General features: G+C 71.9%; 51 protein-coding genes and 3 tRNA genes (2 of these 54 cut by a window edge). 36 read left to right on the top strand and 18 right to left on the bottom strand.

All coding sequences use genetic code 11. The features are described from left to right. From DB32_RS22665 to DB32_RS22645, 5 genes are all read left to right on the top strand, one after another. Positions 1–280 carry the end of an alkaline phosphatase PhoX gene (locus DB32_RS22665; protein WP_083457642.1) on the top strand. It extends 1,094 nt beyond the left edge of the window, so only the last 280 of its 1,374 coding nucleotides appear in the window; its start codon lies off the left edge, out of view; its stop codon occupies positions 278–280. A 92-nt stretch (positions 281–372) separates the two neighbouring features. Further along, a complete protein-coding gene (gene purE / locus DB32_RS22660; protein WP_420820900.1) occupies positions 373–879 on the top strand; it encodes a 5-(carboxyamino)imidazole ribonucleotide mutase in 507 nt (168 codons plus the stop codon). 8 nt (positions 880–887) lie between these two features. Further along, the gene (locus DB32_RS22655; protein WP_053238913.1) at positions 888–1,979 is read left to right on the top strand and encodes a 5-(carboxyamino)imidazole ribonucleotide synthase; all 1,092 of its coding nucleotides are present in this window, start codon (positions 888–890) and stop codon (positions 1,977–1,979) included. Between the two features lie 137 nt (positions 1,980–2,116). Continuing rightward, positions 2,117–3,634: a right-handed parallel beta-helix repeat-containing protein gene (locus tag DB32_RS22650; RefSeq protein WP_053234727.1), complete on the top strand. Its 1,518-nt coding sequence runs from the start codon at positions 2,117–2,119 to the stop codon at positions 3,632–3,634. A 294-nt stretch (positions 3,635–3,928) separates the two neighbouring features. Beyond that, positions 3,929–4,543, top strand: coding sequence for a hypothetical protein (locus tag DB32_RS22645; protein WP_053234726.1), 615 nt, complete (start codon positions 3,929–3,931; stop codon positions 4,541–4,543). Between the two features lie 292 nt (positions 4,544–4,835). Here the strand turns inward: DB32_RS22645 and DB32_RS22640 are convergent, their stop codons facing one another. Both DB32_RS22640 and DB32_RS45505 read right to left on the bottom strand, forming a co-directional pair. Further along, positions 4,836–6,140 carry a monooxygenase gene (locus tag DB32_RS22640; RefSeq protein ID WP_053234725.1) on the bottom strand — a complete coding sequence of 435 codons (1,305 nt, stop codon included), beginning with the start codon at positions 6,138–6,140 and terminating at the stop codon, positions 4,836–4,838. Then, positions 6,140–6,808: a hypothetical protein gene (locus DB32_RS45505; protein WP_053234724.1), complete on the bottom strand. Its 669-nt coding sequence runs from the start codon at positions 6,806–6,808 to the stop codon at positions 6,140–6,142. Before DB32_RS45505 ends, DB32_RS22640 begins: the two co-directional genes overlap by 1 nt. A gap of 92 nt (positions 6,809–6,900) precedes the next feature. Here DB32_RS45505 and DB32_RS22630 point away from each other — a divergent pair, with 92 nt between their 5' ends. Further along, on the top strand, positions 6,901–7,632 hold the full coding sequence (locus DB32_RS22630) for a response regulator transcription factor (RefSeq protein WP_053234723.1): 732 nt from the start codon (positions 6,901–6,903) through the stop codon (positions 7,630–7,632). After that, complete coding sequence (locus DB32_RS22625; RefSeq protein WP_053234722.1) at positions 7,629–9,119, top strand: sensor histidine kinase; 1,491 nt, start codon at positions 7,629–7,631, stop codon at positions 9,117–9,119. The genes DB32_RS22630 and DB32_RS22625 overlap by 4 nt, the downstream gene beginning before the upstream one ends. On the opposite strand, the gene DB32_RS22620 is transcribed toward DB32_RS22625, so the two are convergent. The 3 genes from DB32_RS22620 to DB32_RS22610 are packed head-to-tail and all read right to left on the bottom strand — an operon-like array spanning position 9,024 to position 12,484. Continuing rightward, positions 9,024–10,622 (bottom strand): M48 family metalloprotease, encoded by a 1,599-nt coding sequence (locus tag DB32_RS22620; RefSeq protein ID WP_053234721.1) that lies wholly within the window; start codon positions 10,620–10,622, stop codon positions 9,024–9,026. The genes DB32_RS22625 and DB32_RS22620 overlap by 96 nt on opposite strands. A gap of 20 nt (positions 10,623–10,642) precedes the next feature. Further along, a complete protein-coding gene (locus DB32_RS22615; RefSeq protein ID WP_053234720.1) occupies positions 10,643–11,020 on the bottom strand; it encodes a hypothetical protein in 378 nt (125 codons plus the stop codon). Between the two features lie 51 nt (positions 11,021–11,071). Continuing rightward, entirely contained in the window at positions 11,072–12,484 is a 1,413-nt protein-coding gene (locus tag DB32_RS22610; protein WP_053234719.1) for a 3-deoxy-7-phosphoheptulonate synthase class II, read from the bottom strand. A 239-nt stretch (positions 12,485–12,723) separates the two neighbouring features. On the opposite strand from DB32_RS22610, the gene DB32_RS22605 reads away from it, so the two are divergent. Next, complete coding sequence (locus DB32_RS22605) at positions 12,724–13,389, top strand: rhomboid family intramembrane serine protease (RefSeq protein WP_169791517.1); 666 nt, start codon at positions 12,724–12,726, stop codon at positions 13,387–13,389. Here DB32_RS22605 and DB32_RS22600 read toward each other — a convergent pair whose 3' ends face one another. Further along, positions 13,390–14,343: a LysR family transcriptional regulator gene (locus DB32_RS22600; protein WP_053234717.1), complete on the bottom strand. Its 954-nt coding sequence runs from the start codon at positions 14,341–14,343 to the stop codon at positions 13,390–13,392. A 68-nt stretch (positions 14,344–14,411) separates the two neighbouring features. Between DB32_RS22600 and DB32_RS22595 the strand changes: the two genes are divergently transcribed. Next, positions 14,412–15,425, top strand: coding sequence for an NAD-dependent epimerase/dehydratase family protein (locus DB32_RS22595; RefSeq protein WP_075097982.1), 1,014 nt, complete (start codon positions 14,412–14,414; stop codon positions 15,423–15,425). Positions 15,426–15,975: 550 nt separating this feature from the next. Here DB32_RS22595 and DB32_RS22590 read toward each other — a convergent pair. Continuing rightward, a complete protein-coding gene (locus tag DB32_RS22590; protein WP_053234716.1) occupies positions 15,976–17,454 on the bottom strand; it encodes a hypothetical protein in 1,479 nt (492 codons plus the stop codon). 133 nt (positions 17,455–17,587) lie between these two features. Here DB32_RS22590 and DB32_RS22585 point away from each other — a divergent pair. The 15 genes from DB32_RS22585 (at position 17,588) to DB32_RS22515 (ending at position 31,496) form a co-directional block, all read left to right on the top strand. Continuing rightward, a tRNA-Val gene (locus DB32_RS22585) sits at positions 17,588–17,659 on the top strand. A 170-nt stretch (positions 17,660–17,829) separates the two neighbouring features. Beyond that, on the top strand, positions 17,830–19,818 hold the full coding sequence (thrS, locus tag DB32_RS22580) for a threonine--tRNA ligase (RefSeq protein ID WP_169791516.1): 1,989 nt from the start codon (positions 17,830–17,832) through the stop codon (positions 19,816–19,818). Positions 19,819–19,939: 121 nt separating this feature from the next. Then, entirely contained in the window at positions 19,940–20,653 is a 714-nt protein-coding gene (gene infC, locus DB32_RS22575; RefSeq protein ID WP_053234714.1) for a translation initiation factor IF-3, read from the top strand. A 12-nt stretch (positions 20,654–20,665) separates the two neighbouring features. Then, positions 20,666–21,652 carry a 2-dehydropantoate 2-reductase gene (locus DB32_RS22570; protein WP_053234713.1) on the top strand — a complete coding sequence of 329 codons (987 nt, stop codon included), beginning with the start codon at positions 20,666–20,668 and terminating at the stop codon, positions 21,650–21,652. Positions 21,653–21,919: 267 nt separating this feature from the next. Further along, the gene (locus DB32_RS22565) at positions 21,920–23,437 is read left to right on the top strand and encodes a hypothetical protein (RefSeq protein WP_157069291.1); all 1,518 of its coding nucleotides are present in this window, start codon (positions 21,920–21,922) and stop codon (positions 23,435–23,437) included. A 121-nt stretch (positions 23,438–23,558) separates the two neighbouring features. After that, positions 23,559–23,762 (top strand): 50S ribosomal protein L35, encoded by a 204-nt coding sequence (rpmI, locus tag DB32_RS22560; RefSeq protein WP_053234711.1) that lies wholly within the window; start codon positions 23,559–23,561, stop codon positions 23,760–23,762. Positions 23,763–23,803: 41 nt separating this feature from the next. After that, complete coding sequence (gene rplT / locus DB32_RS22555; protein WP_053234710.1) at positions 23,804–24,148, top strand: 50S ribosomal protein L20; 345 nt, start codon at positions 23,804–23,806, stop codon at positions 24,146–24,148. 15 nt (positions 24,149–24,163) lie between these two features. Next, on the top strand, positions 24,164–25,282 hold the full coding sequence (pheS, locus tag DB32_RS22550; protein WP_053234709.1) for a phenylalanine--tRNA ligase subunit alpha: 1,119 nt from the start codon (positions 24,164–24,166) through the stop codon (positions 25,280–25,282). Positions 25,283–25,374: 92 nt separating this feature from the next. Further along, the gene (pheT, locus tag DB32_RS22545; RefSeq protein WP_053234708.1) at positions 25,375–27,885 is read left to right on the top strand and encodes a phenylalanine--tRNA ligase subunit beta; all 2,511 of its coding nucleotides are present in this window, start codon (positions 25,375–25,377) and stop codon (positions 27,883–27,885) included. Between the two features lie 150 nt (positions 27,886–28,035). Beyond that, positions 28,036–28,383 (top strand): integration host factor subunit alpha, encoded by a 348-nt coding sequence (locus tag DB32_RS22540; RefSeq protein WP_053234707.1) that lies wholly within the window; start codon positions 28,036–28,038, stop codon positions 28,381–28,383. A gap of 67 nt (positions 28,384–28,450) precedes the next feature. Beyond that, on the top strand, positions 28,451–28,927 hold the full coding sequence (locus tag DB32_RS22535) for a MerR family transcriptional regulator (protein ID WP_053234706.1): 477 nt from the start codon (positions 28,451–28,453) through the stop codon (positions 28,925–28,927). Positions 28,928–28,980: 53 nt separating this feature from the next. After that, positions 28,981–29,055: transfer RNA gene (locus DB32_RS22530), tRNA-Pro, on the top strand. Between the two features lie 224 nt (positions 29,056–29,279). Further along, entirely contained in the window at positions 29,280–30,092 is an 813-nt protein-coding gene (locus tag DB32_RS22525) for a RodZ family helix-turn-helix domain-containing protein (protein WP_157069290.1), read from the top strand. An 88-nt stretch (positions 30,093–30,180) separates the two neighbouring features. Then, entirely contained in the window at positions 30,181–30,969 is a 789-nt protein-coding gene (gene surE, locus DB32_RS22520) for a 5'/3'-nucleotidase SurE (protein WP_075097596.1), read from the top strand. Further along, positions 30,969–31,496, top strand: coding sequence for an adenine phosphoribosyltransferase (locus tag DB32_RS22515; RefSeq protein ID WP_053234704.1), 528 nt, complete (start codon positions 30,969–30,971; stop codon positions 31,494–31,496). The genes surE and DB32_RS22515 overlap by 1 nt, the downstream gene beginning before the upstream one ends. Here the strand turns inward: DB32_RS22515 and DB32_RS22510 are convergent. Further along, positions 31,493–32,551, bottom strand: a complete 1,059-nt coding sequence (locus DB32_RS22510) for an extensin family protein (protein WP_053234703.1) — start codon at positions 32,549–32,551, stop codon at positions 31,493–31,495. The two genes, DB32_RS22515 and DB32_RS22510, sit on opposite strands and share 4 nt — an antisense overlap. Before the next feature lie 133 nt (positions 32,552–32,684). Here DB32_RS22510 and DB32_RS22505 point away from each other — a divergent pair, with 133 nt between their 5' ends. The 4 genes from DB32_RS22505 to DB32_RS22490 all read left to right on the top strand — a co-directional run bounded on the left by DB32_RS22505 (position 32,685) and on the right by DB32_RS22490 (position 37,088). Continuing rightward, positions 32,685–33,146, top strand: coding sequence for a response regulator (locus tag DB32_RS22505; protein ID WP_053234702.1), 462 nt, complete (start codon positions 32,685–32,687; stop codon positions 33,144–33,146). A 20-nt stretch (positions 33,147–33,166) separates the two neighbouring features. Beyond that, positions 33,167–34,669: a sensor histidine kinase gene (locus tag DB32_RS22500; RefSeq protein ID WP_053234701.1), complete on the top strand. Its 1,503-nt coding sequence runs from the start codon at positions 33,167–33,169 to the stop codon at positions 34,667–34,669. Positions 34,670–34,688: 19 nt separating this feature from the next. Next, positions 34,689–36,362, top strand: a complete 1,674-nt coding sequence (locus DB32_RS22495) for a PAS domain-containing protein (protein ID WP_053234700.1) — start codon at positions 34,689–34,691, stop codon at positions 36,360–36,362. Positions 36,363–36,809: 447 nt separating this feature from the next. Next, on the top strand, positions 36,810–37,088 hold the full coding sequence (locus tag DB32_RS22490; RefSeq protein WP_169791515.1) for a hypothetical protein: 279 nt from the start codon (positions 36,810–36,812) through the stop codon (positions 37,086–37,088). Between the two features lie 12 nt (positions 37,089–37,100). On the opposite strand, the gene DB32_RS22485 is transcribed toward DB32_RS22490, so the two are convergent. Further along, positions 37,101–37,174, bottom strand: a tRNA-Arg gene (locus DB32_RS22485). Between DB32_RS22485 and eno the strand changes: the two genes are divergently transcribed. Further along, a complete protein-coding gene (gene eno, locus DB32_RS22480; protein WP_157069289.1) occupies positions 37,147–38,601 on the top strand; it encodes a phosphopyruvate hydratase in 1,455 nt (484 codons plus the stop codon). The genes DB32_RS22485 and eno overlap by 28 nt on opposite strands. Positions 38,602–38,822: 221 nt before the next feature. Here the strand turns inward: eno and DB32_RS22475 are convergent, their stop codons facing one another. Together DB32_RS22475 and DB32_RS22470 are read right to left on the bottom strand one after the other, a co-directional pair. Continuing rightward, a complete protein-coding gene (locus DB32_RS22475) occupies positions 38,823–39,506 on the bottom strand; it encodes a hypothetical protein (protein WP_053234697.1) in 684 nt (227 codons plus the stop codon). Between the two features lie 37 nt (positions 39,507–39,543). Next, on the bottom strand, positions 39,544–40,914 hold the full coding sequence (locus DB32_RS22470) for an ATP-binding protein (RefSeq protein ID WP_053234696.1): 1,371 nt from the start codon (positions 40,912–40,914) through the stop codon (positions 39,544–39,546). 65 nt (positions 40,915–40,979) lie between these two features. Here DB32_RS22470 and ybeY point away from each other — a divergent pair, with 65 nt between their 5' ends. Both ybeY and DB32_RS22460 read left to right on the top strand, forming a co-directional pair. Beyond that, complete coding sequence (gene ybeY / locus DB32_RS22465) at positions 40,980–41,453, top strand: rRNA maturation RNase YbeY (RefSeq protein ID WP_053234695.1); 474 nt, start codon at positions 40,980–40,982, stop codon at positions 41,451–41,453. Between the two features lie 316 nt (positions 41,454–41,769). After that, complete coding sequence (locus DB32_RS22460) at positions 41,770–42,093, top strand: HU family DNA-binding protein (RefSeq protein WP_053234694.1); 324 nt, start codon at positions 41,770–41,772, stop codon at positions 42,091–42,093. On the opposite strand, the gene DB32_RS22455 is transcribed toward DB32_RS22460, so the two are convergent. Continuing rightward, positions 42,074–43,477: a hypothetical protein gene (locus tag DB32_RS22455; RefSeq protein WP_053234693.1), complete on the bottom strand. Its 1,404-nt coding sequence runs from the start codon at positions 43,475–43,477 to the stop codon at positions 42,074–42,076. The two genes, DB32_RS22460 and DB32_RS22455, sit on opposite strands and share 20 nt — an antisense overlap. Before the next feature lie 174 nt (positions 43,478–43,651). On the opposite strand from DB32_RS22455, the gene DB32_RS22450 reads away from it, so the two are divergent. Both DB32_RS22450 and ftsH read left to right on the top strand, forming a co-directional pair. Next, positions 43,652–45,430, top strand: coding sequence for a L,D-transpeptidase (locus tag DB32_RS22450; protein ID WP_157069288.1), 1,779 nt, complete (start codon positions 43,652–43,654; stop codon positions 45,428–45,430). 243 nt (positions 45,431–45,673) lie between these two features. Next, the gene (gene ftsH, locus DB32_RS22445; protein WP_075097595.1) at positions 45,674–47,668 is read left to right on the top strand and encodes an ATP-dependent zinc metalloprotease FtsH; all 1,995 of its coding nucleotides are present in this window, start codon (positions 45,674–45,676) and stop codon (positions 47,666–47,668) included. Positions 47,669–47,670: 2 nt separating this feature from the next. Here the strand turns inward: ftsH and DB32_RS22440 are convergent, their stop codons facing one another. The 3 genes from DB32_RS22440 to DB32_RS22430 all read right to left on the bottom strand — a co-directional run bounded on the left by DB32_RS22440 (position 47,671) and on the right by DB32_RS22430 (position 50,244). Then, complete coding sequence (locus DB32_RS22440) at positions 47,671–48,231, bottom strand: hypothetical protein (protein WP_053234691.1); 561 nt, start codon at positions 48,229–48,231, stop codon at positions 47,671–47,673. Continuing rightward, positions 48,228–49,253, bottom strand: a complete 1,026-nt coding sequence (locus DB32_RS22435) for a TRAP transporter substrate-binding protein (RefSeq protein ID WP_053234690.1) — start codon at positions 49,251–49,253, stop codon at positions 48,228–48,230. The genes DB32_RS22440 and DB32_RS22435 overlap by 4 nt, the downstream gene beginning before the upstream one ends. Before the next feature lie 61 nt (positions 49,254–49,314). Next, positions 49,315–50,244 carry a TRAP transporter TatT component family protein gene (locus tag DB32_RS22430; protein ID WP_053234689.1) on the bottom strand — a complete coding sequence of 310 codons (930 nt, stop codon included), beginning with the start codon at positions 50,242–50,244 and terminating at the stop codon, positions 49,315–49,317. 114 nt (positions 50,245–50,358) lie between these two features. On the opposite strand from DB32_RS22430, the gene DB32_RS22425 reads away from it, so the two are divergent. The 3 genes from DB32_RS22425 to DB32_RS22415 all read left to right on the top strand — a co-directional run bounded on the left by DB32_RS22425 (position 50,359) and on the right by DB32_RS22415 (position 53,804). Further along, positions 50,359–50,799 (top strand): YbjN domain-containing protein, encoded by a 441-nt coding sequence (locus DB32_RS22425; RefSeq protein WP_053234688.1) that lies wholly within the window; start codon positions 50,359–50,361, stop codon positions 50,797–50,799. 33 nt (positions 50,800–50,832) lie between these two features. Then, a complete protein-coding gene (locus DB32_RS22420) occupies positions 50,833–52,281 on the top strand; it encodes an ABC1 kinase family protein (protein WP_053234687.1) in 1,449 nt (482 codons plus the stop codon). A 62-nt stretch (positions 52,282–52,343) separates the two neighbouring features. Beyond that, complete coding sequence (locus tag DB32_RS22415) at positions 52,344–53,804, top strand: AgmX/PglI C-terminal domain-containing protein (protein WP_053234686.1); 1,461 nt, start codon at positions 52,344–52,346, stop codon at positions 53,802–53,804. Positions 53,805–53,807: 3 nt separating this feature from the next. On the opposite strand, the gene DB32_RS22410 is transcribed toward DB32_RS22415, so the two are convergent. The 3 genes from DB32_RS22410 to DB32_RS22395 form a co-directional block, all read right to left on the bottom strand. Then, positions 53,808–54,263: a hypothetical protein gene (locus tag DB32_RS22410; protein WP_053234685.1), complete on the bottom strand. Its 456-nt coding sequence runs from the start codon at positions 54,261–54,263 to the stop codon at positions 53,808–53,810. A 33-nt stretch (positions 54,264–54,296) separates the two neighbouring features. Next, complete coding sequence (locus tag DB32_RS22405; RefSeq protein ID WP_240481238.1) at positions 54,297–55,265, bottom strand: L-threonylcarbamoyladenylate synthase; 969 nt, start codon at positions 55,263–55,265, stop codon at positions 54,297–54,299. Between the two features lie 1,187 nt (positions 55,266–56,452). After that, a protein-coding gene (locus DB32_RS22395; protein ID WP_053234683.1) for a translocation/assembly module TamB domain-containing protein crosses the window boundary here: on the bottom strand, positions 56,453–56,646 show its end. 4,558 nt of this gene lie beyond the right edge of the window; the window shows 194 of its 4,752 coding nt (coding positions 4,559–4,752); its start codon lies beyond the right edge, outside the window; the stop codon is at positions 56,453–56,455.

Raw genomic sequence — 56,646 nt, 5'->3', positions numbered from 1 at the left:
CCTCCTCCTCGCGCAGAGCGAGGGCAGCGCGGACTTCGACATGCCCGACAACCTCGTCGTCGCGCCGAACGGCGTCGTGTTCTTCTGCGAGGACGGCCGCGATCGCAACTACGTGCGCGCGATCGGCACCGACGGACGCGTGTTCGACTTCGCGCGCAACACGCTGAGCCGCTCGGAGCTCGCGGGCGTGTGCTTCTCGCCCGACGGGCGCGCGATGTTCGTGAGCCTCCAGACCGACGGGCTCACCCTCGCGATCACGGGTCCGTTCGCGCACGCCTGACGCCCGCTGGGCCACGGCCCGACTTTTCGGGCGGCCGCCCTTTACGGCTCGGATTTCCCCGCTACCATCCCGGCCTCTTTTCCGGGGACACCGTGGCAGAGACCTCGTTGAAGCCGCTCGTGGGCGTGGTGATGGGCTCGCGCTCCGACTGGGAGACGATGCGCCACGCGGTCGAGATCCTCGAGCAGCTCGGGGTGCCCCACGAGGTGCGCGTCGTGTCCGCGCATCGCACGCCGGACCTCCTCTTCGAGTACGCGTCGAGCGCGGAGCCGCGCGGCCTGCGCGTCATCATCGCGGGCGCGGGCGGCGCGGCGCACCTGCCGGGCATGCTCTCGTCGAAGACGCACGTACCGGTGCTCGGCGTGCCGGTGCAGAGCAAGACGCTCTCCGGTATGGACTCGCTGCTCTCGATCGTGCAGATGCCCGCGGGGATCCCGGTCGGCACGCTCGCGATCGGCAAGGCGGGCGCGACCAACGCGGGGCTCTTCGCCGCGCAGATGCTCGCCGCCGAGCACCGCCCGATCCGCGAGGCGGTGCTCCGCTTCCGCGCGAAGCAGACCGAGGACGTGCTCGCGAAGCCCGATCCTCGCGAAGAATGAGCCGCACGATGCGCGTCGGAGTGCTCGGCGCTGGTCAGCTCGGTCGCATGCTCGCGCTCGCGGGGCACCCGATGGGCGTGCGCTGCGTCGCGTACGCGCAGCAGCCCGACGAGCCCGCGTGCGCGGTGGGCGAGCACGTGATCGGCGCGTGGGACGATCCCGCGGCGCTCGACGAATTCGCGTCGCGCATCGACGTCGCGACCTACGAGTTCGAGAACGTGCCGCTCGAGGCGGTGCGTCGCGTGGGCGCGAAGGTGCCGCTGCGCCCTTCGATCGACGCGCTGCGCGTCGCGGCCGATCGCATCGAGGAGAAGACGCTCTTCCGCGAGCTCGGCATCGACACGCCGCCCTTCGCGGCGATCGACTCCGAGGACGATCTGCGCGCCGCGGTCGCGACGATCGGCCTGCCCGCGGTGCTCAAGACGCGCACGATGGGCTACGACGGCAAGGGCCAGCGCGTGCTGCGGACGATGCAGGACGTCGATGGCGCGTTCACCGCGCTCGGCGCGCGCCCCTCGATCCTCGAGGGCTTCGTCGCGTTCGAGCGCGAGGTCTCGCAGCTCGGCGTGCGCGGCGCGGACGGATCGATCGCGTTCTATCCGCTCGCCGAGAACGTGCACCGCGACGGGATCCTCCGCGTGAGCATCGCGCCCGCGCGCGCGACCATCGCGATCGAGGAGACGGCGCGCGCGTACCTGCGCGCGATCCTCGAGTCGCTCGACTACGTCGGCGTGCTCGCGCTCGAGCTGTTCCAGGCGGGCGATCGACTGCTCGCGAACGAGATGGCGCCGCGCGTCCACAACACCGGTCACCACACGATCGAGGCCGCGGAGACGAGCCAGTTCGAGAGCCACCTGCGCGCGGTCGCGGGGCTGCCGCTCGGCTCGACCGCGCTGCACGGCCACGCCGCGATGGTGAACCTCGTCGGCGCGCTGCCCGAGCCCGCGTCCATCCTCGCGATCGACGGCGCGCACCTGCACCTGTACGGCAAGGAGCCGCGCCCGGGCCGGAAGGTCGGTCACGTGACCGTGCGTGCGGACGACGAGGCGGGCCGCGACGCGCGTCTGGCCGAGGTTCTCCGCGTCGTCGACGCGCTCTGACAGAATCGCGCGTGCCGCGGAGCGCAGCTCCGGTCACACCTCGGCTGCCGACGGGTCGCTCGTTCCGTATCGAACGTCCGGTCGGCAGCACGAGGGGGAAATCACCGGAACGAAGTTCCGGAGAGGTGCTAGCGCTCATGTGGGGGAAGCGCGTGGCGCTCGCGCTCCTGCTCGCCGGCTGCGGCGCGGGGCAGGGCGCGAACGGGAGCGGCTCGTCGAGCGACGGGGGGCACGACGGGAGCGTCGAGGTCGATGGCTCGCGAGAGGACGACGACGACGACGGAGCCTCGCGCGCCGGGCCCGACGCCGCGATGCCGGCGGATGCCGGCGTGTTCCCGGTCTGTGCGATCGGTGATCTGCGCGCGGCGCTCGCGGCTGCCGCGCCGGGCGCCACGGTCGTGCTGCGCCAGGGATGCCGCGCCGAGGGCCCGCTCGTCGTGCCGCCCGGCGTGACGCTCGCGGGCGAGGGCCCGACGTCCGAGGTCGACGGCGGCGACACCGGTGCCGCGATCGAATTCGCGGAGGGCACCGGAGCGACGGTGCGTGATCTGCGCGTGAACGTGCTCGGCGGCGGCTGGGCGATGCGCGCGGCGGGCGACGGCGACGCGACGATGGAGCGCGTCTCGGTCCACATCGCGCGCGGCGCCGGCGTCGCGCTGCGTGGGCGTGAGCGCGTCGTGATGCGCTCGGTGAAGATCGACGGGCCGATGTTCGAAGCGGCGGCCGCGAGCGCGCCGACCACGTCCGCCGGCACCGGGACGTGGGCGGTCGTCGCGGTCGACGTCGGCGATCTCGCGGCGCCCGGAGCGAGCGGCGTGCGCGTCGAGGATCTCGACATCAGCGGGCTCGCGGTCGGCGGCCTCTCGGTGGAGCGCAGCGTGCTCGAGGTGATCGACACCGACGTCGAGCCCGACGCGGACGACGTGCGCGGCATCGTCGTCTCCGCGTTCGAGTCCGACGTGCGCGTGCGCGGCGTGCGCATCACCGACCTCTTCGCGGGCAATGGCGTGCCGGCGATCGCGGTGTCCGCGGTGTCGTCGCCGCGCGTCGAGATCGCCGATCTGCGCGTCGAGAACGGGGCCGGGTACGGCGTGTTCGCCGATCGCAGCGCGGTCGCGATCGATGGCGTGATTGCGTCGGGCCTCGGCGCGCCCGCGGTGCAGGTGCAGGGCGGCTCGCTCGTGGCGCGCGCGCTCGACCTCGAAGGCGGCGACGGCGCAGGCGTCGTCGCGATCGATGCCGAGCGCGTCGAGGTGCGTGGGTCGACCGTCGCGCGCCAGGTGCGCGCGCCGGTGCCGAGCACCTCGGGCACGGTCGAGCTCGGCGACGGCGTGCTCGTGCGGCGCGCGTCGGGGACCGCGCCGATGCCCGCGATCGTGCTCGCCGACGTGGCGCTCGACGACAACGCGCGCGCCGGGTTGCTCGTCGATCTCGGCGGCGCCGCGCCCGCGAGCGTGTCGCTCACGAACGTGCGCGCACGCGCGGCGGGGAGCGCGCTCGGCGTCGTCTCGCAGCGCGCGGTGATGCCGGCGGGCTGGGACGCAGCGGTGATCCGCGAGGGCGCGGCCCTCACGAACGACGGCGTCTTCGGCGGCGGAATCGACGTCGCGGGCATCATCATGCCGCCCGCGATCGCGTGGCGACCGTCGCTCTGATCGCGTCGCTCCGATGGGGTCCGAGGTGTGAGAACCGGCGCGCTCCGCGCTCTAGGTTCCACGTTCAGCGCAAAGCGTGCGCGCACGTGCCTCACGTGCGTGCGCTCGCCCCGCACGATCGGCTGCTGGAGTCGCCACCCAGTGGCGGCGAGCCACGGAATTCATGAGCCTTTCGGAAACCACGGTGCGCACCGCCTCGACGGCACGTGGGTTGCTCGAAGCCGCGGCATGGAAGCTTCCACCAAGGCGGCACGCCGTGATCTTCCGTCGGGTGTGCATCCAAGCTGGGTCCCCGTGCTCGCGGGGTGGCGCGACGCGGGCCTCGCGCGCGAGCTCGACGCGCGCTGGCTGACCCGGCTGATGTCGGCGCCGCCGACGGACGCGACGATGGCGATGGTGCTCGCGGCCCACTACCACGCGTCGGGCGACCCGGTGGAGCGCGCTTGGCGCGCGCAGTCGGACCGCGTGCTCGAGCTCGCCGACGAGCCGACCGCGCCCGAGGCGCTCGCGGGCGCGACGCAGCTGATCCTGCCCGAGGTCCGCATCGCGACGCGTCGCACGGCGGAGGGCCTCGAGGTTCGCCTCGCGACCGAGCGCGAGACGATCGCGACGACGCGCGCGCGCGTCACGCTGCGCCGCATGCAGACGCACGCGCGCAGCGGTCGTGCGCGCCCGGTGTCGATGGACGGTCTGCCGCCGCGCTCGTTCGTGTACGCGCTCAACGTGCTCCTCGAGTCGAAGGACGTGGCGCTGCGCTTCGTCCCGCTGGTCGCGATGCCGGGTCGTCGCGCGTGGATCGCGGTGACGCTCGCGCAGGCACTGCACCTCGAGGATCTGCAGACGCTCGATGCCGACGAGCCGTGGCGCCCGTTCGCGCGCTTCGTCGACTCGCTCGCGCTCGCGTCCTGAAGCCTCCGGTCGCGCTCGCGTTCCGGCGCGAGCGCGACCCAGACGATTTTCTCTCGTTCGCCTCCTCGTTCCTCGTCCCCTTCCTCGCGGAAACACCGCGCCGACGGCGCCGCACCGGGACTCGTCCCCCCGATGCAACAAGGCGCCGTCGGCGCGGTGTGGGTCCGGACGGCCGTGCGACGGCGCGTGCGGGGTGCGAACGGCTGCGGGCGCGTTTGCGGTGCTCGCCGCTCACGCGCCCGTCCATCGTCACGCTGCGCTCATTCGATCCCGAGCGCGCGGCGCAGCGTGCTCACTCGACGCAGAGCCTGCGTGCTGCGCCCGCTGCGTTCGCGAGCGCGCCTGCGGGATAGGCCGAGACGAAGTTGAAGCACATCTCGTCTTCCGTTCGCTCGCCGAAGTAGATCGGCGCGTCCGTCGGGTTGTCGTAGACGCACGTCGTCCGCAGCACGTCGCCCGGGTTGATCACCAGCGAGCCGCCGGGCGGGATCCATCCGGTCTGCGCGTTGAAGTCCCAGTGCGGCTCGTCCGCGAGCATCACGACGTCGGCCTCGCTGCCGCCGCGCAGCACCTCGGTGCGGATCGAGACGCCGTGCGTGTGCATGTGCAGGCCCGACCCCACGACCGTCACCGGCGCCGTGATCGCGGGCGTGCAGCGCCCGACCACCTCGTGCCCCCGCGCGCGCGGCGGGATCGCGATCGCGAGCGAGCCGAGCGTCGACGTGCCGATCTCGTGCTCGCGCGCGGTCTGCGTCGAGCACATCGCGACGCCGCTCCGGTCGCGCACGTCGCCGTAGCCCGCGACGTTCCAGTAGTGCACCTGCAGGACCACGAAGCCGGTCGAGCCCGGCAGCTCGCGTCCCATCGTGTCCGGCAGCACCGAGTTCCGCCCTCCCGGCGCCCAGCCCTGCAGGAACTGCGAGCCCTGGTTCAGCGCGGTGCCGCACTCCCACGCATCGCCCGGCTCGATCCCCTCGGGCAGCGCGGTCGCGCCGAAGATGATCCAGTGATGGAGCACGCGCGGGTCGTCGATGATCGGCGCGAACGCCGTGCCCTGCTCGACGTCGGTGAACGGCGACGCGAACGCGAAGCACATCGTCGTGTTGCCCGCCGCGGGCGCGAGCTCGTAGGGCGCGTCCATCGCGCCGGGCGCGTGCGCGCGGAACTCGTGGGTCACCTCGCACGGCAGGTGCTCGGGGCCGATCGGCGCCTGCATCGGAGCGCCCGCGTCGTCGGTCGAGCCCTGACCCGCCGGCGCGCCCGCGGCGATCCACGCGTCGAGCACCGCGAGCTCTTCCGCGGGCAGCTGCTCGCCGGGCGGCATCGGGCGCGCTTCGTCGTGGATGCGATCGCCGACGAGCTCGAACACGCGACGCGACGGGCTCGTCACCGCCATCGCGTGCATCGCCTCGTACGAGAGCACCGACATCGGCGCGCTGAACTGCGGCGGATCCGAGTGACATCCCCCGCAGCGCGCGTCGACGATCGCCTGCACGTGGGCGGGCAGCCGCAGCACCTCGGGCGCCTCGTCGCCGCCGTCGCACGCTGCGAGCCCGCTGATCGCGAGCAGTGGAGCGATCCACGTCTTCGTTCTCATCACGGCGTCCCCCTCCTCGTCCCATCGAGCACGATCGTGATCATCCCGGCGGTGCCGCTGACGCTCGTGATCAGCCGGCCCACGTCGCCGTCCATCGAGAACTGCAGGCCGCCCGCGCTGCCACCGCCGCCGGCTCCTCCCGCGCTCGACTGCGCGCACGCGGGCGTGATGACGATCGCGCTCCCGTCGACCTCGTAGGTGCCGCGGATCTGCGTCGAGCTCGGCCGCACGATCGTGCCCGCGGGCGTGCCGTTGAGCGTCGTGACGAACTCGAAGTCGAGGCGCGCCTCGGTGCCGTCGAACGCGGCCCACGCGCGACCGCCGACCGTCGACGCCTCGCGATCGAACATCGTCGCGGCGGTCTCGGAGACGTAGAACGTCGCTTCGTCGAACACCCACGTGCCCGTGGGATCACCGCCGGTCGCGACGGGCACGTTCGAGCCTCCGTCGACCGTGGCGACGTCGAAGCCTCCCGCGATCTCCGGCACCGCGTCGGGCTCCGGGCTGACGTCGCAGCCCGCATCCGCCGCGGGCGCGCCCGCATCGACGATCTCGGTCTGCGCATCGATGCGCGCACCGGCGTCGTCGGGCGCGTCCGACTCTCCTCCACACGCGATCACCAGCGCCGACAGCGTCAGCGCAAACGCGATGATTCCCCCGGATTTCATAGGGGAACGAGCATACGAGGACGCGCCTCGGGGCGGTGTGGACGTTTTGTGCACGGGACCTCTCGCGAGCGTGGTCGTGCGATGATCGATCGGTGGCGAGCATCCTGGTGGTGGAGGACGAAGGGCCGATCGCGACGTTGGTGGCAGACCATCTCCAGCGCGCGGGACACCGGGTGGCGATCGCACGCGACGGAGACGAGGCGCTCGCGAAGCACGCGGCCGAGCCTGCGGACCTGCTCGTCCTCGACGTGATGCTCCCGCGGAGGAGCGGCCTCGAGGTCTGCGGCGCGATCCGGCGCGGCGGTGGCGCGCAGCCGGTCGTGCTCATGCTCACTGCGCGCAGCGGTGAAGAGGACGCGGTCGCCGGCTTCGAAGCGGGCGCCGACGACTACGTGCGCAAACCGTTCGGCGTCGCGGAGCTGGTGCGTCGTGTCGGTGCGTTGCTCGCGCTCGCGGGACGGCCACGCGCGCCCGCGCCCGCGTCGACGATCGAGATCGCGGGGATGCGGATCGATCTCGCGTCGCGTTCGGTGCGCGTTCGCAGCGGCGAAGTTCGTTTGACCCCCAAGGAATTCGATCTGCTCGCGCATCTCGCGCAGCACCCGTCGCGCGTGCTCGAGCGCGAGGATCTCCTCGCGGAGGTGTGGGGCTATCGACACGCGGGCTATGCGCGCACCGTGGACTCGCACGTGACGCGGGTGCGCAAGAAGCTCGCGGCCGCGGGGCTCGTCGGCGATCCGATCACGACCGTGCACGGCGTCGGCTATCGCTTCGAGCCGCAGCGCTTCGAGCCGCAGCGCTCGGATCGACACGAGGACGCGTGAGGGCGCTGCGCCAGCGCGTGTCGCTCAAGATCGGCGTCGCGGTCGCGACGCTGGTCGTGCTCGTCGCGCTCGGTCTCTGGCTCGTGTTCCGCCTGACGCTGCTGGTCTACGGCGAGGAGCTGCGCGCGCGGCTCGTGCAGCCCGGGCTCGCGCTCTCGATCGCGATCGTGCGCGCGGGGAACGCGGACGACGCGTCGCTGCGCCGTGAGCTGGGAGACGTCGAGGGCTTCTGCATCGCGCTCTACGATCACGACGGCGTGCTCTTCGCGCGCTCGCGCGACGATCAGCCCGACGTGCCCGAGCGCCTCGACGCGCGCATGCGGGAGCTCGCCGACGCGACGCCGGGACGACCGCGCTCGATCGGCGCGCAGCGGCTCGACGCGCCCACCGAGATGATCGCGCGCGTCGAGGGCGCGGGGCGCGCCGCGTACCTCGGCGTGTTCGAGCACAGCGCGGCGGCGACGTTCACGGCCGTGCGGATGCGTACGCTGAGCATCATCGTCGTGATGCTCGCGCTCTTCGCGCTCGGCGTGACCGCGATGCTCGCGCACCGCATCCGCCACGGCATCCGGAGCACGCAGCGCGTCGTGCACGCGATCGCCGGAGGCGCGCTCGATCGCCGGCTGCCCGCCGCGGGCGACGACGAGCTCGGTGCGCTGGTGCGCGACTTCAACCGCATGGCGGATCGCGTGGAGGATCTCGTCGCCACGCTGCGTCGCGAGGAAGCGCGCAAGCGCGCGCTGTTCGCCGCGTTCACCCACGAGATCAACACGCCGCTCACGAGCGTGCTCGGGTACCTCGAGTCGCTCCGGATGGACGACGTCGACGCGGATCCCGAGACGCGCCGTCGCTACGTCGAGGTCGCGTACGAGCAGGCGCTCGCGCTCGACGCGCTCGCCGACGATCTCGAGACCCTCTCGCGGCTCGAGCACGACGGCATGTCGCTCGAGCGCGCGCCCCACGATCTGCTCGCGATCGCCCGCTGCGAGATCGACGCGCTCGCGCCGCGCGCGAAGGACGCGTCGGTGACCGTGCGCGCGGAAGGACACGGCGTCATCGCGGACGTCGATCGACGGCGCGTCGGACAGGTGATCCGCAACCTGCTCGACAACGCGATCCGCCACTCGCGCGCGGGCGGCGCCGTGCTCGTCGAGGTCGGTCGCGACGCGCGGGGAGACGCGAGCGTCGTGGTGCGCGACGAGGGCGAAGGGATCGCGGAGGAGCATCTCGCGCGCATCGGTGAGCCGCTCTTCCGCGTCGATCCGTCGCGCGCGCGCGGCACCGGAGGGCGCGGGCTCGGCCTCGCCATCGCGCGCGGCATCGCGCAGACGCACGGCGGCACGCTCGAGCTGCGGAGCACGCTCGCCGTCGGCACCGAGGCGCGCCTCTCGCTACCGCGCGAGCCCGCGGCGCGCGAAGCACGCCTCGACGGCGGCGATCGAGACCTCGAGCCCCTGGGCCGCGGGGTCGACGGTCTCGATGCGTGACCGAGCGATCTCGAGCGCGGCCTGCGCGTCGTCGCAGCGCTCGAGCCACGACGCGAGCCGCGCCGTCTCGAGCGGCCAGTGCGCGATGTCCGGCTCGAGCTCGATCAGCGCGCGATAGAACGGCAGGGCGCCCTCGAGATCGCCGGCGTCCCAGCGCGCGTAGGCGTGCTCGCCGAGATCGTCGGTCGGACCGCCACGCAGCGCGACGATCCACGCGGGCGGTGGCCCTGGGCCGGGCTCCGCGAGCGCGAGCGCGGTCGTCCACCCCACGCTCCCCGCGGTGATCACGAAGAGCACCGCGAGCGTGCCGATCGTCTGCGCCGCGCGCGGCGGCGCCGCGGGCCGCGGATAGCTCGGCGTGAGCCCTGCGCCGACGAGCCGATCGTAGAGGTGCGGGTGCACCGGCTTCGCCACGCGCGTCACCGCCGGCGCGAGGTTCAGCTCGTAGATGCGCTCGAGCGCGCGCGCGTAGCTCCCCTCGTCGTCCTCGTGCGCGTGCGCGATCGCGTCGGCGCGCTCCTCCATGCGGCGCGCGATGCGCTGCACCACGCGGCTCACGACGAGCGCCACCAGCACGAGCCCGAGGAGCACGAGCAAGCCGCGGATCGCGTCGCCGCGCCCGAACGCGTGCATCAGCGGACGGATCAGCGCGAGCGGGTACAGCGCCACGAGCGCGACCGACCGCGCGAGCACCACGCTGCGCGGCTCGCCGAGGTGGCCGAGCTCGTGCGCGGTGACGCCGGCGATCTCCTCGTCACTGAGCTCGCGCACCGCGTGCTCGGTGAACGCGAGCTCCGCGGTGCGCGGGAACGCGAGCGCGTTGACCATCGGCCAGCGCACCACCCACGTGCGCTTCGCGCGCACGCCGACCTTCTCCGCGCACGCGTCGACGATCGTCGTGATCCGCGCGTCGGCAGGGCGCGCGAGCCCGAGCGCGACCGCGACGCGCAGCCCCGCGCCCAGCGCGACCGCCACGAGCATCGCGAAGATCACCGCCGCGACGACCGCGGCGGGCAGCGGCTCCGCCGGCATCAGCGCGCCGCCGACGAGCACGATCAGCACGTGCGGGTACATCGCGAGGAACACGAAGACCTGTCCCGCGAGACGCTCGCGCAGCGGCACCACGCGCCTCCCGATGCGGCGCTCCACGCGACCGAGCTGCGGGTACGCGCCCGCGAACGCCGCGATCCCGACGAGCACGCCGAGCGCCCCGCCGCGCAGGTACGAGAGCGGCCCCGCGACCACGCCCGCCGTCACACCGAGCACGATCGCGCAGAGCATCGGCGCGCTCGACGCGACCACGCGCGCCGGCCACGCGCGACGCGCGCGCTCGGTCCAGTGCGCGTCGCCCGGCGTCCCACGCGCCGCGAGCAGCGCCAGCGACACGCCGACGTGCGCGCCCACGAACGACACGAGCGCCGCGAGCGGCACCCACACGAGCGCGCCGATCCCGACCCACCAGGGCAGGACCGCGCGAACCGCCTCGATCGCCTCGGAGCCCAACGCGGAGAGAGTCTACGTGCTCACTCGGTCGCGCGTCCCTCGCACCCGCACGCCCCCGCCGCAGCGCGCGCACGATCGCAGCGAGGCCGCGCGTCCTCGCAGAGCATGCGCGTCCCCTCGTCGTGATCGTCGCGCTCGGCGAGCTCGCAGATGCGCCCGCTCAGGTCGCACGCGTGCCCTGCGATCTCGCACCGCGGCGCGCACGCTTCCTCGCGCTGCGCCGCGACGTTCGCCTCGCTCTCGAGGCGCACCACGCGCTCGTGCCACTGCCGCGCGAGCATCGCATCGTCCTCGTGCTCGGTGGGATCGGCGTGCGCGGACTCGAGGCCTCCGCCGCATCCCGCGATGCCGCTCGCCGTCGCCATCATCACCACGCACGCGATCCACGCCGCTCGCATGGCCGCGATGCTACAAGCGCCGCTCCGGCGCGCCCACTTCTCCGCGGCGCGCTAACGGTTGCGCAGCTTGCGCGCGATCGAGAACGCCATCTCGAGCGCCTGACGGTAGTTGAGCCGCGGATCGCACGCCGTCGCGTAGTTCATCTCGAGGTCGCCCTCGGTGATGCCCGCCGCGCCGCCGACGCACTCGGTCACGTCCTCGCCGGTCAGCTCGAAGTGCACGCCGCCCATCACGGTGCCCGCCGCCGCGTGCGCGTCCATCGTGATCTCGATCTCGCGCAGGATGTCGCCGAAGTCGCGCGTCTTGCGCCCGCTCGACGTCGTCTGCGTGTTGCCGTGCATCGGATCGCAGATCCACAGCACGCGACGTCCCGACGCCTTGATCGCCGAGAGCAGCCCCGGAAGCGCGTCCGCCGCGCGCCGCACGCCCATGCGCGTGATCAGCACGATCTTGCCCGGCTCGTCGTCGGGGCTGAGCGTCTCGATCAGCCGGAGCACCTCGTCGGGCTTCGCGCTCGCGCTGATCTTCACGCCGACCGGGTTCGCGATGCCGCGGAAGAACTCGACGTGCGCGCCGTCGAGCTGGCGCGTGCGCTCGCCGATCCACGGAAGGTGCGTCGTCAGGTCGTACCACTGATCACGGCGCGGCACGGTGCGCGTCTGCGCCGACTCGTACTCGAGGTTCAAGCCCTCGTGGCTCGTGTAGAACTCGACGCGCGTGAGGTCGTCGATCGTCTTCTCGCCGAGCGCCTCCATGAAGCGCAGCGCCTCCGAAAGCTGACGGCTCGTGCGCTGGTACTCCTCGCGCAACGTCCCGGGCAGCACCGCGTTCTCGAAGAACGCGAGGTCCCACTGCTCGGGGTGATGCAGATCGGCGAAGCCGCCCTCGGTCAGCGAGCGCACGAAGTTCAGCGTGAGCGCGGCGTGCTGGTAGCCCGCGAGCAAGAGCTGCGGATCCGCCGCGCGCGCCTCGGGCGTGAATTCCGCGCGATTGACGAGATCCCCGAAGTAGTTCGGCAGCTCGACCTCGCGCCCGTCGGCGAGCTTGCCGCGCTCGGTCGGCTGGCTGCGCGGCTTCGCGTACTGCCCCGCGATGCGCCCGATGCGGACCACCGGCTTCATCGAGCCGTGCACCAGCACGAGCGACATCTGCATCAGGATCTTCAGCTTCGCGCTGATGACGCGCGGCCGCGTGTCCGCGAGCGTCTCGGCGCAGTCGCCGCCCTGCAGGATGAAGCGCCGGCCCTCCTGCGCGTCGGCGAGGTGCTTCTTGAGGCGCTCGATCTCCCACGACGTCACGAGCGGCGGCATGTTGCGCAGCGTCTCGACCGCGGCCGCGAGCTTCGCCGGATCCGGGTACGTGATGCCCTGCGCGACGGGGAACTCACGCCACGAATCGGGGTGCCAGCCGCGCGGAGCGGTGGAGGGCTTCGGGGCGGTCGTGTCGCGCTTGCTGCCGGTCATGGGGCGGAGGTGTAGAGCCAAACAGGCCTGTGCGCGAGCGCACAGGCTCGGGCCTCGGGCGATCGGTGCCTACATCGGTCACTGGGATGGTTCTTCCGCCGCAGGGGCCTTCGTTCCGTGGGCCGACCCCCGAGCCGCGCGTCGGTCCGCGTCCGCGCGAGACGCCGCGTCCGCAGACTCCGACCGATCGCGCTCCGGCCGATCGCGCTCCGGCTCGTCGCGCGAGCGATCGGACGCCGGTGACGCTCACCGTCGTGATCGCCAACGTGCTCGTGATGGGCCTGATGATCGCGAGCGGTGTGGGCGCGATGGCGCCGACCGCGCAGTCGCTGCTCGGCTGGGGCGCGAACTTCGGGCCCTACACGCTCGGGGGTCAGTGGTGGCGCCTGGTCACCGCGTGCTTCGTGCACGCGGGGCTGATCCACCTCGCGTTCAACATGTACGTGCTCTGGGATCTCGGGCGCCTCACCGAGCGCGTGTACGGCGCGCTCGGGTTCTCGCTCGTCTATCTCGTCGCGGGCATCGGCGGCAGCCTCGCGAGCGTGAGCATCAACCCGGTGGGCGTGAGCGTCGGCGCGTCGGGCGCGGTGTTCGGCGTCGCGGGCGCGTTCCTCGCGTTCCTCGTGCGCAACCGTGGCCGCATCGATCCGCACGTCTCGGCGCACCTGCGGCGCAGCCTGGTCACGTTCGTGCTCATCAACCTCGCGCTCGGCTTCACGCTGCCGGGGATCGACATGGCCGCGCACGTCGGAGGGCTCGTGATGGGCTTCCTCACCGGCCTGCTCGCCACGCCGACGGTCACGCGCGAGGGCCCGCAGCGCGCGTACTGGGCGTATCCCGTGGTCGCCGCGGTCGGGGCTGCGATGTGCGGCATCGCGTGGCTCGGCGTGCCGCTGATGCGCTGATCACGATCGCAGCGCGCGCGTCAGCTCTTCGACGATCACGCCGCGCATCCAGCGATGCCCGGCGTCCGCGTGGAAGCGCTCGTGCCAGAGCGCCGCGACCGGGATCGCGCCGATCGGGATCGGCACATCGACGACGACGAGATCCATCTCGCGCGCGACGTCGACCACGAGCTCGCGCGGCACCGCCGCGAGCATGTCCGTGGACGCGACGACGCGCGGCACGAGCAGGAACCCCGGCACCACGAGGCCCACGCGCCGCTCGAGCCCCAGCCGCTCGATCGCGACGCCCACCGCGCTGGGCGACGCGCTGCCGGTGCGCACGACGACGTGCGGATGCGCGAGCCACGCCTCGCGCGTGATCGTCCGACGCCGCAGGGCCGGGTGACCGCGCCTCGCGAGCACGCCCCAGCGCACGGTGCCGAGCGCGCGCTGCACCAGCCCCGTTCCCTCGCGCGGCGCGGGCGCGAGCGCGAGATCGATGCCGCCCGCGCCGAGCGCCGTCGTGTCGTCGCCGGCGATCGGAGGACGCAGCTCGAGCCCACAGTGAGGCGCCTCGCGCTGCATGCGCGCGACGATCGCCGGCACCTGAGGCGCGAGCAGATCGGGGCACGCGACGGTGAACGCGCGCTGCGACGTCGCGGGATCGAACGCGGGCTCGACCTGGAGCAGACGGCGCACGTCGGCGAGCGTGCGGGCCAGCGCGGGGGCGAGCGCGTCGGCGCGCGGCGTCGTGTGCATCGCGCGTCCGACGCGCACGAGCAGCGGATCGCCGAGCAGCTCGCGCAGCCGCGAGAGCGCGTGGCTCGTGCTCGGCTGGGTGAGCCCCAGCCGTCGTGCGGCGCGCGTCACGTTGCGCTCGGCGAGCAGCGCGTCGAGCACGACGAGCAGGTTCAGATCGATCCCGGCGAGCTCCGGCGCGGCGGTGAGCATCGCGAACGAGCTTCGCGCATCCATCGACGTCGTGCATGGATGTCTGCGAGCCATCGATGGGACGCATGGTCGGCGTCCGGCATGATCGGGCGATGCGCGTCTTCGTCACCGGAGCTTCGGGGTTCGTCGGCGGTCACCTGGTCGAGCACCTCGTGCGGAAGGGCCACGACGTGCGCGCGATGGCGCGTTCGGATCGCAGCGCGGAGCTGGCTCGTCGCTATGGCGCGACGCCGGTGCGCTGTGATCTCGACGACGTGCGCCCCGAGCACCTCGCGGAGTGCGACGCGGTGATCCACGCGGCCGCGCGCGCGGAGGAGTGGGGCACGAAGGACGAGTTCGAGCGCGCGAACGTCGACGGCACGACGCGCGTGCTCGAGGCTGCTCGCCGCGCCGGCGTGCGCCGCTTCGTGCACGTCGGCACCGAGGCGGCGATCTTCGCGGGGCGCGATCTCGTCGACGTCGACGAGCGCGCGCCGTACCCGACGTCGAGCCCGTACCTCTACGGCGTCACGAAGGCCGAGGCCGAGCGCCGCGTGCTCGCGGCGAGCGCGCCCGGGTTCGAGACGCTCTCGATCCGCCCGCGCCTCGTGTGGGGCACGCGCGACACGACGGTGCTGCCGGCGGTGCTGCGCATGGCGGAGACCGGTCGGTTCGCGTGGCTCGACGGAGGCCGCGTGCGGACGTCGGCCACGCACGTCCACAACATCGCGCACGCGCTGGAGCTCGCGCTCACGAGAGGTCGTCCAGGGAACGCGTACTTCGTGGCCGACGCCGAGACGCACACGATGCGCGACTTCCTCTCGCAGCTCGCCGATGCCGCCGCGGGTGTGGAGCTGGGCACGCGCAACGTGCCGTCGTCGCTCGCGCGTCCGCTCGCGCGCGTCGTCGAGTCGGTGTGGCGCACGCTCGGCCTGCGCAGCACGCCCCCGATGACGAGGTTCGCGATCGACATGATGTCGAGCACGGTCACGGTGAGCACGAAGAAGGCCCGCGACGAGCTCGGCTACGCGCCGATCGTGACGTACCAGGACGGCCTCGAAGAGCTCCGCGCGGAGCGCAGGAAGGCGCGCTCCACGACGACGACGGCGAGCGTGCCGGCCTCTTAGGAGAGCAGGAATCGAAGGAAGACCACGTCGGAGCGCGCGACTGATGCGTGCCGTTCGTCGACTCAGCTCAATCAGGGAGATTTCTGAGGAGAGCAGGAGTGGAAGGAAGACCACGTCGGAGCGCGCGAATGACGCGTGCCGTTCGTCGACTCCGCTCAATCAGGGAGATTTCTGAGGAGAGCAGGAGTGGAAGGAAGACCACGTCGCCGCGCGCGAATGAGGCCTGCCGTTCGTCGACTCAGCGCATCGAGAGATTCTGACGAGAGCAGGAGTCGGAGGAAGACCACATCTCAGCGCGGGCGTGCGACCCACCGACGGTCGACTCGCGGGCGCGGGGAGGGGGCCCGCGCGCAGTTCCGCAGCGCCATCCAGTCTCCGCGTGGCCCCCGACTGCGCGTGAGCGCGAAGCGCCGAAGGCGCCCCGCGCTCACGAGAGCCCCGGCCATCGACCGTCACGAGCGCTATCGGTCGGATCGCGAGGACTGTCCGAGCACGGGCTTCCTCCCCGCGCCTCTCATCGAAGCCTCACCCCGCGCGGCGATCGCCCAGCTCACCGACGAGCGTCGAACGTCCCCGAGAACCCGCGCCCCACGAGCGTTCCGTCCCAGCGCCCCGGGCTCAACGTGTTCGGCCCCGAGATCGTCGCGTTCCCGCGCAGCGTGATCGCATCCGCGCCGATCCGCGCGTTCACCACCGCATCGATCGCCGCGTCGACGCCCGCCGACACGATCCCGGTGCACACGTTGTCCACCGTCGTGCCGACGTTCGGATAGTCGACCGCGTCTTCCGCCGCCTGCGCGAGCCCGTCGCAGAACCCGCCCGCGACCTCGGTGAGCGCCTCGCGCAGCGTCGTCCAGCGACGACCGCTGCCCTCGTACACCAGCGCGTCGAGCAGCCACGCCACGATCGATCCGATGCTCACGTTGATCGTGTGGCGCTCGATGTTGAACTCGCCGCAGACCGCGCTCGCGTTGAACTCGCTCGGGCTGAACCGCCAGTCGCGCACCATCAGCGGGTCACCGACGATCGGCGTCGCGCGGTACATGAACGTGACGCGATCCCACGTGTGCGTGCCGCGATAGCTGTCCGCCACCGCGCCCGCGCGCAGCGTCATCGTCTCGTCGATCACCCACGTGTCGAGCACGACGTTCAGGTCCGCGACCGCGCGGAACACGTCGCGCGACCACGGCGGCAGGTACTCCGCGATGAACGGCTGCGCGAGGCGGCAGATCTCCATGTCGACCCAGTCGGGCAGCCCGTCCCAGTCGATGCACGTGCCGTCGGTCCCGAGGAACCGGAAGATGTCCTCGACGTCCGCGATCCACGCCGGCACCGCCTCGCCCACGTGGAGCGTCGACGTCATCGTCCACGTGCCCGCGAGATCCGGGTTCGTGATGTCGCAGACCGTTCGCGGCCTGCATCGACCGGCCTCGCAGAGATCCTCGGGCGGGCACATGTCGTCGGCGAAGCACGCGCCGCCACCTGGCCCCGGCACGCAGAGACCATCGGTGCACTCGAGGCCGATCGGGCAGTCGGTCGTGAACGCGCAGTGGCACACGCCGTCCTCGCCGCACGTCAGCGGAGGCGGGCACATCATCGACGCGTCGCACGGGATCGGGATGCGCGGATCGTGCGTGCATCGTCCGGCGATGCAGAGCTCGTCCTCACCGCACTCGGGATCGAACTCGCAGAACGCGCCGGAGTCCGACGGCTGCACGCACACGCCCATGCGGCACTCGCCGGGCGCGTCGCACGGACGACAGTCGGTTCCGTCACCCGGCGGCGGGCGATCCGGATCGGGCACGCACCGCGGGATCCCGCCGACCGCCGCGCACAAGAACCCGGTCGGGCACTCGTCGAAGCCGTCGCCGCACTCGGGCTCGAGCGGTCCGCCGTCGAACGTCGGCTGCACGGTGCCGCCGTCGGGATCGCGCATGCGTCCGCCGCCTCCTTCGGAGCATCCGATCGTCAGCAGCGATGGAATCGAGAGCGCGAGGACCAAGCACGAGCGAAGCGACGACGACTTCATGACGGCGGCGATGCTATCACCGCGCGCCGCCGTCCGACGCAGCACGCACAATCACCTCACACGTGCTTGACACCGCCAGGGCACGGCGCTACCAAACGCCTCCCTTTCGACGGGGCTGACAACGCAGCACCTCAGGCACGTAGCTCAGTGGTAGAGCACTACCTTGACACGGTAGGGGTCGGCAGTTCAATCCTGCCCGTGCCTAATGCAGCGAGCTCCAAGGGCATCTCCGATGCCCGTCGCTCGCGCGGTTTTCGGTTGAGTCTCGGCAAGCGATAGCGACCTCTCGAGTCGCAGCGCGACGAGACCCGCAGCGAGGCTCTCACTCGCTCATCTCGCGCTGCTGCGAACCCGCAGGCAGGAGAGATGACGACGATGGGAACGACGACTGCTCGCGCCGTGCTCGAGGCGCAGAACGCGATGCGCCCCGACGTGATCGCGGCGCGCGCGACGATCGACGGCCGCGAGAAGATCGTCGACCTCCACACGCCGCTGCCCGAGGGCACGCCGATCAAGCCGATCGCGCTCGATCACCCCGACGCGCTCTGGGTCATCCGCCACTCGTCGTCGCACGTGATGGCCGACGCGGTGCAGCGGCTCTTCCCGGGCACCAAGGTCGCGTTCGGTCCCGCGACGGAGAACGGCTTCTACTACGACTACGATCGCCCCGGCGGCTCGTTCACCGAGGAGGATCTCCGCGCCATCGAGACGAAGATGGCGGAGATCATCGCCGAGGATCGTCCGTTCGAGCGCGAAGAGGTCACGGTCGATCAGGCGCGCGACATCCTCACGCGCCTCGGCGAGACGTACAAGCTCGAGCACCTCGAGCGCCTCGCCGCGATGGGCGAGCAGATCTCGATCTACCGCCACGGCGACTGGGTCGATCTCTGCGAGGGCCCGCACGTCCCGAGCACGAAGTACCTCAAGGCGTTCCAGCTCACGACGGTCGCGGGCGCGTACTGGCGCGGCGACGAGCGGAACCCGATGCTCCAGCGCATCTACGGCACCGCCTTCGCGAACGAGAAGGCGCTGCGCGCCTACCTCAAGCAGCTCGAGGAAGCGAAGAAGCGCGATCACCGCAAGCTCGGCAAGGAGCTCGAGCTCGTCGGCTTCCACCCGTGGGCGCCCGCGTCGCCGTTCTTCCTGCCGCGCGGCGCATCGATCTACGCGAAGCTCGTCGACTACGTGCGCGACCTCTACGTGCGCTTCGGCTACGACGAGGTCGTCACGCCGCAGATCTTCGATCGCGAGCTCTTCCTCACGTCGGGCCATCTGCCCGCGTACTCGGAGAACATGTTCCTCGCCGCGACGCGCGAGAACATCGAGGACGTGATCGAGCACCTCGGCAAGGAAGCGCTCGGCAACGCGAAGGACATCGAGAAGGCGCTCGAGGAGAAGATCCGCTTCGGCATCAAGCCGATGAACTGCCCCGGGCACTGCCTCCTCTACGGCATGCAGCGCCGCAGCTACCGCGAGCTGCCGATGCGCGTCGCGGACTTCGGTCGACTGCATCGCTTCGAGCGCAGCGGCGTCACCCAGGGCCTCACGCGCGTCCGCACGTTCTGCCAGGACGACGCCCACATCTTCTGCACGCTCGATCAGGCGCAGGGCGAGATCGAGTCGTTCATCGATCTCGTGTACGCGGTCTACCAGGACTTCGGCTTCGCCGAGGTGCGCGTGGTGATCGCGACGCGCCCCGACGAGCGCCTCGGCTCGGACGAGGTCTGGGATCGCGCGGAGAAGGCGCTGATCGCCGGCGTGCAGGCGAAGAAGCTGGACTACTCGATCGCCGAGGGTGAAGGCGCGTTCTACGGCCCCAAGATCGAGTTCCACTTGAAGGACGCGATCGGACGCAGCTGGCAGCTCGGGACCATGCAGGTCGACTTCAACCTGCCCGAGCGCTTCGACCTCACCTACGTCGGCGAGGACAACACGCAGCACCGTCCCGTGATGCTGCACCGCGCGATCCTCGGCTCGATCGAGCGCTTCATGGGCGTGCTGATCGAGCACGTCTCGGGCGCGTTCCCGACGTGGCTCGCGCCCGAGCAGATCGCGCTGCTCACGGTGAGCGAGAAGTTCGAGCCGTACGCGCGCGAGGTGCAGCAGCTCCTCACGCGCGAGGGCTTCCGCGTGAAGATCGATCTCTCGAGCGACAAGCTCGGCGCGAAGATCCGCAACGCGCGCCTGATGCGCATCCCGTTCCTCGGCGTGATCGGCGAGAAGGAAGTCGAAGGTCGCGGCCTCGCGATCCGCTCGCGCGACGAGGACAAGGACCTCGGCTTCGTGGCGCTCGATCAGGTGATCGCGCGCCTTCGACACGAGTCGCGTCCCCCCTCGCTCCGCCCCTCGCCGGCCGGGGAGTGACGCAGCACTCGCGCAGCCTTTCTGGACTGTGGCGCGGGGGCTTGTGATGAGCCCTCGCACGCTCCATCATCGCCGTTCGTTCATGGAAGGGCAGGGGCCCTTCCCACAGGAGGATTGAGTCATCCGACCCCGCTTCGACCCGCGCGCCCAGCGCGCCGCCTTCTCCGGCCCTCGTACGAATCACCGCATTCGCGTCCCCGAAGTCCGTGTCATCGGCGCCGAGGGCGAGATGCTCGGTGTCCTTCCGACTCACGAGGCGCTCCGTCTCGCGAAGGAGAAGGAGCTCGACCTCGTCGAGGTCAACCCGAAGGGCATGCCGCCGGTCTGCAAGATCATGGACTTCGGCAAGTTCAAGTACGAGGAGAAGAAGAAGGAGAACGAGGCCAAGAAGCGGCAGATCCAGGTGGAGCTCAAGGAAGTGAAGCTCCGCCCGAAGACGGATGATCACGACATGGACGTGAAGACCCGTCACGTCCGCCGCTTCCTGGAAGAAGGAAACAAGGTGAAGGTCACGTGCCGCTTCCGCGGTCGCGAGATCACGCACCCCGAGACGGCCGAGCGTCAGCTCATCGAGATCATCGAGAAGACGCGCGACATCGGCGTCATCGAGCAGCCCCCGCGCATGGAGGGCAAGACGATGACGATCCTGATCGCGCCGAAGCCCGAGATCCGCGCGCGCGTCGCGGCCCAGGCCGCGCAGGCTGCGAAGAAGGCCGCCGAGCGCCCGCCGGCGAAGGTCGCGAACGGCCAGAGCAAGGGCGCCCCCGTCGACGAAGACCTCGATGACGAGGATGACGACGACGAGGACGACGAAGACGACGACGACGACGAGTGACGGGGGACGAGGATGCGGATCGGCATCCTCGGCGCCGGCACGATCGGCTCGTACCTGGGCGGGCGGCTGTCGGCGGCGGGCCACGACGTGGTGCTCGTCGGGCGCCCGCGCGTGCTCGACTGCATCGCGAAGGACGGTCTCGTCCTCGAGGATCTCGACGGGTCGCGCCGTGAGGCGCTCCCGCGCTGCGCGAGCGATCCCGGCGCCCTGCGCGACTGCGAGGTCGTGCTGATCACGACGAAGGTGGCGGACCTCGAGGAGGCCGCCGCGTCGATCCTCCGGCACGCCTCGATCGCGATCGGCCTGCAGAACGGCGTCGAGGCGCCGCGCATCCTCCGGCAGGTGCTCGGTGCGCCGCGCGCGCGTGCGGGCATCGTCTCGTGGAACGCGGTCTGGCGCGACGAGCGCACGCTGCGTCGCTCGACGAGCGGACCGGTGGTGATCGAGCAGCGCGGCGAGGACGCGATCGTGCTGCGCGTGCTCGCGGCGCTCGATCGCGCGGGGATCCCTGCGAAGGGCGCCGACCCGATCGAGCCGGTGCTCTGGAGCAAGCTGCTCTTCAACCTGAACAACGCGGTGAACGCGATCAGCGGCGTGTCGCTCGCGGATGAGCTCGCGCAGCGCGGATGGCGTCGCGTGGTCTCGGCGTGTCAGCGCGAGGGGCTCGATGCGCTGCGCGAGGCGGGCATCTCGCCGGTGCGCCTGGGCGGCACGATGGACCCGCGCTTCGCGTCGCGGATGCTGCTGGTGCCCGACGTGATCTTCCGCGCGCTCGCGGGCCGCGTCGTGAAGATCGACGCCGCGGCGCGCAGCTCGATGGCGGACGATCTCGCGCGCGGTCGGAAGACGGAGATCGCGTACCTGCAGGGCGCGATCGTCGAGCTCGGCGAGAAGGTCGGCGTGCCCACGCCGGTGAACCGTCGCGTCGTCGAGGCGATCCGGCGGATGGAGCGCGGCGAGCCCGCAGGCGTCACGGCGGAGCAGCTGCTCGCGAGCTAGCGCAGCGCCGAGTTGAGGTGAACCTCAACTCGGGCACCGCATGAGCCCCTTCCTTTCCGGAGGGCGCGTGCGGCGCGCCCTCCCTCGTCGGGCAAAGCCCGCCGAGCCTCCATCCCGCCCGGAACCCGAAGCCCACGGCGTCGAGGAGCGACGCAAGTGGTCTTCGGGTTAACATCGAGGATGTCACCTCGACGCAGCGCGTTCGGCCTCTCCCTCTCACGGATCGACCCAGCGTCGGGCGACGCACCACGCGCGCTCGCGAGCGCATTGACCAGCCTCGCCGGTGTGCGCGCGGAGGACGCGATCGTCGCTCTGGTGCCGTTCGCGGCGGCGCGATCGTGGCCTGCGCGGGACGCCGGGGATCGTGCGCGATTCGACGCGATCTCGGCGATCGCGGAGGGCGCGCTCGCAGCGCTGGTCGACCGCGTGCCGAGCCACGCGTGGATCGCGATCGATGCAAAGGTGCGCGCGACGCGGTGGTCCCCGCACGAGCATCGCGCGCGCGAGCGCTGGCTCGCGATCACGCCCGATGCGGTGCGCGCGAGCGCCAGCCTGCTCGCGCTGGCGTCGCTCTCGCTGCACGCGAGCGGCTACGTGCGCGAGGCAGCGCTCGTCGAGCTCATGGCCTATCGCGAGGAGGCGCTGCCCTGGATCGTGCTGCGGACGGTCGACTGGGTCGCGCCGGTGCGCGCACGCGCGGCGGGGATCGTTCGTGATCACCTCCGACGCGAGCGGGCTTCGGCGCTGCTCGGGGTGCTCCCGCTCGCGCTGCGCCTCCTCGCGTTCTCGCGCGTCGACGCGGGCCCGGTGGTCGACGGAGTCGTCGCGACGGTGCGCGCGTCGCCCGAGGACGCGCTCCGGGCTGGCGTCGAGCACCGGAGCGCGTCCGTCCGCCGCGCGTTGGTGGAGCTGCTCGATCATCCGTCGCGTGAGCTCGTCGATCTCGCGCTGCATGATCGTGACTCCGGCGTCCGATCACGGGTGGCGCGGCACGTCGGCACCGAGCCCGCCGACGCTGCGCGGCGGGCGCTGCTCCGGCGCGATCCGCTGGCGAGGCTGCGTGTCCGCGGCATCGAGCTCGAGCTCGATGCGTCGCCGAGCACCGTCGTCCCGGTGCTGCACGCCGCGCTGCGCGATCCCGAGCGGCGCGTCCGCGATCTCGCGCTGAGCGCGCTCGCCTCGCGCGGTGAGCGCGTCGATCTCGCAGCGATCCATCGCCGAGAGATCGTCGCCGGTCGGATCTCCCGCGGCGCGATCCGCGTGCTCGGCGATCACGGCGTCGCGAGCGACTGGGAGCTCCTCGTCCCGGCGCTCGACGCTTCGCCCAAGCTCGCGCGCGCCGCGCTCGGCGCGATGCGCCGCCTCGATCGCTCGGCGACGCGCGAGATCCGCCTGATGCTCGTCGACGATCCGCGCCCGAAGCTGAGCCGTGACGCGATGCTCTCGCTCGCCGGGCAGATCTGGGCCGAGGACGAGCGCTGGATCCGCGCCTACCTCCGCTCACCGCACGTCCACGTGCGCGCCCACGCGGCGCGCCTCGCGATCCAGCTCGGTGGCTGGGCGCCGCCGCTCGTCCTCCTGGAGATCGCGTCCGATCCCGAGATCCGCATGACGGTGGAGCACGCGCTCGCGTCGTGGCTCGGTCGGCGCTGGCGTGCCGGAGCGGCCCCCTCGCCCGAGGACGCGCGAGCGCTCCGCGATCTGCTCGCGCGCACGTCCATCTCCCGTCCGCTCCGCGACTCGCTTCGCTCGCTCGTGGACTTCCTCTCTCCCGGCGCGCGCTGATGGTCCCGGGCGTGCCCCTCGCTTGACTGCGTAGGTTCACGCTCGTACACCTCCGCTCCCCCGCGTAGGCCCGCGTGCGCGCTGGGCCTCACGCCGCCAAGAAAGTCAGGGAATCGCAGTCATGCCGAAGATGAAGACCCACAGCGGGACGAAGAAGCGCATGTGGTTGACCGGCTCCGGTCACGTGCGCCGCGGCACCGCCGGCCTCAGCCACATGATGCGTGGCAAGAGCGCGAACCGCCTCCGCCGTCTCCGCAAGAACAGCCTCATCTCCCCCACCCACGAGAAGATGGTCAAGCGCCTCCTCCCCTACGGGCGGGCCTGATCGCACTCGTCGACTGAAGAAGAAAGAACGGGAGAAGAGCAATGCCGCGCGCGAAGAGGGGCTTCAAGGCCCGCCGTCGTCGTAACCGCATCTTCAAGCACGCCAAGGGCTTCTATGGCGCCCGTGGCCGCATCTTCGGCGATGCCGTCGAGCAGGTGCGCAATGCCTGGCAGGACGCGTTCCGCGCTCGTCGCGCGAAGAAGCGCGACTTCCGCCGCCTGTGGATCGTCCGCATCAACGCGGGCGCCCGCACCCACGGCCTCAGCTACTCGCGCCTCGTCTCGTCGCTGAAGAAGGCGAACATCGCGCTCGACCGCAAGATCCTCGCGGATCTCGCGCTTCGTGACCCGGGCGCGTTCAAGGCGGTGGTCGACGCCGCTCGCTGACCCCTCGAGAGCCACATGAGCGACGCGGTCCAGAAGTTCGAAGAAGGTCTGGCTCGCGTCGCTGCGGGCTTCGAGACCACCTTCGCCCAGTGCCCCGACGAGAGCTCGCTGCGCGCCGCCGCAGCGAAGCTGATCGGCGGCAGCGGCGAGGTGACGCAGCTCCTGAAGCTGATGCCGCAGCTCCCCGGCGATCGCCGCAAGGAGCTCGGCCAGCGCGCGAACGCGCTCAAGAACGCGGTGCAGTCCGCGTTCGACGCGCGCCTCGAGGGGCTCGCGCGCGCAGCGCGCCAGGCGGAGCTCGACGCGCCTCCGATCGATCCGAGCCTGCCCGGTCGCGGCCTCGCGCGCGGCGCGCTGCACCCCATCACGCGCACGATCGACGCGCTGCTCGACGTGTTCGCGTCGATCGGCTTCGAGGTCACGGACGCGCCCGAGATCGAGCTCGCGGACTTCAACTTCACACGGCTCGGCTTCCCGCCCGATCACCCTGCGACCGACATGCAGGACAGCTTCTTCGTCGCGGGCGGAGAGATCGGCGCGCCGGGCGTCAAGCGCTTCGAGGATCAGGTGCTGCTGCGCACGCACACCTCGAACGCGCAGGTCCACGAGATGTCGCGCCGTCGGACGATCCCGATCGCGTGCATCTCGGCGGGCAAGGTGTTCCGCCGCGACGACGACGCGACCCACTCCCCGATGTTCCATCAGATCGAGGGGTTCTGGGTCGATCGCGGGATCTCCTTCGCCCACCTCAAGGGCGTGCTCACGACGTTCGTGAAGCGGATGTTCGGCGAGCAGGTGCCGGTGCGCTTCCGCCCGAGCTACTTCCCGTTCGTCGAGCCGGGCGGCGAGCTCGACGTCGGCTGCACGATCTGTCGTCCCTACGACGAGCCGGGCAGCGAGGCGCAGCGCGCGCGCACCGACGCGTGCCGCGTGTGCAAGAGCACCGGATGGCTGGAGGTGCTGGGCTGCGGGATGATCCATCCCGTCGTCTTCGAGCACTGCGGCTGGGACCCGAAGGAGGTCACGGGCTTCGCGTTCGGCATGGGCATCGATCGCATCGCGATGCTCCGCCACAACGTCGGCGACATCCGGCTCCTCTACGAGAACGACATCCGGTTCCTCAGCCAGCTGTAGCTCGAAGGACCCCCAACACACTGCGCGCGGGGCTCCGGCCCCGCTTGCTCTCGCCCGGTCGGCCTGGGATCGCGCGAGGGCGCGAGGGATCGATGAAGGCTTCGTACCAGTGGCTGCGCGAGCTCTCGGGCGTGGACGCGAGCCCGAGCGAGATGGCCGAGCGGCTGACGCGCGCGGGCGTCGAGGTCGAGACGCTCACCGCGTTCGGCGAGGGGCTCGATCGCGTGGTGGTCGCGGAGGTGCGAGGCAAGCGCCCGCATCCCTCGCGCGACAAGCTCACGCTCGTCCGCGTCTGGAACGGCAAGGAAGAGCGCGAGGTCGTCTGCGGCGCGCCCAACGTGCCGGAGCCCGGCGCGAAGGTGCTGCTCGCCGAGGTCGGCGCGAAGCTGCCGAACGGGATGGAGATCGCGGCGCGCGAGGTCGCGGGCGTGAGCTCGTCCGGCATGCTGTGCAGCGAGACCGAGCTCGGGATCGGCGCGGACTCCGACGGGATCGTCGTGCTCGAGCGCGCGAGCTCGGGCCGCGTGGGCGCGCCCGTCGTGGACGCGCTCAACCTGCGCGATCACGTCCTCGGGATCTCGCTCACGCCGAACCGGCCGGACTGCCTCGGGCACCTCGGGCTCGCGCGCGAGATCGCGATGCTCTTCGAGCAGCCCTTCGTGCTCCGCGCGCCCCCCGCGCCGCAGCGGCTGCTCTCGGTGGACTCCGCGGAGAGCGTCAGCCCGGTGGTCACGGTGCTCGATCCGTCGCGGCAGCACCCCGGCGAGACGCTCAGCCTCGTGCAGCCCGCGCCGGGCGCGCCGATCAACGTGCCGATCGCGATCCGCGATGCGGATCGCTGCTCGCGCTACCTCGGCCTCGTGCTCCAGCACGTGAACGTCCGTCCCGCGCCGTTCTGGATGCGCTACCGGCTGCACGTGCTCGGTCAGCGCTCGATCGACGCCGTCGTCGACGTGACGAACTGGGTGCTCTTCGAGACCGGACATCCGATCCACGCGTTCGATCTCGACACGCTGCGCGGGCCCGCGATCGTCGTGCGCACCGCGCGCGACGGCGAGCGCTTCACCACGCTCGACGGCATCGAGCGCGCGCTCTCGACCGACGATCTCGTGATCGCGGACGCCGAGGTCCCGGTCGCGCTCGCGGGCGTGATGGGCGGCGCAGCGAGCGGTGTGCGCGCGAAGACGCGCAACGTGCTGCTCGAGGTCGCGCACTTCGATCCGCGGTCGGTGCGCCGCACCAGCCGCCGTCACGGGCTGCACACCGAGGCGAGCCATCGCTTCGAGCGCGGCGTCGATCCGAACGGCCTCGAGCACGTCATGCGGCGCGCGGCACAGCTGCTCGGCACCGTCGCCGAAGCGGCGAGCGCGCCGAGCGCGACCGATGCGCACGCGCGCCGCATCGCGCCCGTCGCGATCTCCCTGCGCCCCGGCCACGTCGAGTCGCTCCTCGGCGGGCCGGTGCCCGCGAGCGAGGTGCGTCGCGTGCTCGAGGGCGTGGGCTGCGAGATCGCGCCCGCGGAAGAGGGCGGCTGGCGCGTCACCGCGCCGACGCACCGTCCCGATCTCGGCCGCCCCGAGGACCTCATCGAAGAGGTCGCGCGCGTGCGCGGCTACGACCACATCCCGAGCGCGCTCGCGTCGATGGCGCCGAGCGCCGACGCGGGGGATCGCCGCTACGCGATCGTCCGTGCGCTGCGCGAAGGCGCCGCGGCCGCGGGGCTCTTCGAGGCGGTGAACTTCGCGTTCTGCTCGCGCCGCGATCTCGAGCTCGCGAAGGCGCCGCTCGACGTGGTCGCGCTGAGCAACCCGCTCTCCGAGGAGCGCTCGGTGATGCGCACCTCCATGCTCCCCGGGCTGCTCTCCGACGTCGTTCGAGCGCAGCGGCACCAGGCGCCGCGCGCGCTGCTCTTCGAGGTCGGCCGCACCTACCACCCCGCGCCGGAGACGCCGCGTCGCGTGGTCGAGCGCCCGCTGCTCGCGGTGATCCTGAGCGGCCCGCGCGAGCTCTGGGTCGGCGACGAGACCGCGTTCGACTTCTGGGATGGCAAGGGCGCGGTGCTCGCGATCCTGCGCTCGGTGGGCCTGAGCGGCGAGACCGTGCGCGACGAGTCCCTGGCGGAGACCGCGCCGTGGCTGCACCCGCGGCGCAGCGCGCGCGTCGTCGTGGGTGGCCGCTCGGTCGGCGTGCTCGGCGAGGTGCACCCCGACGTCGCGGAGGCGTTCGGCGCGACGGGGCGTCCGGTGTTCGGCCTTCTCGACATCGAGGCGGTCGTCGCGCTCACGAAGGCGGCCGGGCTGCCCCGTGCGCGCCCGCTGCCGCGCTTCCCGGCCGTGGTCCGCGATCTCGCGGTCGTCGTGCCCGAGGACACGACCTCGGCGGACGTGATAGCCGCGATCTCGCAGGCCGCGCCGCTCGCCGAGCGCGCCGAGCTCTTCGACGTGTACCGCGGCAAGCCCGTGCCCGAAGGGCGCAAGAGCCTCGCGTTCCGCATCGCCTATCGCGACCCCGACGCGACGCTCACCGATGCGCGCGTCGAGCAGGTGCACGCCGCGGTCGTCCAGGCGATCGCCGATCGCTTCGGCGGCGCGCTGCGCGCCTGAGCAGCGCACTGATCCCGCTGTCAGCCAACGGTGCGGGGATCGAGGCGTGTGCGCGCGCCATCGATTCCTGAATTCGACTGTGAATCCAGAGCCCTTGAATTCGACTCCCTGCCGTGGTTGCATCGCATACCCGGCATCGAGGGGGCTCTGATGACCAAGGCCGAGATCATCGACAGCGTCTACGAGCGCGTCGGAGGCTTCTCGAAGAAGGAAGCCGCCGAGGTCGTGGAAGCGGTGTTCGAGGAGATGAAGGAAGTCCTCGCCCAGGGCGAGAAGATCAAGATCTCCGGCTTCGGCAACTTCGTCGTCCGGGCGAAGAAGCAGCGCGTAGGTCGGAACCCGCAGACCGGCGAGCCGATCCCGATCAGCGCCCGCCGCGTGCTGACGTTCAAGCCGAGCCAGGTCCTCAAGGCGACGCTGAACCCGCACAAGTCGAGCGGCTCGGGAACCTTCGTCGCACCGACCGCGAACACCGGCGCGAGCTCGTCGGGCACCTGACTCGGCACGCGCCCAGCACCGTTGACCGGGTGGGCGCGGCCGGGTACCAGACCGTCCCCCGCGAGCGATGGCGCGACCCACACTCCTGCCGGACAAGCTCTTCTTCCGCATCGGCGAGGTCTCGGAGCTCGTCGGCGTGCGGCCGCACGTGCTGCGCTACTGGGAAGAGGAGTTCGGCATCCTCAAGCCGATGAAGACACGCGGCGCGCACCGGCAGTACCGGCGCCGCGACGTCGAGCTCGCGCTCGTCATCAAGAAGCTGCTGCACGAGGACGGGTTCACGGTCGCGGGCGCGCGCAAGAAGCTGCGCGAGCTCGGGCACCTCGAGGCGGTCGCGATCGGGCGGCAGGCGGCCGAGGCGAGCACGCGCGCGCTCGAGCTGCGCGCCGAGCTCCTCGCGGTCCGCGCGGAGCTCGCGTCGCTGCTCGCGCGCATCGACGTGGCCTCGCGCGACGAACGAGAGCGCGCGAAGACGAGCACGACCGACGCGCACCCGAGCGAGGTCGTGGTGCGCATCGAGACCAGCGCGCGCAGCGAGCGCTGATCGAGCTTGCGGGTTTTCCGTTTGCGGCTAACCTCCGCCCTCCGACTCACCGGCGGGGCGTGGCGCAGCCTGGTTAGCGCACCAGACTGGGGGTCTGGGGGTCGTGGGTTCGAATCCCGCCGCCCCGAGTCGAAGTCGGAGACAGAGGCCGCGGAGCAGATGCTTCGCGGCCTTCGTCTTTCCGTCGCTGTCGCTTCGTCGCTGTCGCTTCGTCGCTGTCGCTTCGTCGCTGTCGCTTCGTCGTTGCGCGCGCGCGATGTCGTCGCGCTCGGGCGCGTGGTGACGGATCGACGAGGGGGACGTCCAAGTCCGAGGTAGGGCCGCGCTCGTCGCGGCTCGAAGGAGCTTGGACTTGCTGCGAACTCACTTGTTGCTCGTCTCGCTGCTCGCGCTCGCGGGCTGCGATGGATCCTCCGCGACCACGACCGACCAGGACGCCTCGACACCTCGTGCCGACGCCTCCACCGATGCCGCGACGCCCGGCTCCGACGCCAGCGCCCCTCGCGACGCCGCGCCCGACGCGCCCGCGTCGCAGCCCGCGATCGTCGCGACCAGCGTCGGCACGCTCGAGACCGCGCGCGACGCGATCACGGCGCTCCCCTACGGCACGCGCGGGAGCGCGCTGATCGCGGCGCTCACGCTCTCGTCCGGCGCCGCGGCCACGCTCGAGGCCGACGACGGATCGGCGCTCGATCCCGCGTCGTTCCTCGACGACGGCGCGCGCGCGATCGTCACCGCGGGCGACGACGAGCGCGCCTACGCGCTCGAGATGGAGACGCTCGTGAACACGACCGTGCTCGTCGTCCCCGGCGAGACCTCGCCGCGCCGCCTCGACACGCGCTTCTTCCTCAACGGCGGCGCCGAGTGGATCATCCTCGACCGCGACTCGGACACGCACTTCTGCATGCCGCGCGACATCGCGTCGGGCACGTATGGTCCGGCGGACGGCGAGGACACGTTCGTGTGCCTCGAGGTGATGGGGCTCGACGGGCTCGGCATGCTCGGCGCGGCGACGAACGACGACGACTTCACCGTCGAGCTCGACGTCACCGCGACCGCGATCCGCGGTCACTTCCACGGCGAGCTCGCGCCGCGCGGCGACGGCGACCCGCTCGAGATCGTCGGCTGGCTCGGCTCGGATCGCGTCGACAGCGGCGGCTGGTGAGGAGCGCGGCGCGCGGCGAAGGCCCGCCGCGCGCCGCTCGTTTTTTCGGAGGCATCGCGGCGCAGGCTGACGCAGACTCGCCCCCGAGATGAGCTCCGTGCGCCCGCTGATCCTGCAGTCCAACGACGACGGCGTGTACGCCCCGGGCTTGCGCCTCCTGCGCCAGGCGCTGCTCGAGATCGCCGACGTGATCACCGTCGCGCCGCTCTTCGAGCAGAGCGCCAACAGCCACTCGCTCACGCTCGCGCGCCCGCTGCGCCATCGCGAGGTCGACGGCCTGCACGCGATCGACGGCACGCCCGCGGACTGCATCTACGTCGCGCTCTTCGAGCGACGCTTCCTGCCGCGCTGGCCCGACCTCGTCGTGAGCGGGATCAACCACGGCTACAACCTCGGCACCGACACGTTCTACTCGGGCACCGTCGCCGCCGCGCGCGAGGGGGCGCTCCGCGGCGTCCCGGCGATCGCGTTCTCGCAAGGGCAGGGCGGCTCGATGGAGACGTCGGCGAAGGTGGCGGCCGAGCTGGCGCGCCGCTTCCTCGCGGCGCCGCGCGAGCCCCACGGGCCCACGCCGCTGCTCAACGTGAACTTCCCCGCCGGGCGCAACGAGCACGCGGGGGTGCGCGCGACGTGCCTCGGCCGTCGCCTCTACGACGACGTCGTCGTGATGCGCCACGATCCGCGCGGCCACGAGTACTTCTGGATCGGCGGGCCGAACGCGCGTCACGAGGAGGTCGCGGGCTCGGACACCGAGGCCGTCGACGCGGGGTTCGTCTCGGTGACGCCGCTGCGCCTCGACGCGACGCTCCCCGATCACCTCGGCCTCGCCGCGTTCCTCGCGGGCGACGGCGAGCTCCCGCCCACGGAGGAACGCTGATGGATCCCCGCGTCGATCTCATCCGCTCGCGCATCCGCGACGTCGCGGACTTCCCGAAGCCCGGGATCCTCTTCCGCGACATCACGCCGCTGCTCTCCGACGGCGTCGCGTTCCGCACGGCGATCGATCTGCTCGCGGAGCAGGCACGCCCACTCGCGCCCGAGGTGATCGTCGGCATCGAGTCGCGCGGCTTCCTCTTCGGTGCGCCGCTCGCGACCGCGCTCGGCATCGGGTTCGTCCCGGTGCGCAAGCCGGGCAAGCTCCCGCACGCGACGACGCGCGAGGAGTACGACCTCGAGTACGGCACCGACGCGGTCGAGATGCACTCCGACGCGCTCTCGCACGGCACGCGCGTCCTCGTGGTCGACGACGTGATCGCGACCGGCGGCACCGCGCGCGCGACGTGCAAGCTCGTGAAGCGCCTCGGCGGCGAGATCGTGGGCGCGGCGTTCCTGATCGAGCTGACGTTCCTCGACGGCGGCGCGAAGCTCGCGCCGATCCCGACGATCGCGCTCGTCCGCTACTAGTCGCCGAGCCCGCCGACGATCGGGTCCACGCCCTCCACGCCGCTGCCGAGGTACATCGAGCCCTCGGTGAGATCGACGTGGTAGTGGTTCCGGTGCGCGTCGTTGTAGTTCGGCGTCAGCACGATCTGGAAGACGCGCTCCGACCACAGCGCGCACGCGATCTCCTTGAGCACGCGGTCGGGCTCGGACGACGACATCATCGGGCACGTGTCGGCGCGCCGCGTGATCACGAAGTCGTCCTCGGTGCTGTAGGTCGCGTCGGACCCCTCGAGGCCGAACGCGTGAAGATCGATCGCACGCGCGTACGCGTGCTGGCTCGGCGTGCAGGTGCCGCTGTCGGGATCGCCGCCGCCGATGCAGCGATAGTTGTAGATCCCGAGGTGGATCACCTCGTCGATCCCGTACGTCGAGATCAATTCCGACAGGCGCACGAGCCGCGGCGCGAGCTCGCAGTCCATCGACATCGCGGTCGGCATCGACTGCGACGCCGATCGATACCGCACGCCGGCGATCGTCGGCTGCACGCGCACCGGGTCGGCGACGCCGCGCAGCGACGCGATCGGCTCCCACTCGAGCCCGAGCGCGTCGAGCATCGCGTGGCAGCTCTCGTCGGCGGGCGCGGCGACCTCGATCGTGATCTCGTCGCGCACCAGCTCCGCGCCGCCCGCGTCGCGCCCGATCGCGGTGAGCACCCGCGCGCCGTCGGCCGCGAACGACGCGAATGCGCTGAGCATCGGCGGCCGCAGCGTCGCGAGCTCGATGGTGTCGTCGGCGATCACGTCGACGTGGTCCACGCCTTCTGCGCGCACCACGAGCTCGACGCGCGCGAGCCACGACTCGTCCTCGATGGTGTCGCGCACGAAGCGCGCGCCGTCGGCGGGTGACTCGAACGCGACCACTGGCGCGACCGGCGCCGCGTCGATCGCTGGGCTCGCATCGACCGTGATCGGCGCGTCGGCGACCCCGCCGTCGCGCGCGGGCGCGTCCCCGGACACCTCGCCGCCGCACCCGCCGAGCAGCGCGCAGAGCGCCGCGACCCCCACCATGCCGCGCATGCCCCGGACCCCCGCCCGCCCGTGAATTCCGCGCCGAGCGTAGCACGCGTGACGATCGGGCATTGCGAGCTCGCGCCGGCGCGACTAGTTGCCGCCGGCCATGCCCTCGTGCGGGGGTGGGACCGAACGCACCATGAAGCTGAAATCGCTCCTGCTCGTCGAGGACAGTCCCAACGACGCGCGGCTCACGCTCGCGGCGTTCGAGGAGGTCGGGCTCGCGAACGAGGTCGTCTGGGTCAAGGACGGCCAGGAAGCGCTCGACTACCTGTACTGCGAGGGGGCGCACGCGAGCCGTGCGTCCGAGCTGCCGGTCGTCGTGCTCCTCGACCTGAAGCTGCCGAAGATCGACGGTCTCGAGGTGCTCGCGCGCGTGAAGGGCGATCCCGCCATGAAGGCGCTCCCGATCGTGATGCTCACCAGCAGCAACCAGGAGCGCGACCTCGCGCGCTCGTACGGGCTCGGCGTGAACGCGTACGTGGTGAAGCCCGTCGGCTTCTCCGAATTCGTCGCGGCGCTCCGCGAGCTCGGCCTGTTCTGGGCCGTGATCAACCAGCCTCCGCCCGAGCCGCGCGAGCCCGACGCGGACGGTCGCTGACGCACCGCGGGACGATCGAGATGCTCCGCCTGCTGCACCTCGAAGACAGTCGCCTCGACGCGGAGCTCGTGATCGCGGCGCTCGCGCGGGCGGGCCTCGCCGTCGAGTGCGACCGCGTCGACGCGCGCGACGCGTTCGTCCGCGCGATCCGGTCGAGCTCGTACGACGCGATCCTCTGCGACTACCGCGTGCCGGGCTTCGACGGCGAGGACGCGCTGCACATCGCGCAGGCGGAGCGCCCCGACGTGCCGTTCGTGTTCGTGTCCGGCGCGCTCGGCGAGCACGCCGCGATCGATCTGCTGAAGCGCGGCGCGACCGACTACGTGCTCAAGGACCAGCTCGAGCGGCTCGGGCCGAGCGTCGAGCGCGCGCTCGCGGAGGCGCGCGAGCGCCGGGATCGACGCTCCGCCGAGGCGAAGCTCCGTGACCGCGAGCGCACGCTCTCGACGCTGATGCAGAACCTGCCGGGCATGGTGTTCCGCACCGTGCGCGGCGGGCCGTGGCGCTTCGACTTCGCGAGCGAAGGGTGCCTCGCGCTGAGCGGCTATCCGCCCGAGACGTTCGCGATCGGCGGGACGATGCTCTGGGACGACATCGTCCACCCCGACGACGCGCGCCGCGTGCGCGAGGAGTCGCGCAACGCCTACGTCGACGGCGAGCCCTTCACCACGACGTATCGCATCACCCGGCGCGACGGCGCGGAGCGATGGCTGTGGGCCCGGGCGGTGCTCGTGCCGAGCGAGGCGCCGGGCGAGCCCGGGCACGTCGAAGGCTTCGTCACCGACGTCACGATGCAGAAGCGCGCGGAGACCGAGCTCGCGCAGCGCATCGAGTTCCAGCAGCAGCTCGTCGGCATCGTGAGCCACGACCTGCGCAACCCGCTGAACGCGATCCTCCTCGGCGCGAACGCGCTGCTGCGCGGCGATCACGCCGCCGAGGGAGCGACGCGCATCGTGCGGCGCATCCTCGCGAGCGCGGAGCGTGCGAGCCGCATGATCCACGACCTGCTCGACTTCACGCAGGTGCGGCTCCGCGGCGCGCTCCCGGTCTCGCCGCGTCGCGCGGAGCTCCGCGCGATCGCGTCGGGCGTCCTCGAGGAGCTCGAGCACGCTCGCCCCGATCGCCGCCTCGAGCTCTCGGCGGAGCCGATCGACGGCGAGTGGGATCCCGATCGCATCGCGCAGCTGCTCGGAAACCTCGTCAGCAACGCGATCGCGTACTCCCCGGCGGGCACGCCGATCTCGGTGCGCATCGGCGGCGACGCGACGGAGGCGGTCCTCGAGGTGCACAACCTCGGCGAGCCGATCCCGCCCTCGATGCTCGATCACATCTTCGAGCCGCTGACCCGCGGCAGCGCGCCGATCGATCGGCGCGACCGCAGCATCGGGCTCGGGCTCTTCATCGTCGACAACATCGTGCGCGCCCACGGCGGCACCGTCGCGGTGCGCTCGAACGCCGACGAGGGCACGACCTTCTGCGTGCGTCTGCCGCGACGTCCCGCGGATCCGACCGCGCGCTCGTGAGCTGGAGGAGCGTCACGCCATGAGGCCCGAGCTCGATTTCGTCCACGGGGAGGCGTTCCGTCTCTCGCCGAACGCGTACATGGTGCTCGACCGCGACCTCCGTTACGTCGCCGCGAACGACGCGTACCTGCGCGAGACCGCGAGCCGGCTCGAGGATCTCGTCGGCAAGTACGTCTTCGATCTCTTCCCGAACGTCCCCGACGATCCGAACGACGCGAGCCGCCAGCGCCTGCGTCGCTCGCTCGAGAAGGCCGTGCGCACCGGTGAGACCGACGTGCTCGCGTTCCTGCCGTACCGCGTGCCCACGCTCACGCCGAGCGGCCCCGTCGTCGAGCAGCGCTTCTGGAGCGCGACCCACACGCCGCTGAAGGACGCGCGCGGACAGGTCGCGTACGTCCTGCAGCACACGGTCGACGTCACCGAGCTGCACCGGCTGCGCGAGGTCGCGGCGCGCGCCGAGGGCGCGGCGGGATCGAGCGCGGCCCGCGACGACTCGGGCGTCGCCGAGGCGGGCGTGCTCGCGCGCGCGCGCCGCGTCGAGCACGAGAACCAGCTGCTCGACGACGAGCGCCGGCGACTCCTCCACCTCTTCGATCAGGCGCCGAGCTTCATGGCGTTCCTCCGCGGAGAGCGGCACGTGTTCGACATGGCGAACGACGCGTACCGCTCGCTCGTCGGCGGTCGCGACGTCGTCGGCCGCACGGTCGCGGAGGCGCTGCCCGAGGTCGTCGAGCAGGGCTTCATCGGGCTGCTCGACGGCGTCTACCGCGATGGTCGGCCGTGGATCGGTCGCAGCGTTCGCGTCGAGCTCGACTTCGGCGGCGCGCGCGAGGATCGCTACATCGACTTCATCTACCAGCCGATCCGAAACCGCGCGGGCGAGGTCGAGGGCATCTTCGTGCAGGGCCACGACATCACCGAGCAGAAGAAGGCGGAGTCGATCATCCGCGAGATGAACGAGCGCCTCGAGCAGCGCGTCGCCGCGCGCACCGAGGCGCTCGCCGAGGCGAACCGCGAGCTCGAGAGCTTCAGCTACTCGGTCAGCCACGATCTCCGCGCGCCGCTGCGCCACATCAGCGGCTTCGCAGACATGCTCAAGCGGCGCGGCGCCAGCGCGCTGGACGCGACCTCGCGCGAGTACCTCGAGACGATCGCGGACGCCGCGCAGCAGGGCGGCCGGCTCGTCGACGAGCTGCTCGCGTTCAGCCGCATGGGTCGCGCGCAGCTGAGCGTGCGCGAGCTCGATCTCGCGGAGCTCGTCGCGGCGGTGCGGAGCGATCTCGCGCCCGAGATCGGCGAGCGGAACATCGAGTGGCGCATCGGCGCGCTGCCGGCGGTGACCGCGGACCCGACGCTGCTCCGCTCGGTGGTGAAGAACCTCCTCTCGAACGCGGTGAAGTACACGCGCACGCGCGAGGTCGCGCACATCGAGATCGGCGCGGCGCGCGAGCAGGGCGAGGCCGGCACCGGGGTGGTGCACGTCTGGGTCGCGGACGACGGCGTCGGGTTCGACATGCGCTACGTGGACAAGCTCTTCGGCGTCTTCCAGCGGCTGCACGCGCCCGAGGAGTTCGAGGGCACGGGCATCGGCCTCGCGAACGTACGCCGCATCGTGACGCGCCACGGCGGCCGCGTGTGGGCCGAGGGCCGTCCGGGCGAGGGCGCGACGTTCCACTTCACGCTGCCGGCGTGAGCTCGGAGTCTCGGGCACGCCGAGACCGATTCCGGAATCGATCGTGGGGTGTCAGCGACCCCGGAGGTCGCTCTCCGAATCGCTCGTCGACCGTCACCGACCCGCGAGATCGATTTCGAAATCGATCGTTGGGTGTCAGCGACCCCGGAGGTCGATTTCGAAATCGATCGTTGGGTGTCAGCGACCCCGGAGGTCGATTTTCGAATCGATCGTTGGGTGTCAGCGACCCCGCGGGTCGATTTCGAAGTCGATCGCTTCGAGACCGCGACGCCGACATCGATTTCGCGCGTCGACGTTCGAGCTCGGTGCTGAACGCGTGATAGGGTCGCCGCCCTCATGCGCGCTCGAGGCCTCTTCGCCGCTCTGTGTTTCGTCGCGTGTTGCACGGGGTGTGGCGACGGCGATTCTGGCGGTGACGATGCGGGCAGCCCGCCGGCGCCCGGCGACGTGACGTTCCTCTGGACGTTCTCCGACGGGTACGTCTGCGAGAGCCCCGACGAGCGCATCCGCGGCATGCGGCTCGACATCGTCGGCGAGCCCGCGCTGGACGAGCTCCCCTGCAACGACGCGGGCACGCGCGGCGCGCTCGTGCGCGACCTCGTTCCGGGCACGTACCCGTTCACGGTGCGCGCGATCGATCACGACGGCGTCGTCGTCTACGAGGCCTCGAGCACGTTCTTCGTGGACGGAGACACGACCGTCGACGTGGCGCTCGACCCTCTCTGACGCGCGCGCGAACGCTCCCGATAGGATTCGAACCTATGACCTCTCGCTTAGGAAGCGATTGCTCTATCCAGCTGAGCTACGGGAGCAGGAGAGAGACGCCGGGATAGCACGAACCGCCGCGCCTGCCGAACGTCGTCCACGTGACTCAGTCATTGACTGCGCTCTCGCGCGCGGCTACGTCGCGGGCGGCGCGGGGGACGCGCGCCTTTCTGCTGAAGAGGAGAACCGGATCATGCTCGAGATCACCGGCATCGTCGCTCGCGAGATCCTCGATTCGCGCGGTAACCCGACGCTCGAGGTCGAGGTGGAGATCGAGGAGGGCGTGGTCGGCCGCGCCGCGGTTCCCTCGGGCGCATCGACCGGCGAGCACGAGGCGATCGAGCTGCGCGACGGAGACGCGTCGCGCTACCTCGGCAAGGGCGTGCGCAAGGCCGTCGAGAACGTGATGGAGCGGATCGCGCCCGAGGTGCTCGGACGCGACGCGCTCGATCAGCACGGGATCGATCAGCGCATGCTCGATCTCGACGGCACGCCCAACAAGGGCAAGCTCGGCGCGAACGCGATCCTCGGCGTGTCGATGGCCGTCGCGCGCGCGGCGAGCGAGGCGATGGGCCTGCCGCTGTTCCGCTACCTCGGCGGCGCGCAGGCGTGCGTGCTCCCGGTGCCGCTGATGAACATCATCAACGGCGGCGCGCACGCGGACAACGGGCTCGAGATCCAGGAGTTCATGATCGTCCCGCACGGCGCGGGGACGTTCCGCGACGCGCTGCGCTCGGGCGCCGAGGTGTTCCACCACCTCAAGTCGCTGCTGAAGAAGCAGGGCCTCGCGACGAGCGTCGGCGACGAGGGTGGCTTCGCGCCGCGCCTGCCGAACAACGAGGGCGCGCTGAGCGTGATCCTCGAGGCGATCGGCAAGGCGGGCTACACGGCGGGCAAGGACATCTCGCTCGCGCTCGACTGCGCGGCGAGCGAGTTCTTCGACGGCAAGAAGCGCACGTACACCTTCGACAAGAAGGAGATCGACGGCAAGCAGCTCGTCGAGACGTACGCGCAGCTCGCGAGCAAGTACCCGATCGTGTCGATCGAGGACGGCTGCGCCGAGGACGACTGGGACACCTGGAAGCTGCTGACCGACAAGCTCGGCAAGAACGTGCAGCTGGTCGGCGACGACCTCTTCGTGACCAACGTCGCGCGCCTGCAGCGCGGCATCGATCAGGGCATCGCGAACGCGATCCTGATCAAGGTCAACCAGATCGGCACGGTGACCGAGACGCTCGACGCGATGCGCCTCGGCGCGCTGAACGGGTACTCGTCGATCGTGTCGCACCGCTCGGGCGAGACCGAGGACACGTTCATCGCCGACCTCGCGGTCGCGACGGGCGCGGGACAGATCAAGACGGGCTCGGCGTCGCGCTCGGATCGCATCGCGAAGTACAACCAGCTGCTGCGCATCGAGGAGATGCTCGGCAATGGGGCGCGCTTCGCGGGCCGCAGCACCCTGCGCGCGAAGTGATCGGTCGTCGCTGAGCGCTCGGAGATCGGGCGGCGCCGCGACGGCCGTGCACGAGCACGTGGCACGTGCACGTGTACGAGTCACGACGCGGCGCCGCGAGATCACGGGCGCTCCGCTGCGCATCACCGCCCATGCGCAGCGCCGGCGAAGGCGGGCGCCCGCGCAGCGCCGCCGAAGGCGGGCGGCCGGGGTTCGAAAGGGGGCGGAGCCCCCTTGGGCATTCAGCGCACGAGCTGACGCGATCGGATCAGATCGAGCACCGGATCGATCCCCTCGCGCCGGTCGAGCGGGGTCGCCGGGATCGAGCGCGTGATCATCGCGCGCAGCACTGCGCCGCCGTACGGCAGGTCCGCGCCCCAGATCGCGCGGACCGTCGTCGCGGGGAGCTTCTCGAGGAAGAGCGCCAGGCGCTCCGGCTCGATCGGCGCGAAGTCCGCGCTGTCGACGAGCACCATCTGCGGCGCGGCGACGCGCAGCTGCTCGTCCATGCGCTCGAGGCTCGCCGCGGGGATCGGGATCACGCGCGTCGCGCCGAGCGCGGCCTGGAGCTTCGACGCGAACGCGTGCCCCGCCGAGACGACGATCACGATCACCGGGCGCGAGTCGACGAACACCTCGCGCGTCACGTCGCCGCCGCGACGCACCGCGCCCGGGCCGCTCGGCGTCACCGCGCCGATCATCGCGAGCACGTCGTCGATCACCGGATGCGCGTCCGCGCCCATGCGACGCGCGAGCGCGTCGCGCAGCGGGCCCTGCACGAACTCGCTCGCCGCAGCCCCGCCTTGGGCGAGGTCGCCGCCGATCGCCTCGAGCGCCTCGAAGATCGCGCTGGAGACCATCGACGGCGCGACCAGGGCTTCGAGCGACTCTCGGATGATCCGGAGCTCGGGACGCTCGGGCTTCATCTGTCCGTTCACGGTATCACGCCCCGTCGCAAGTCGCTCAAGGATTCGCCGACACGCGATCGAGGAATCCCTCGTCGTACTGACACGCGCGGAAGCTCTCGTGGTTGAGCGCGCGACGGAGCAGCCGGAGGTTCGTGACCAGCGGCGCGATGCGCGTCTCGGCGATCACACGATCGAGCACCAGCACCGCCTCGTGGCGCGTCGGCGCGTAGGTCGTGACGGTGGCGACGACGGGATCGTGATCGTGCTGCACGCGCGAGCGCGGCTGGATGCCCGTCTCGATCCGCACCTTGCCGGCCGGCGCGGGCGGCCATCGCACGTCGTCGGCGCGACCGGGGAACGGCCGGCCGTCGCGCGGATCGGTGGCGGCCTCGATGCGCGCCTGCACCGCGTGCCCGGTCGGCGCGACGCGCGGCACCTCGGGCGGCATCGGCTCGCCGTTCGCGAGGCGCACCTGCACCTCGACGAGATCGATGTTCGCGCACGCCTCGATGACCGCGTGCTCGGGCTGGAGCAGCGGATGGAAGCCGAGGAAATAGAAGCTGCCGCGCGCGTCGATCAGGAAGTGCGCGCTCCCGACGCCGCGGAACCGGAGATAGAGCGCGAGATCGATCGCGGCCGCGCCGATCGCGCTGCGCACCGCCGCGCCCGAGCGCAGCGCGTCGATCGCGGGCGCGGGGGACTCGGCCAGCACGCGCCGGTGATCCTTGCGCACGCTGACCTCGCGATCGCCGATCACCACGCAGTTGCCCCGGCCGTCGCCGACGACCTGGACCTCGACGTGGCGCGGGCGATCGACGTGGCGCTCGACGTAGCAGGCCGCGCCTTCCCACTCGATGCCCGCGATCGCGCGCTCGAGATCGTCGGCCGAGTCGAGCGTGGGCAGCACGTTCGGCTCGCCGAGGCCGAACGCGGGCTTGATGACGAGCGGATAGCCGATCGCCTCGACGTCGGCGCGCAGCTCGCTCGGCTCGCGGATCGGACGCTCGCTGCCGGGCAGGATGCGCAGGCCTGCGTCGAACGCGGCGTGACGGATCGAGAAGCGATCGCGGTAGAGCACGAGCTCCTCGGGAGAGGGCCCGATGAACGCGATGCCCGCCGCCTCGCAAGCGCGCGCGAGCGTCGGATCGTCGTCGAGCAGGCCGTAGCCGGGGTGCAGCGCGGTGCACCCGGTCGCGCGCGCCGCGGTGATCAGCGCCGCGACGCTCGCGTACGAGTCGCGCACCGGCACCGCGCCGTTCGTGCGAGGCGGGCCGACGCGCACCGCTTCGTCGCACGCCTGCGCGTGCACGTCTTCCTCTTCACCGTCCGTGTGCACCGCGACCGTGTCCGCGCCGATGCGGCGGCAGGTGCGCGCGACGCGCGCTGCGACCTCGCCTCGGTTGGCCACGAGGATCTTCTCGAACATGCGCGCGCAGCATACGAGCGCGTCGTCGCGTGCGCGAGCGCGGCAGAGGAGTAGGGTGCGCCGCGATGGCGGTGCTGATCTCGGTCGAAGGTCTGTCGCGTCCCGCGATGCGCGCGAGCGACGTGCGCGCGCGCGGCGAGCGCATGCTCCAAGCGATGCGGCTCGGTGATCGCGAGCTCTCGATCCTCCTGTGCGACGACGCGACGATCCACGCGCTCAACCGCGACTACCGCCACAAGGACAAGCCGACCGACGTGCTCGCGTTCGCGATGATGGAAGGCGAGCAGAGCGGGCACGCGCCCGGCGTGCTCGGCGACGTCGTGATCTCGCTCGACACCGCGGCGCGCCAGGCGCGCGAGCACGCGCGCTCGCTGGAGGCGGAGGTGACGACGCTGCTCGCGCACGGCGTGCTGCATCTCCTCGGGCTCGATCACCGCGATCGCACCGAAGAAAGGCGCATGACGGCGCGCACCGATCTGCTCCGAGCGGCGGCGAAGCCGCGCCGGAAGGGGTCTCGCGATCGCTCCGGATCGCCCTGAATGGGGGCGAATTCGCTCTTGTGATCACGAATTCGGTGATTTTCGGGGGCTCGGCAGCGAATTGCGCTTGTCAGCCTCGAAAATCGGTGGCATCGAAGGGGCCGACGCGCGGAAGCCCAGGAAAAAGGGGGGTTCCGCGCAAGCGCGGGGAGGTCGATCCCTCGCGAGGCGCACACGCTCGCACCCGGCTTGATCGCCGTCGAAGACGGCGCCCCTGATGTTTGCGGGGAGTTGGGGTGATGTGGGTGCGACCTCGACGGGGAAGGGGTCGGTCCGTCCCGCGATCGGGAAACCGGTTCCACAGGAGGAAGAGACCATGGCGAAGGCAGAGACCGCTGCGAAGAAGATGACGAAGGCTCAGGTCCTCGGTGAGATCGCGGAGAAGACCGGCCTGTCGCGCAAGCAGGTGGGCGAGGTGTTCGAGTCGCTCCGTGGCCTGATGAAGCGCGAGCTCGGCAAGCGTGGCCCCGAGCAGTTCGAGATCCCGGGCATCGTGCGCCTGAAGATCCGCAAGACCGAGGCGCGCAAGGGCGTGAAGTTCCGCAACCCGGCGACGGGTGAGACGGTCGTCCGCGACGTGCCGGCCTCGCGCAAGCTCAAGGCGCTTCCGGTGAAGGGCCTCAAGGACCTCGTCCTCTGATCGAGCAGCAACACATCGTCGCTCCATCTGCGGAGTGACATCGACGACGCCACTGCGGTCGTCGGGCATGAGGGGAGCCGCGGATCGCGCGGGCTCCCCTTCTTGCTTTCCGTCGCTCAGAACGGGTTCGGCGGCGGCGTGGTCGAGGGCGGCGGCGCGGTCGGGGCGGCGCGCCCGCGGGGCGCTCGAAGAGCTCGCGCACCAGGCCCGCGATCGTGCGGATCTCCGTGAAGCGCAGCTGCGTCTCGACGTGCAGCACGTCGTCCTCGACGCGGAAGTCGAGGCGATCGAGGGGGCCGTCGAGGCCGTACAGCGAGACGATCACGTTCGACGCAGCTGCGCGGGCGCGCTCGGCGAGGCACTCGCTGGCGCCCTCGGCGTCGTCGTGCGTGGCGAAGCGCGCCTCGCCGCGGAGCCGCGCGCCGTCGTCGCCTTCGGTCACGCCGACGCGCAAGCGCAGGGGCACGGGGCAGAGGCTGCGTCGCACGAACACCGCGACGTTCTCGACCTCGATGGAGAGGCCCTCGCCGTCGTCCATCGCGAGCAGCGCGTCGGCGGGCTCGACCGTGGCGCGCCGCGCGCGTCGTGCCGCGGCGATCGCGAGCACGCGCGGGAGATCGTCGGGTCGCGCGATCACGAAGTGGCGCTCGCCCACCAGCGCGACGTCGCGCTCGATGCCGTCGGGGCTCGGCCATCGCGTCGAGGGCACGCCCGCCTCGTCGCGCCACTCGATCGCGAGGCCTCGGCCCTGCGCGAACCGCTCGGCGAGCGCGCGCGGATCGGGCGCGCCCTCGCTGAGACGCCCCGCGACGACGATGCTCGAGCGCTGCAGGTTCGGCGTCGCGATGAGGACGCGCGAGAGGTCGCGCACCGGGTCGACGCCGGACTCGCCGAGCAGCGCGCGCCAGTCGGGCACCACGCGGAGCAACGACGCGATGTCCTCGCCGACCGGCGAGCCGCGCACGCGATCCATGTCGATGCGAAGCGCGAGCTGCGCGCCCGCGGGGAGGAACGCGACCGGCGCGCCTTCGCCGAGCCCCGGGCTCGTGGTCGCGCCGTCGACGCCCGCATCGCGACGACGCCGGCGCGCGCCTGCGTCGGCGCTCGTTCCCGCGTCGCGCGCGGCGCTCTCGCCTTCGCCGGTCGTGCTCTCGCTCGTCGACGCCGCGGGCTCCGAGGGAGGCTCGGGCGGGGCGGCAGGCGCCGCGACCTCGACCTCGGTCGCTTCGACCATGCCGAGCTCGACCTCGATCGGCGCCTGGAGCTCGAAGCCGGTGTCCGGCGGCGCGAGCGCGACGCTCGCCACGAAGAGCACGCCCGCGTGCAGCGCGACCGACGCGATCCATCCGACGGCAGCGCTGCGCCGCGCGAGCGGATCGTTCATCGCGCCTCCGCGAACGCCGGGTTGACCTCGGCCAGAGCACGTGAAAGAAGGGTTCGCTCCGTGGCGTGGCGACGCGCTCCGTGATCGAGCGTGGCGTCGCGCCGCACCCACCTGCTGCAGCGCCGAGGCGAGCGTGCTCCGCTCCTCGGGGCCGCGAGCTGCTTTTCGCGAACGATGTCACGCCGAAACCACAGCCTGCTCGTCGCGCTCGCGACGGGTGCCTTCGTCGCGTCGGTCCTGATCGCATGCGGCAGCAGCTCGAGCGAGGAGGGCGCGGACGCCGGCGCGACCGTGGGCGCGGCGCCACGCGAGGCCGTCGACTCGGGCAGGCCCGACGCGGCCAGGCCTCCGAGCGGGCCGCCGAAGCGCATCTTCACCAAGCGGTTCGTGGTCAACGTTCGTGCCCGGCCCGATCGAGAGTCGCCGCGCATCGGCTACCTGCGGGCGGGCGCCGTGCTCCAGGCGACGACGGCGGACCCCGTGTCGACCGAAGGGTGCCGCGAAGGGTGGTTCGAGCTTACGACGGGGGGCTTCGTCTGCAACGGGCGCGACGTGATCGCGTTCGAGGGACGGCGGCTCCCGGAGCGCAGGCCGGCGCAGCCCGACTGGGAAGAGCCGCTGCCGTACCGCTTCGCGCGCACGCGGCGCGACAACACGCCGATGTACCGGCGGCTTCCGAGCGATCTCGAGGCTGCGGTGCACGAGGGCTATCGCGTGCCGGGCATGCAGCTCGAGCACCTGCCCGACGGGGGCGTGCGCTTCACCGAAGAGGTCGCGGCCGCGCCGGTCGAGATGGGCTCGGAGGAGTCGGCCGCGAGCGCGAGCGCAGAGTTGGCTGACTCGCGGACTGATCGCCGCGAGGCGATCCCGGAGCGCGCGGCGCAGCCCGCGGTCGCGCGCGAGCCGCAGGTCGCGGAGGCGAGCGCGGCGGCGGCGGCCGCGGCGGCGAGCGGTGAGCCGCCCGACGAAGAAGCGCGGATGGTCACGCTCGGCGACCTGCAGGGCGAGCGCGGAGGGCTGCTGCACCGACGCCTGGTGAAGGGCTTCATCGTCTCGCTCGATCGCGACATGCGCGCGGGCGCGCGGCGCTACTGGCGCACGCTGAGCAACGGGTTCGTGCCCTATCACTCGCAGGTCGAGGTGCGGGGCTCGACGTTCCAGGGCGTGCGGTTGGATCCGCCGGTCGAGGGCGCGGTCGCGGCGGCGCCCGAGGCTGCGCCGGCCGAAGGAGAGGCCGCGACCGCGAGCGCGCCCGCGGCGCCGCGATGGGAGCTGCCGATCGGCTTCGTGATGTCGAGCAAGACGACCTCGTTCACGCGCGGTCGTGATGGTCGCCCGCGTCGCTCGCGCGCGCCCGGGTACCACTACGCGTTCCGCATCACGGGCCGCGAGACGCATCGCGATCGCGAGTACCTCGTGGGCCACGACGAGCGGCTCTACGAGACGAGCGAGATCCGCATCGTCGAGGCGCACGATCCGCCGCCCGAGGTCGGGCCCGAGGACCACTGGATCGAGGTCGATCTCGGCAACCAGTCGCTCGTCGCGTACGAAGGCCGCACGCCGGTCTACGCGACGCTCGTGTCGACCGGGCGCGTGCGCGATCCCGAAGATCCGCTGCGCGACATGCGCACGCCGACCGGGCTCTTCCGCATCACGTCGAAGCACGTCACGCACACGATGGACGGAGACCACGCGGTCGACGGTCCCTATTCGATCGAAGACGTGCCCTACGTGATGTACTTCCAGCTCGCGTACGCGCTGCACTCGGCGTTCTGGCACGACGGATTCGGTCGGCCGCGCAGCCACGGGTGCGTGAACCTCGCGCCGCTCGACGCGCGCTGGATCTTCCAGTGGGCGGGCCCGGCGCTGCCCGAGGCGTGGCACGGGTCGTATCCGACCGAGACGCAGCCCGGCACGTGGCTGTGGATCCACGGCGAGACCCCCGAGGGCTGAGGGTCGGGGCGATGCGGCGCACGACGTCGCTCGCGCGCAACGTTCCGCGACACTCCCATCGGTCTCGTTCCTCCGCGTCTCCCGCGCGCGCCCCGGCATACACCGAGCGCGCACGGTGACCCGATCCGGTCCGCCGCGTGCAGACGTGATCGCAGCGTCTACATCAGGCCGAGACGAACGAAGGACTGCCGGGGCTCGCTGCCACACGTGGCGGTGCGTCGCGGCGCCCCATCAGGAGATCGGGTGGATCCGCAGGGGAATCGCCGGCTCGCGCTCACGGTCGCGTACGTCGTGCTGGTCACGTTGCTGCTCTGGGTCATCCAGAGCTTCGCCTCGCGACCGCCGCCGCCTCGCAGCGTGCCGTACAGCGAGCTCGTCTCACTGGTCGAGCAGAACCGCGTCGAAGAGGCGACGGTTCGCGCCGATCGCATCATCGCCAAGCTGCGCCCCGCCGCCGACGCGCCGGCCGCGCAGGACGCGCCGAGCACGCCGCGCACCGCGCCGGCCGGGACGCCGGACGCCGAGGTCGAGCGCGTCTACGCGACGCGCATCCCCGACGTCGACGACGCGCCGCTGCTCGCGAACATGCGCCAGCACGGCGTGACGTTCTCGGGTGAGATGCGCGAGGACGCGTGGTGGCAGCCGCTGCTCTTCGGATGGGTGCTGCCCTTCGCGGTGCTCTTCGGCATCTACATGCTCGTGATGCGGCGCGTGACGAAGAACGCCGGGCCGCTCTCCGTCGGCAAAGCGCAGGCGAAGATCTACGACCGCAACGCGCAGGAGCCGGTGAACTTCGAGGACGTCGCGGGCGTCGACGAGGCGAAGGCCGAGCTCGTCGAGATCGTCAGCTACCTCAAGCACCCCGAGCGCTATCGCGCGATCGGCGCGCGCTCGCCGAAGGGCGTGCTGCTCGTGGGCCCGCCGGGCACCGGCAAGACGCTGCTCGCGCGAGCGGTCGCGGGCGAGGCGCAGGTGCCGTTCTTCTCGATCTCGGGCTCCGAGTTCGTGCAGATGTTCGTCGGCGTCGGCGCGGCGCGCGTGCGCGATCTCTTCGAGCAGGCGAAGCAGCGCGCGCCCTGCATCGTGTTCATCGACGAGCTCGACGCGATCGGTCGCTCGCGATCGGGCGCGGGCTCGGGGCTCGCGGTGCACGAGGAGCGCGAGCAGACGCTCAACCAGCTGCTCGTCGAGATGGACGGCTTCGAGGCCGGCAAGGGCGTGGTGATCCTCGCCGCGACGAACCGCCCCGAGGTGCTCGATCCCGCGCTGCTGCGCGCCGGTCGGTTCGACCGGCAGGTGGCGGTCGATCGTCCCGACGTGCGCGGACGTGAGGCGATCCTGCGGGTGCACGTGCGCAAGATCCGCGTCGCGAAGCACGTCGACATGCGCGTCGTCGCGCAGCGCACGCCGGGCATGGCCGGCGCCGATCTCGCGAACGTCGTGAACGAGGCCGCGCTCGCCGCGAGCCGTCGCGGCGCCGCCGAGGTCGAGACACGCGACTTCGAGGAGGCGGTCGATCGCATCCAGCTCGGCCTGAAGAAGAAGGGCCGCGTGATGACCGAGCCGGAGCGCGAGCGCGTCGCGTACCACGAGGGCGGCCACGCGCTGGTCGCGCTCTCGGTGCAGCACGCCGATCCCGTGCATCGCGTGACGATCATCCCGCGCTCGATCGGCGCGCTCGGCGCGACGCTCCAGCTGCCCGCGGAGGAGCGCTACCTCATGACGCGCAACGAGCTGCGCGATCGCATCTGCGTGATGCTCGGTGGGCGCGCGGCGGAGCTCGTCGCGTTCGACGACCTCTCGACCGGCGCGCAGAACGATCTCGAGCGCGCGACCGAGACCGCGCGGCACATGGTCTGCCGCTTCGGCATGAGCGACGCGCTCGGGCCGGTGACCTACGGCGAGCCGATGGGCGGGCGCTTCCTCGAGATCCCGGGGCTGCACTCGGGCCGCGGGTACAGCGAGGAGACGGCGCGCGCGATCGACGCCGAGGTGCGACGCATCATCGAGGACGAGGAGAAGCGCGCGCTCGCGCTCCTCGAGGAGCGCCGTCGTGACCTCGAGGCGATCGCCGCGCGCTTGCTCGAGAACGAGACGATCGATCGCGACGAGCTCGAGCGCATCGCAGCGCCGCGCCTGCGCACGGGATCGCGACCGCCGCCGCCGAGCGTGCCCGAGGTGCTCGGCGACCCCGGCCACATGAAGCCCGTCGCGTCGAACGGCGACGGGCGGCGCTGAGGTCAGGCGGCGGGGGCGAGGAGCTCGCGGAGCCGATCGAGGTGCACGCGCCCGATCGAATTCACGAGCTTGCGCGCGCCCGCCGCGTTCACGTAGCCCCTCGGCCAGTCGGCGGGCGGACGGTGCAGCGTGCCGAGGCTCTCCTCGAGCAGCAGCACCGGGCGACCACGCTCGCGCAGCACGAGCAGCAACACCGGGTGCGACATCGTGCTGCGGCCCGTCGCGATCTCGCCCTCGTACCAAGCCGCGTCGAGCTCGAACGGGCCCTCGAGCGCGAGCTCGACGCCGCCCGCGCGCTCGACGCGCAGCCGCACTCGCTCGTCACGCACCACGATCACGCGCCGCGACGCGCCCAGCTGCGCGACGGCCGCCGCGATGCCGAACACGACGAGCAGGACGATCGATCCGACGAGCAGCTCGGGCACCGCCTCCGCGCTGCCCCGGATCAGCACGACGCCCGCGCCCACCGCGCCCGTGAGCGCCAGCGCGCCGAGGATCGCGACGACGTTGCGCGCGCCCGCCGACACGAAGCTCGCTTCGTAGATCGGCTTGCCCGCGCTCACTGACCGCGACCGGTGCGCAGCGCCTTGAGCAGGGTCCGCGCAGCCGCGCCCTCGGCGACGCGGTCCTGCACGGGCCTGCCGATCGCCGCGAACGCCTCGCGCTCGGTGGGCGTCGGACGGTGCACGTCGATGCCGTAGCGCTGGAGGTTCTGGATCAGGATCGGATCCATCCGGCGCACCGCTGCGCGACCGTCGGTCGTGAGCGCCACCGGCAAGCTCGAGAGCATCTGCTTGAGATCGTCGGGCAGACCGTTGAACCACGTCTGCGAGAACACGACGATGCCCGGCTGGTAGCTCTGCTCGCTGAGGTTGAGGTGGCGCGCGGCCTGGTACCACGACGTCGCGAACGCGAAGAGCGGCGTGTTGTCGAAGCCGTCGACGACGCCGGTCTGCAGCGACGTGAGCACGTTCGTCACGTCGATCGGGTTCGGCGTCGCGCCGAACGCCTCGTAGGTCGCGATGTGCACCCGCGACTCCTGCGAGCGCATGCGCAGCCCGCGCAGATCCGCGGGCTGACGGATCGGCCGCTCGCGCGTGAACCACGAGCGGAACCCGTTCTCCGCCCACAGCGCGAAGGTGAAGCCCTTCGCCGACACGAGCCGACCGACCTGCTCGCGCACCGGCGCCGAGTCGAGCGCGCGGTCCGCCTGCTCTGCCGTGTCGAAGAGGTACGGCGCCTCGATCACGTTGAGCTCGGGCACCACCGAGCCGAGCGCCGCCGTCGATCCGCCGAACGCCTCGAGCGAGCCCTGCGAGACGCGGCGCACCAGCGCCTTCTCGCCGCCGAGCGAGCCGCCCATGAAGAGGCGCACCTTGATCCGCCCACCGCTCTGCGACTCGATGTGGGTCTTCAGCGAGCGCAGCTGCTTCTCCCACGGTGTGCCCTCGGGCGCGACGGTGCCGATCCGCATCTGGATCGCCTCCTGCGCGTGGGCCTCTTCGCGGGGGGCGAGGGTCACGAGGAACGCGCTGAGCACGACGGAGAGCGTGGTCAGCGTGATCGCGAGCTTCTTGCGGTTCATGGCGCGCACCTCTCGGTGATTGGTGAACGACGCGGCACGGTGAGCGGCGATTCAGCGCGGCTCACTCGAAGAGCGAGTCCGCGCGCGCCAGCGCCTGCTGCGCCTTGCGCTGCTCCGCGAGGTTCTCCGCGCGCACGTCGGGCAGCACGTTCGGATCACCGTCGATCACCAAGCGCAGCTCGCGCTCGAAGAGGGCGCGATCCTGCGCCTTCACCGCGTACTCGACCGCGTAGAGCACGTGGCTGCCGAAGTACCCGGGGTAGCGCGAGATCGTGTAGTCGAAGTGCTGGCGCGAGCGCTCGAGGTCGCCGCCCGCGTACGCCGGGGCGACCGCGAAGAACGCGCCGAAGTAGCGGTCCGGGCCCGCGAAGAAGAAGTCGCGATCGAGCTCGAGCACGCGCGTCATGATCGCGCGGATCTCGTCCTTGTAGGCGAGCAGCGTCGCGAAGCCGTCGCGGCGCGCCCACTTGCCGAGCGCCGCGCTGCGCCAGTAGAGCGCGGGCACCGCCTGCGCATCGAGCACCGCGAGCGCCGCTTCGTCGACGTGCTCGCGCGCGCGCACCTGGTCGGCGAACGCGGGCGAGAGGACCTGCAGCGAGCGCTCCGCCGAGGTCACCGCCGCCTGGTACATCGCGGTCGCCTCGGGATCGGGCGCGTCCTCCTGATCGCGGAACGCGAGGTGGCCGTCCGCGAGGAAGTACTGCGCGCGCGACAGGCGGTGCCAGAGCTGCCAGTCCGCGGGATCGAGCTCGAGCGCCTGCGTCCATGCGTCGATCGCCGCGCGCAGCTGCGCCTCGTCCTGGCGCTGCTCCCAGGCCGCGTCGCCCGTCGCGACGAGCTGATCCTTCTGGGATTGCTGCTCGGCCGAGACCGGCTCCGCGCCCTGCGCCGTCGTCTCCTCCCAGGCCGCGGTGCGTCCGCCGCCGCCGCACCCGACGCTCGCGATTCCCACGAGCGCCGCGATCACTCCCAGCTGGTTCGAGCGCGCCATGACCCCTCCCGTCCGTTGCATCGGAGGTCCCGAATACCGCAGGAATTCTCGGTGTGTCAACGGCGCCTCCGTCCACCTTGTGGGCGACGCGCGCATCTCATAAGGTCGAGCCGGATGGCCCGCGTTCGCCTCGGCCCGGACACGATCCGCGCGATCCTCGAGGAGGGCGGTTGGCCGTGTCATCGCATCGCCGACGACACATTCCGCAGCCTCTTCCAGGGCAAGAACGCGAGCTTCCCGTTCTTCGTGCGGATCGATCCCGCGGGGTTCGTCGTGTTCGCGATCGTGCCGTACCTGCGCTCGCCCTCGGACGCCGCGATCGCGGGCAAGCTCTACGCGCGGCTGCTGGAGCTGAACCAGAGCCTCTTGATGGCGAAGTTCTCGATCGACGACGACCTCGACGTCGTGCTCTCGGTCGAGTACGCGGTGGCGGAGCTCGATCGCAGCGAGTTCGACGACGCGCTCGACGTGCTCTCGTATTATGCCGACCGCCACTACGACGAGCTGCGCAAGCTGTGCGCGGGCTCGGACGCGATCGGGCGCACCGGCGTCTGAGCGCGGGCTCGATTCACGGCATCGACACCAGCGATGAGCCTCGCGATCCGACTCGTCCGCGCCCTCTGGGTCTTCGGGCTGATCTTCCTGAGCTACATGAGCCAGCTCGCGCTCACGTCGCTGCTCGGCGAGGACGCGCGCGACGAGCACGGGCGCGAGACGCGGCGCGTGCCCGCGTGGCTGCACCGCCGCCGCAAGCGGCTCGACGCGAGGAACGCGAAGCGGCTCTACGAGGGCATGGTCCGGCTGCGCGGCGTCTTCATCAAGCTCGGCCAGGTCCTCTCGATCACCGGCGGGTTCCTGCCGCGCGTGTACACGAAGGAGCTCGAGCGGCTGCAGGACAAGGTCCCCCCGCGCGACTTCCAGGAGATCCGGAGCGCGTTCGTCGAGAGCCTCGGGCGCACGCCCGAGGAGTGCTTCGCGCGCATCGACGCGGCGCCGCTCGCGGCGGCGTCGCTCGGCCAGGTGCACGTCGCGTGGATGAGGCCGGAGGAGGGTGAGACCGAGGGCCGGAAGGTCGCCGTGAAGGTGCTCTATCCGGGGATCCGCGACGTGATCCGGATCGACATGAAGGTCATCTGGCTCGCGGTGCAGGTCTACAAGTGGTTCGTGCCGGTGGTCGGGCTCGACCGCGTGCACGCGTCGCTGCTCGATCTGCTCGCGCGCGAGACGGACTACCTGCACGAGGCGCGCGCGATGGAGCGCATGGCCGCGAACTTCGCGCGCGAGAAGGACATCTTGTTCCCCGAGGTCGTGCACGCGCTGACGACGCGCGACGTGCTGACCATGAGCTTCATGGACGGGATCAAGATCAACCAGGTCGACGCGCTGCGCGCCGAGGGGATCGATCCGACGGCGGTGGCGACGCGCTTCGTCGAGACCACGTACAAGATGATCTTCGTCGATCGCTTCTTCCACGCGGACCCGCACCCCGGGAACTTCCTCGTGCAGAAGGGGCGCACGCCGCGCCGCCCGAAGATCGTCGTGCTCGACTTCGGCGCGGTGAGCGACGTGAAGGACGATCTCGTCGACGGGATGATCGACGTGATCGGCGGTCTGCTCGAAGGCGACGGGCCGAAGCTGCTCAAGGGCTTCTACCAGATGGGCTTCGCGAGCCGCGAGGCGAACCACGAGCTGCTCGAGAAGACGGTCTACACGTACTTCGAGAAGCTCCTGAGCGTGAAGCAGCGCACGCCGGGCGCGCTGATGCGCGCGAACGTGAAGGAGCTCGAGACGCTCGTCGATCCCGAGGTCGCGCGCGAGGAGCTGCGCGAGCTCATGCGCAGCGTCGAGTACCCCGAGGGCTGGTTCTACGTGGAGCGCGCGGCGGTGCTCGCGTTCTGGCTCGTGGGTCAGCTCGATCCCGACGTCGACGCGATGCAGGTCGGCTACCCCTACGTGATGCCGCTGCTCGTCGACAAGCGGAAGCGCGACGCAGGCGAAGCGCCCGCGGAGCCCGAGCCGCCGCCGGCCGACGAGTAGGGCGCGTCAGCGCGGGAGGCGCCGTCGCGTCGTGAGGCTCGTCGGCGATCTCGGCGAGCGTGATGGCTGGCGGCGCCCACGGGAACCTCTCGGCGCGCGCGCTGTCGATCCGCCGACGCGAGGTGATCGAGATGGGTGAGCTCTCTCCGCCGCGCCCCGGCGCGATGACGGCGGCGATGCGCGCGGTGCGCGCGACGGTTCCAGTCGAGACCTGGGCGCGCGTCGCGATCGTGCGCGACGGGACGATCGTGGAGCAGCGCTGGATCGCGCCCGGTGACGCGCTCACGTGGGGCCGCACCGAGCGCGCGGACGTCGTGGTGGCGAGCGCGCCGCACGACGTCGCGCCGCTGATCACGTGGGACGAGGACGCGCACACGATCGTCGTCGACGCGGCGATCACCGGGCGCGTGTCGTCGCGCGGCCAGGTGCTCGAGCTCCGCGGCGACGCGCGACGCGTGTCGCTCGAGCAGGGCGCGCGCGCACGCCTCGTCCTCGGTGGCGCGAGCGAGCTGCTCGTCGAGATGACACCGAGACCGCCGCGCCCGCGCCGCGCGCCGCTGCCGCGGTCGGCGATCGGCGCGCTCGGGCTCGACGAGCGCTTCACCGCGATCGCGGTCGCGTCGCTCGTGCTGCACGCGACGGTGGTGACGGTGCTCGCCGAGCGCGACTGGCCCGCGCCGAGCGGAACGATCGAGTCGCGCATCGCGAGCGTGGTGTTCGTCGAGGAGCCGATGCCGCCGGTGCCCGACGAGATCGTCGCGCGCACGACCGATGGGCCGCCGAGCGACGACGTCGGCGAGGGCGACGCCGACGCTCCGTCGATCCCGACGCCACGTGCGCCCGGCACGCCGCGGCCGAGCGCGCCCTCGCGCGAGTCGCTCGACGCGATGCGCGCCGAGATCGCGACGCGCGTCGACGCGATGCTGGGCGCGATCGGAGAGGGCGGCGCGATGGGCAACCTGCTGCGCGACGGCGCGCCGCTCGCGTCCGAGGCCGACGTGATGGGCCTCGTGCGCGGCGACGAGCACGCCGCGCTCGCGCCGCGCGCCGGCGACGTGCCCGCGATGCGCGATGGCGCGGGCATCGAGGCGCTCGCGCGTGGCTGCGAGGGGTGCGGCGACATCGCGGTGCATCGCGTCGGCCCGGTGCGCGAGGGCGAAGGTCCACCGCGCGAGGAGCGCCCGGTGCAGGTGAGCGCGCAGCCCATCGAGGACGACGGACCGCGACCGGGGTTCGATCCGCGCGCGCTCGCGCGCGCGATGCGCGGCCGGATGGGCGCGGTGCGCGCGTGTTACGAGCGCGCGCTGCGCGACGAGCCGACGCTCGCCGGGCGCATCGACGTCGACGTGCAGGTCGAGCGCGTGGGCACGCTGAGCGACGTGCACGTGCGCGAAGGCTCGATCGGCGACGCGGCGTTCCACGGGTGCGTGGAGCGCGCGGTGCGCGCGGTGCGGCTGCCCAGCGGGCCCGAGGACGGGCCGGCGAGCGTGTCGTTCCCGTTCGTGTTCGCGCCGCAGGGGTGACGGTCAGCGCGCGGCGCGGCGCACCGGTGCCTCGAGCTCGCGCAGCGACGCCGGGATCTCGACGCCCGCGGCGCGCAGGCGCTCGATCGACCAGCGCACGGCCTCGTCGGTCCCGGCGAACGTCGCCATCGGCGTGGGCGGCGTCCACAGCCAGAGCAGCGCGGTGAGCGCGGCGCGCAGCGGCGCCGAGTCGACGACGTTCGCGGAGCCGAGCTGGTACTGCGCCTGTCCTTCGCGCACCTGCGGCAGGTTCATCACGTCGGCGAGCCGCTTGCGCACGACGGCGTCGGGCACGCGCGACACCGGGCGGATGTCGCAGACGAGCACGAACTTCTGGCGGCGCGCGAAGAGGCGCTCGAGCCCGCTCTGCAGCGCCTCGGCGCCGCGCACGTCGAACGCCGTCGGGCAGCGCAGGACCACGAGCGGGAACCTGCTCTCGTCGAACTGGAGCTCGGCCATCGCCGTGTAGGGTACCGCCCGGCGCAAGCCGGGTCAGTCCTTGGGGGCGCCCGCCTTGCGGAGGCGATCGGCGATCGCGAGGCCGAGGCCGCGCTCGTCGTCGGGCAGCACGACGATCGCGCGCTCGAAGCCGCGCTCGTCGATCGCGCGGAGGCTCTCGTAGAGCGTGCGCGCGCGCTCGCGGGGATCGGCGGGCACGTCGATGCGCTCGAGCGCGTCGGGGAGATCGAGCGCGAGCGTGGGCGGCGCGAGGAGCGCGATGCGCCCTTCGCGCGCGAGCTCGTGGGCGCGCTGGGACGCGTCGCGCGGCGCGACCGCGACCACCTTCGCGCGCGGCGCGTAGTGCGAGGCGAGCATCCCGGGGGCGCGCGGCGCGTCGTCGCCGGCCATCGGCACGGGCGCGCCGAGGATCTCCTCGAGCACCTCGCGCGAGATGCCGCCCGGGCGGAGGATGCGCGGCACGCCGGTCGAGACGTCGACGATGGTCGACTCGATGCCGACCTCGCAGGGACCGCCGTCGAGCACGGCGTCGATGCGGTCGCCGAGGTCGCGCTGCACGTGCGCGGCGGTGGTCGGGCTGACCGAGCCGAAGCGGTTCGCGGAGGGCGCGGCGATGCCGCCCACGCGCTCGAGCAGCGCGCGGGCGAGCGGGTGCGCGGGGACGCGGAGGCCGACGGTGGAGAGGCCGCCGGTGACGGCGTCGAGCGCGCGCGGGCCGCGCTGGAGGATGAGCGTGAGCGGGCCGGGCCAGAGCACGTCGGCGAGGCGGCGCGCGGCGGGCGGGACGTTCGCGGCCCAGCCCTCGTCGAGCGCGTCGGCGGCGCGCAGGTGGACGATGAGCGGGTGCGAGGAAGGGCGGCCCTTCGCGGCGAAGATGCGCGCGACGGCGTCGGGCTGCTCGGCGTCGGCGCCGAGCCCGTAGACGGTCTCGGTGGGGATCGCGACGAGCTTGCCCGCGCGGAGCAGCGTCGCGGCGGTGTCGACGTCGACGGTGGGAGCCACGGCACGGGGCTGGTGACACGGGGAGTGAGAGGGAGCCAGGGGCGGGTCCGGGGTCCGGGTTCGGGTCGGGGTCCGGGTTCGGGTCGGGGTCCGGGTTCGGGTCGGGGTCCGGGTCCGGGTCGGAGTCCGGGGTCCGGGTCGGAGTCGGCGTCCGAGTCGGAGTCCGCGTCCGTGTCGGAGTCCGGGTCCGTGTCGGAGTCGGCGTCCGAGTCGGAGTCCGCGTCCGTGTCGGAGTCCGGGTCCGTGTCCGTGTCGGAGTCCGCGTCCGCGTCCCCGTTCCGGGGCTGGTCGTTGGTCGCGTGGCATCGAATTGCCATGAGAAACCATCGGACCGGTGCGGTCGGTGGGGCGTGGATGGTCTGGACCACTCCGGAGCGCCTCGTTGCGGTGCTGAGGGCGACCAGACCACCGGCGAACGCCGCGTCGAGGCGGTGCGCGATGGTCTCAACCACCAGCGACCAGCGCGTCGGGGTGGTCGGCGATGGTCCCAACCACCGGCGACCACCTCGTTGCGGCGGTCTCGGGCCACCAGACCACGGGCGACCGCCTCGTCGCGGTGGTCGTCGATGGTCTGGACCATGGGCGACCGCCTCGTCGCGGTGGTCGCGAGTGGTTCGGAGGCTCGCGACCGCCTCGCCGAGGTGGTCGCGAATGGTTCGGAGCGCGCGACCGGCCTCGCCGCGGTGGCCACCGATGGTCTCGACAGCCGGCGACCGCCTCGTCGCGGTGGTGCTCGCCTCCTGCGTCGCCGTCCCGCGCTTCGCGCGTGCCATCGCCTCCCCGCGCTGCGTCGCCGTCCCGCGCTCCGCGCGTGCCGTCGCCTCGACGCCGATCGTGGCGAACGCGAAGCGGAGCCCGTCTGATCGAGGCGAATGCGCAGCAGAGCCCGGATCGCGAGCGCCTGGGCCGCGGCGAAGCGCGGACCAGACGCGAGCCATCCCACCACTACAAGCCGAGGCGGCAGAACCGCGGTACCGGGCGTGGGGTGGTGGGTCCGGCGGCCCCGTGCGACGGGGGCTCGCAGAGGCCGATCACAGCGTGACGACAGCATCGCGGCAGAGCGCGAAGCGCGCGCCGCGATGCGCCCACCGACGCCCGACGCTCTCACTGCGTTCGTGAGGCAGCCCGCGAGCACTCAGGCCGTCGGACCCACCACCCCACGCCTCACGCCGAGGCCTTCTCGCTGTCTACGGCTCCCACACGAGATCGAGCCCCCACGACGTCGGGGGCACGTACGTGCCGCTGCCGACGAGGTCGAACGGGAACTGCAGCTCGATGTTCACGCCGCCGCCGACGCCGCCGGTGCCGCCGCCCGCCTGGTTGCCCGCGCTCGTCGTCACGAAGCCCTCGACGTACGCGCCGAGCACCACGTCGCGGATCG

This window comes from Sandaracinus amylolyticus (genome assembly GCF_000737325.1).
GTDB lineage: Bacteria > Myxococcota_A > Polyangia > Polyangiales > Sandaracinaceae > Sandaracinus > Sandaracinus amylolyticus.
This window is presented reverse-complemented; position numbering and strand designations above follow the sequence as displayed.

What these genes read in the sequence shown, in the direction of transcription:
- DB32_RS22655 (WP_053238913.1), top strand. Translation starts at nt 888, where the DNA reads ATGCGCGTCGGAGTGCTCGGCGCTGGTCAGCTCGGTCGCATGCTCGCG.
- DB32_RS22650 (WP_053234727.1), top strand. Translation starts at nt 2,117, where the DNA reads ATGTGGGGGAAGCGCGTGGCGCTCGCGCTCCTGCTCGCCGGCTGCGGC.
- DB32_RS22640 (WP_053234725.1), bottom strand. Translation starts at nt 6,140, where the DNA reads ATGAGAACGAAGACGTGGATCGCTCCACTGCTCGCGATCAGCGGGCTC.
- DB32_RS45505 (WP_053234724.1), bottom strand. Translation starts at nt 6,808, where the DNA reads ATGAAATCCGGGGGAATCATCGCGTTTGCGCTGACGCTGTCGGCGCTG.
- DB32_RS22615 (WP_053234720.1), bottom strand. Translation starts at nt 11,020, where the DNA reads ATGCGAGCGGCGTGGATCGCGTGCGTGGTGATGATGGCGACGGCGAGC.
- DB32_RS22610 (WP_053234719.1), bottom strand. Translation starts at nt 12,484, where the DNA reads ATGACCGGCAGCAAGCGCGACACGACCGCCCCGAAGCCCTCCACCGCT.
- DB32_RS22600 (WP_053234717.1), bottom strand. Translation starts at nt 14,343, where the DNA reads ATGGATGCGCGAAGCTCGTTCGCGATGCTCACCGCCGCGCCGGAGCTC.
- DB32_RS22595 (WP_075097982.1), top strand. Translation starts at nt 14,412, where the DNA reads ATGCGCGTCTTCGTCACCGGAGCTTCGGGGTTCGTCGGCGGTCACCTG.
- DB32_RS22590 (WP_053234716.1), bottom strand. Translation starts at nt 17,454, where the DNA reads ATGAAGTCGTCGTCGCTTCGCTCGTGCTTGGTCCTCGCGCTCTCGATT.
- thrS (WP_169791516.1), top strand. Translation starts at nt 17,830, where the DNA reads ATGGGAACGACGACTGCTCGCGCCGTGCTCGAGGCGCAGAACGCGATG.
- DB32_RS22570 (WP_053234713.1), top strand. Translation starts at nt 20,666, where the DNA reads ATGCGGATCGGCATCCTCGGCGCCGGCACGATCGGCTCGTACCTGGGC.
- rpmI (WP_053234711.1), top strand. Translation starts at nt 23,559, where the DNA reads ATGCCGAAGATGAAGACCCACAGCGGGACGAAGAAGCGCATGTGGTTG.
- rplT (WP_053234710.1), top strand. Translation starts at nt 23,804, where the DNA reads ATGCCGCGCGCGAAGAGGGGCTTCAAGGCCCGCCGTCGTCGTAACCGC.
- pheS (WP_053234709.1), top strand. Translation starts at nt 24,164, where the DNA reads ATGAGCGACGCGGTCCAGAAGTTCGAAGAAGGTCTGGCTCGCGTCGCT.
- pheT (WP_053234708.1), top strand. Translation starts at nt 25,375, where the DNA reads ATGAAGGCTTCGTACCAGTGGCTGCGCGAGCTCTCGGGCGTGGACGCG.
- DB32_RS22540 (WP_053234707.1), top strand. Translation starts at nt 28,036, where the DNA reads ATGACCAAGGCCGAGATCATCGACAGCGTCTACGAGCGCGTCGGAGGC.
- DB32_RS22535 (WP_053234706.1), top strand. Translation starts at nt 28,451, where the DNA reads ATGGCGCGACCCACACTCCTGCCGGACAAGCTCTTCTTCCGCATCGGC.
- surE (WP_075097596.1), top strand. Translation starts at nt 30,181, where the DNA reads ATGAGCTCCGTGCGCCCGCTGATCCTGCAGTCCAACGACGACGGCGTG.
- DB32_RS22515 (WP_053234704.1), top strand. Translation starts at nt 30,969, where the DNA reads ATGGATCCCCGCGTCGATCTCATCCGCTCGCGCATCCGCGACGTCGCG.
- DB32_RS22510 (WP_053234703.1), bottom strand. Translation starts at nt 32,551, where the DNA reads ATGCGCGGCATGGTGGGGGTCGCGGCGCTCTGCGCGCTGCTCGGCGGG.
- DB32_RS22505 (WP_053234702.1), top strand. Translation starts at nt 32,685, where the DNA reads ATGAAGCTGAAATCGCTCCTGCTCGTCGAGGACAGTCCCAACGACGCG.
- DB32_RS22500 (WP_053234701.1), top strand. Translation starts at nt 33,167, where the DNA reads ATGCTCCGCCTGCTGCACCTCGAAGACAGTCGCCTCGACGCGGAGCTC.
- DB32_RS22495 (WP_053234700.1), top strand. Translation starts at nt 34,689, where the DNA reads ATGAGGCCCGAGCTCGATTTCGTCCACGGGGAGGCGTTCCGTCTCTCG.
- DB32_RS22475 (WP_053234697.1), bottom strand. Translation starts at nt 39,506, where the DNA reads ATGAAGCCCGAGCGTCCCGAGCTCCGGATCATCCGAGAGTCGCTCGAA.
- DB32_RS22470 (WP_053234696.1), bottom strand. Translation starts at nt 40,914, where the DNA reads ATGTTCGAGAAGATCCTCGTGGCCAACCGAGGCGAGGTCGCAGCGCGC.
- ybeY (WP_053234695.1), top strand. Translation starts at nt 40,980, where the DNA reads ATGGCGGTGCTGATCTCGGTCGAAGGTCTGTCGCGTCCCGCGATGCGC.
- DB32_RS22460 (WP_053234694.1), top strand. Translation starts at nt 41,770, where the DNA reads ATGGCGAAGGCAGAGACCGCTGCGAAGAAGATGACGAAGGCTCAGGTC.
- DB32_RS22455 (WP_053234693.1), bottom strand. Translation starts at nt 43,477, where the DNA reads ATGAACGATCCGCTCGCGCGGCGCAGCGCTGCCGTCGGATGGATCGCG.
- DB32_RS22450 (WP_157069288.1), top strand. Translation starts at nt 43,652, where the DNA reads ATGTCACGCCGAAACCACAGCCTGCTCGTCGCGCTCGCGACGGGTGCC.
- DB32_RS22435 (WP_053234690.1), bottom strand. Translation starts at nt 49,253, where the DNA reads ATGAACCGCAAGAAGCTCGCGATCACGCTGACCACGCTCTCCGTCGTG.
- DB32_RS22430 (WP_053234689.1), bottom strand. Translation starts at nt 50,244, where the DNA reads ATGGCGCGCTCGAACCAGCTGGGAGTGATCGCGGCGCTCGTGGGAATC.
- DB32_RS22425 (WP_053234688.1), top strand. Translation starts at nt 50,359, where the DNA reads ATGGCCCGCGTTCGCCTCGGCCCGGACACGATCCGCGCGATCCTCGAG.
- DB32_RS22420 (WP_053234687.1), top strand. Translation starts at nt 50,833, where the DNA reads ATGAGCCTCGCGATCCGACTCGTCCGCGCCCTCTGGGTCTTCGGGCTG.
- DB32_RS22415 (WP_053234686.1), top strand. Translation starts at nt 52,344, where the DNA reads ATGGCTGGCGGCGCCCACGGGAACCTCTCGGCGCGCGCGCTGTCGATC.
- DB32_RS22410 (WP_053234685.1), bottom strand. Translation starts at nt 54,263, where the DNA reads ATGGCCGAGCTCCAGTTCGACGAGAGCAGGTTCCCGCTCGTGGTCCTG.